At 34.7% G+C, this 57,671-nt stretch carries 50 protein-coding genes and 1 tRNA gene (2 of these 51 cut by a window edge); 27 read left to right on the top strand and 24 right to left on the bottom strand.

Translation table 11 applies throughout. The annotated features are described in order from the left end of the window. Window positions 1–13, bottom strand: the start of a protein-coding gene (locus CYAN10605_RS12325; RefSeq protein WP_015220281.1) for an alpha-ketoglutarate-dependent dioxygenase AlkB family protein. The gene continues 566 nt to the left of window position 1, outside the view; the window shows 13 of its 579 coding nt (coding positions 1–13); its start codon is at window positions 11–13; the stop codon falls past the left edge of the window. 297 nt (window positions 14–310) lie between these two features. Further along, a complete protein-coding gene (locus CYAN10605_RS12320) occupies window positions 311–826 on the bottom strand; it encodes a hypothetical protein (RefSeq protein ID WP_015220280.1) in 516 nt (171 codons plus the stop codon). A gap of 173 nt (window positions 827–999) precedes the next feature. Here CYAN10605_RS12320 and CYAN10605_RS12315 point away from each other — a divergent pair, with 173 nt between their 5' ends. Together CYAN10605_RS12315 and CYAN10605_RS12310 are read left to right on the top strand one after the other, a co-directional pair. Next, window positions 1,000–1,848, top strand: a complete 849-nt coding sequence (locus CYAN10605_RS12315) for a GNAT family N-acetyltransferase (RefSeq protein WP_015220279.1) — start codon at window positions 1,000–1,002, stop codon at window positions 1,846–1,848. A gap of 99 nt (window positions 1,849–1,947) precedes the next feature. Next, a complete protein-coding gene (locus CYAN10605_RS12310; RefSeq protein WP_015220278.1) occupies window positions 1,948–2,448 on the top strand; it encodes a MogA/MoaB family molybdenum cofactor biosynthesis protein in 501 nt (166 codons plus the stop codon). Window positions 2,449–2,479: 31 nt separating this feature from the next. Here CYAN10605_RS12310 and cobA read toward each other — a convergent pair whose 3' ends face one another. Both cobA and CYAN10605_RS12300 read right to left on the bottom strand, forming a co-directional pair. Continuing rightward, window positions 2,480–3,238: a uroporphyrinogen-III C-methyltransferase gene (cobA, locus tag CYAN10605_RS12305; protein ID WP_015220277.1), complete on the bottom strand. Its 759-nt coding sequence runs from the start codon at window positions 3,236–3,238 to the stop codon at window positions 2,480–2,482. A gap of 161 nt (window positions 3,239–3,399) precedes the next feature. Further along, the gene (locus CYAN10605_RS12300) at window positions 3,400–4,170 is read right to left on the bottom strand and encodes an ABC transporter ATP-binding protein (protein WP_015220276.1); all 771 of its coding nucleotides are present in this window, start codon (window positions 4,168–4,170) and stop codon (window positions 3,400–3,402) included. Window positions 4,171–4,377: 207 nt separating this feature from the next. On the opposite strand from CYAN10605_RS12300, the gene CYAN10605_RS12295 reads away from it, so the two are divergent. Continuing rightward, window positions 4,378–5,784 (top strand): CHAT domain-containing protein, encoded by a 1,407-nt coding sequence (locus CYAN10605_RS12295; protein ID WP_015220275.1) that lies wholly within the window; start codon window positions 4,378–4,380, stop codon window positions 5,782–5,784. 160 nt (window positions 5,785–5,944) lie between these two features. Here the strand turns inward: CYAN10605_RS12295 and CYAN10605_RS17900 are convergent, their stop codons facing one another. The 4 genes from CYAN10605_RS17900 to CYAN10605_RS19325 form a co-directional block, all read right to left on the bottom strand. Continuing rightward, the gene (locus CYAN10605_RS17900; protein WP_015220274.1) at window positions 5,945–9,607 is read right to left on the bottom strand and encodes an EAL domain-containing protein; all 3,663 of its coding nucleotides are present in this window, start codon (window positions 9,605–9,607) and stop codon (window positions 5,945–5,947) included. Window positions 9,608–10,143: 536 nt separating this feature from the next. Beyond that, complete coding sequence (locus CYAN10605_RS19395) at window positions 10,144–10,332, bottom strand: hypothetical protein (protein WP_015220273.1); 189 nt, start codon at window positions 10,330–10,332, stop codon at window positions 10,144–10,146. 118 nt (window positions 10,333–10,450) lie between these two features. Continuing rightward, window positions 10,451–11,176 (bottom strand): DNA/RNA nuclease SfsA, encoded by a 726-nt coding sequence (gene sfsA / locus CYAN10605_RS12280; protein ID WP_015220272.1) that lies wholly within the window; start codon window positions 11,174–11,176, stop codon window positions 10,451–10,453. A 176-nt stretch (window positions 11,177–11,352) separates the two neighbouring features. Beyond that, a complete protein-coding gene (locus CYAN10605_RS19325) occupies window positions 11,353–11,481 on the bottom strand; it encodes a hypothetical protein (protein ID WP_277422479.1) in 129 nt (42 codons plus the stop codon). Between the two features lie 144 nt (window positions 11,482–11,625). On the opposite strand from CYAN10605_RS19325, the gene CYAN10605_RS12275 reads away from it, so the two are divergent. Together CYAN10605_RS12275 and CYAN10605_RS12270 are read left to right on the top strand one after the other, a co-directional pair. Beyond that, entirely contained in the window at window positions 11,626–13,404 is a 1,779-nt protein-coding gene (locus CYAN10605_RS12275) for a serine/threonine phosphatase (RefSeq protein WP_015220271.1), read from the top strand. A 355-nt stretch (window positions 13,405–13,759) separates the two neighbouring features. After that, entirely contained in the window at window positions 13,760–15,157 is a 1,398-nt protein-coding gene (locus tag CYAN10605_RS12270; RefSeq protein ID WP_015220270.1) for an amidase, read from the top strand. Between the two features lie 164 nt (window positions 15,158–15,321). On the opposite strand, the gene CYAN10605_RS12265 is transcribed toward CYAN10605_RS12270, so the two are convergent. From CYAN10605_RS12265 to CYAN10605_RS12250, 4 genes are all read right to left on the bottom strand, one after another. Further along, complete coding sequence (locus CYAN10605_RS12265) at window positions 15,322–16,320, bottom strand: RNA polymerase sigma factor, RpoD/SigA family (protein ID WP_015220269.1); 999 nt, start codon at window positions 16,318–16,320, stop codon at window positions 15,322–15,324. A 761-nt stretch (window positions 16,321–17,081) separates the two neighbouring features. Next, complete coding sequence (moeB, locus tag CYAN10605_RS12260) at window positions 17,082–18,260, bottom strand: molybdopterin-synthase adenylyltransferase MoeB (RefSeq protein WP_015220268.1); 1,179 nt, start codon at window positions 18,258–18,260, stop codon at window positions 17,082–17,084. 56 nt (window positions 18,261–18,316) lie between these two features. Further along, a complete protein-coding gene (locus CYAN10605_RS12255) occupies window positions 18,317–19,576 on the bottom strand; it encodes an FGGY-family carbohydrate kinase (RefSeq protein WP_015220267.1) in 1,260 nt (419 codons plus the stop codon). A gap of 238 nt (window positions 19,577–19,814) precedes the next feature. Beyond that, window positions 19,815–20,423, bottom strand: coding sequence for a class I SAM-dependent methyltransferase (locus tag CYAN10605_RS12250; protein WP_015220266.1), 609 nt, complete (start codon window positions 20,421–20,423; stop codon window positions 19,815–19,817). Between the two features lie 351 nt (window positions 20,424–20,774). On the opposite strand from CYAN10605_RS12250, the gene CYAN10605_RS12245 reads away from it, so the two are divergent. From CYAN10605_RS12245 to CYAN10605_RS12230, 4 genes are all read left to right on the top strand, one after another. Continuing rightward, window positions 20,775–21,551: an RNA polymerase sigma factor SigF gene (locus CYAN10605_RS12245; RefSeq protein WP_015220265.1), complete on the top strand. Its 777-nt coding sequence runs from the start codon at window positions 20,775–20,777 to the stop codon at window positions 21,549–21,551. Between the two features lie 50 nt (window positions 21,552–21,601). Next, window positions 21,602–21,675: transfer RNA gene (locus CYAN10605_RS12240), tRNA-Pro, on the top strand. A 322-nt stretch (window positions 21,676–21,997) separates the two neighbouring features. After that, complete coding sequence (locus tag CYAN10605_RS12235) at window positions 21,998–23,239, top strand: DNA cytosine methyltransferase (RefSeq protein WP_041922504.1); 1,242 nt, start codon at window positions 21,998–22,000, stop codon at window positions 23,237–23,239. After that, complete coding sequence (locus CYAN10605_RS12230; RefSeq protein ID WP_015220263.1) at window positions 23,236–24,042, top strand: endonuclease; 807 nt, start codon at window positions 23,236–23,238, stop codon at window positions 24,040–24,042. Before CYAN10605_RS12235 ends, CYAN10605_RS12230 begins: the two co-directional genes overlap by 4 nt. 113 nt (window positions 24,043–24,155) lie before the next feature. On the opposite strand, the gene CYAN10605_RS12225 is transcribed toward CYAN10605_RS12230, so the two are convergent. The 3 genes from CYAN10605_RS12225 to bchM form a co-directional block, all read right to left on the bottom strand. Beyond that, a complete protein-coding gene (locus CYAN10605_RS12225; RefSeq protein WP_015220262.1) occupies window positions 24,156–25,391 on the bottom strand; it encodes a vWA domain-containing protein in 1,236 nt (411 codons plus the stop codon). After that, entirely contained in the window at window positions 25,388–26,098 is a 711-nt protein-coding gene (locus CYAN10605_RS12220) for a MerR family transcriptional regulator (RefSeq protein WP_015220261.1), read from the bottom strand. Before CYAN10605_RS12220 ends, CYAN10605_RS12225 begins: the two co-directional genes overlap by 4 nt. Window positions 26,099–26,298: 200 nt before the next feature. Then, window positions 26,299–26,997 carry a magnesium protoporphyrin IX methyltransferase gene (bchM, locus tag CYAN10605_RS12215; protein WP_015220260.1) on the bottom strand — a complete coding sequence of 233 codons (699 nt, stop codon included), beginning with the start codon at window positions 26,995–26,997 and terminating at the stop codon, window positions 26,299–26,301. A 215-nt stretch (window positions 26,998–27,212) separates the two neighbouring features. On the opposite strand from bchM, the gene CYAN10605_RS12210 reads away from it, so the two are divergent. From CYAN10605_RS12210 to CYAN10605_RS12200, 3 genes are all read left to right on the top strand, one after another. Beyond that, on the top strand, window positions 27,213–27,971 hold the full coding sequence (locus tag CYAN10605_RS12210) for a 16S rRNA (uracil(1498)-N(3))-methyltransferase (protein ID WP_241212765.1): 759 nt from the start codon (window positions 27,213–27,215) through the stop codon (window positions 27,969–27,971). A gap of 25 nt (window positions 27,972–27,996) precedes the next feature. Continuing rightward, entirely contained in the window at window positions 27,997–28,812 is an 816-nt protein-coding gene (locus CYAN10605_RS12205; protein ID WP_015220258.1) for a M48 family metallopeptidase, read from the top strand. Window positions 28,813–29,007: 195 nt separating this feature from the next. Continuing rightward, window positions 29,008–31,533: a glycogen/starch/alpha-glucan phosphorylase gene (locus CYAN10605_RS12200; protein ID WP_041922503.1), complete on the top strand. Its 2,526-nt coding sequence runs from the start codon at window positions 29,008–29,010 to the stop codon at window positions 31,531–31,533. Between the two features lie 253 nt (window positions 31,534–31,786). On the opposite strand, the gene CYAN10605_RS12195 is transcribed toward CYAN10605_RS12200, so the two are convergent. The 6 genes from CYAN10605_RS12195 to CYAN10605_RS12170 form a co-directional block, all read right to left on the bottom strand. Then, on the bottom strand, window positions 31,787–32,194 hold the full coding sequence (locus tag CYAN10605_RS12195) for a hypothetical protein (protein ID WP_015220256.1): 408 nt from the start codon (window positions 32,192–32,194) through the stop codon (window positions 31,787–31,789). Between the two features lie 304 nt (window positions 32,195–32,498). Next, a complete protein-coding gene (hisH, locus tag CYAN10605_RS12190) occupies window positions 32,499–33,122 on the bottom strand; it encodes an imidazole glycerol phosphate synthase subunit HisH (protein WP_015220255.1) in 624 nt (207 codons plus the stop codon). A 59-nt stretch (window positions 33,123–33,181) separates the two neighbouring features. Further along, window positions 33,182–33,931 (bottom strand): SDR family NAD(P)-dependent oxidoreductase, encoded by a 750-nt coding sequence (locus tag CYAN10605_RS12185; protein WP_015220254.1) that lies wholly within the window; start codon window positions 33,929–33,931, stop codon window positions 33,182–33,184. Between the two features lie 307 nt (window positions 33,932–34,238). Then, complete coding sequence (locus CYAN10605_RS12180) at window positions 34,239–35,792, bottom strand: B12-binding domain-containing radical SAM protein (protein ID WP_041922864.1); 1,554 nt, start codon at window positions 35,790–35,792, stop codon at window positions 34,239–34,241. Between the two features lie 734 nt (window positions 35,793–36,526). Further along, window positions 36,527–37,819: a histidinol dehydrogenase gene (gene hisD, locus CYAN10605_RS12175; RefSeq protein ID WP_015220252.1), complete on the bottom strand. Its 1,293-nt coding sequence runs from the start codon at window positions 37,817–37,819 to the stop codon at window positions 36,527–36,529. Between the two features lie 327 nt (window positions 37,820–38,146). Further along, the gene (locus tag CYAN10605_RS12170) at window positions 38,147–38,572 is read right to left on the bottom strand and encodes a DUF2996 domain-containing protein (RefSeq protein ID WP_015220251.1); all 426 of its coding nucleotides are present in this window, start codon (window positions 38,570–38,572) and stop codon (window positions 38,147–38,149) included. Window positions 38,573–38,709: 137 nt separating this feature from the next. On the opposite strand from CYAN10605_RS12170, the gene CYAN10605_RS12165 reads away from it, so the two are divergent. Then, complete coding sequence (locus CYAN10605_RS12165; RefSeq protein WP_015220250.1) at window positions 38,710–39,006, top strand: sll1863 family stress response protein; 297 nt, start codon at window positions 38,710–38,712, stop codon at window positions 39,004–39,006. 285 nt (window positions 39,007–39,291) lie between these two features. After that, window positions 39,292–39,585: a ferredoxin gene (locus CYAN10605_RS12160; RefSeq protein WP_015220249.1), complete on the top strand. Its 294-nt coding sequence runs from the start codon at window positions 39,292–39,294 to the stop codon at window positions 39,583–39,585. A gap of 128 nt (window positions 39,586–39,713) precedes the next feature. Here the strand turns inward: CYAN10605_RS12160 and CYAN10605_RS12155 are convergent, their stop codons facing one another. Further along, complete coding sequence (locus CYAN10605_RS12155) at window positions 39,714–40,337, bottom strand: PAP/fibrillin family protein (protein WP_041922863.1); 624 nt, start codon at window positions 40,335–40,337, stop codon at window positions 39,714–39,716. A 65-nt stretch (window positions 40,338–40,402) separates the two neighbouring features. Between CYAN10605_RS12155 and CYAN10605_RS12150 the strand changes: the two genes are divergently transcribed. Both CYAN10605_RS12150 and CYAN10605_RS12145 read left to right on the top strand, forming a co-directional pair. Next, window positions 40,403–40,654 carry a DUF3134 domain-containing protein gene (locus CYAN10605_RS12150; RefSeq protein WP_015220247.1) on the top strand — a complete coding sequence of 84 codons (252 nt, stop codon included), beginning with the start codon at window positions 40,403–40,405 and terminating at the stop codon, window positions 40,652–40,654. 304 nt (window positions 40,655–40,958) lie between these two features. After that, window positions 40,959–41,303: an ArsR/SmtB family transcription factor gene (locus tag CYAN10605_RS12145; protein WP_015220246.1), complete on the top strand. Its 345-nt coding sequence runs from the start codon at window positions 40,959–40,961 to the stop codon at window positions 41,301–41,303. A 341-nt stretch (window positions 41,304–41,644) separates the two neighbouring features. Here CYAN10605_RS12145 and CYAN10605_RS12140 read toward each other — a convergent pair whose 3' ends face one another. Continuing rightward, window positions 41,645–42,088, bottom strand: a complete 444-nt coding sequence (locus CYAN10605_RS12140; protein WP_015220245.1) for a hypothetical protein — start codon at window positions 42,086–42,088, stop codon at window positions 41,645–41,647. 734 nt (window positions 42,089–42,822) lie between these two features. Between CYAN10605_RS12140 and cobS the strand changes: the two genes are divergently transcribed. The 4 genes from cobS (at window position 42,823) to CYAN10605_RS12120 (ending at window position 48,730) form a co-directional block, all read left to right on the top strand. After that, window positions 42,823–43,581: an adenosylcobinamide-GDP ribazoletransferase gene (cobS, locus tag CYAN10605_RS12135; protein WP_015220244.1), complete on the top strand. Its 759-nt coding sequence runs from the start codon at window positions 42,823–42,825 to the stop codon at window positions 43,579–43,581. Between the two features lie 188 nt (window positions 43,582–43,769). Continuing rightward, window positions 43,770–46,664: a glycerol-3-phosphate acyltransferase gene (locus CYAN10605_RS12130; protein ID WP_015220243.1), complete on the top strand. Its 2,895-nt coding sequence runs from the start codon at window positions 43,770–43,772 to the stop codon at window positions 46,662–46,664. Between the two features lie 96 nt (window positions 46,665–46,760). Next, a complete protein-coding gene (gene clpP / locus CYAN10605_RS12125) occupies window positions 46,761–47,351 on the top strand; it encodes an ATP-dependent Clp endopeptidase proteolytic subunit ClpP (RefSeq protein ID WP_015220242.1) in 591 nt (196 codons plus the stop codon). Window positions 47,352–47,542: 191 nt separating this feature from the next. Continuing rightward, window positions 47,543–48,730, top strand: coding sequence for a M20 metallopeptidase family protein (locus CYAN10605_RS12120; protein ID WP_015220241.1), 1,188 nt, complete (start codon window positions 47,543–47,545; stop codon window positions 48,728–48,730). A 128-nt stretch (window positions 48,731–48,858) separates the two neighbouring features. Here CYAN10605_RS12120 and CYAN10605_RS12115 read toward each other — a convergent pair whose 3' ends face one another. Beyond that, the gene (locus CYAN10605_RS12115; RefSeq protein ID WP_015220240.1) at window positions 48,859–50,019 is read right to left on the bottom strand and encodes an aminotransferase class V-fold PLP-dependent enzyme; all 1,161 of its coding nucleotides are present in this window, start codon (window positions 50,017–50,019) and stop codon (window positions 48,859–48,861) included. 835 nt (window positions 50,020–50,854) lie between these two features. On the opposite strand from CYAN10605_RS12115, the gene pstS reads away from it, so the two are divergent. The 7 genes from pstS to CYAN10605_RS12080 form a co-directional block, all read left to right on the top strand. Further along, window positions 50,855–51,997: a phosphate ABC transporter substrate-binding protein PstS gene (gene pstS / locus CYAN10605_RS12110; RefSeq protein ID WP_015220239.1), complete on the top strand. Its 1,143-nt coding sequence runs from the start codon at window positions 50,855–50,857 to the stop codon at window positions 51,995–51,997. Between the two features lie 142 nt (window positions 51,998–52,139). After that, entirely contained in the window at window positions 52,140–53,099 is a 960-nt protein-coding gene (gene pstC, locus CYAN10605_RS12105) for a phosphate ABC transporter permease subunit PstC (protein WP_015220238.1), read from the top strand. 173 nt (window positions 53,100–53,272) lie between these two features. Further along, window positions 53,273–54,157, top strand: coding sequence for a phosphate ABC transporter permease PstA (pstA, locus tag CYAN10605_RS12100; RefSeq protein WP_015220237.1), 885 nt, complete (start codon window positions 53,273–53,275; stop codon window positions 54,155–54,157). 74 nt (window positions 54,158–54,231) lie between these two features. Then, window positions 54,232–55,050, top strand: coding sequence for a phosphate ABC transporter ATP-binding protein PstB (gene pstB, locus CYAN10605_RS12095; RefSeq protein WP_015220236.1), 819 nt, complete (start codon window positions 54,232–54,234; stop codon window positions 55,048–55,050). A 314-nt stretch (window positions 55,051–55,364) separates the two neighbouring features. Then, window positions 55,365–56,276: a dynamin family protein gene (locus CYAN10605_RS12090; protein ID WP_015220235.1), complete on the top strand. Its 912-nt coding sequence runs from the start codon at window positions 55,365–55,367 to the stop codon at window positions 56,274–56,276. Between the two features lie 23 nt (window positions 56,277–56,299). Next, on the top strand, window positions 56,300–56,923 hold the full coding sequence (locus tag CYAN10605_RS12085; protein ID WP_015220234.1) for a HEAT repeat domain-containing protein: 624 nt from the start codon (window positions 56,300–56,302) through the stop codon (window positions 56,921–56,923). A 25-nt stretch (window positions 56,924–56,948) separates the two neighbouring features. Beyond that, a protein-coding gene (locus CYAN10605_RS12080) for a type II restriction enzyme NmeDI-related protein (protein ID WP_015220233.1) crosses the window boundary here: on the top strand, window positions 56,949–57,671 show its 5' portion. The gene runs 240 nt beyond the window's last position; 723 of the gene's 963 nt are visible here — the first part of the coding sequence; it begins with the start codon at window positions 56,949–56,951; its stop codon lies off the right edge, out of view.

The raw sequence follows: 57,671 nt of genomic DNA, 5'->3' as shown, positions 1-57,671 counted from the left end.
AATCGATGATCATTATAGTCTTTCCCTTAAGATTAGTTTATATGCTTTTCAATACTTTTCTGCACCACTAATCCTTATCCTCTTTGAAAGAACCATAAATAATTGAAGTTACGCACTCATTCATCTGTTTAGTTTTATAAGGTTTCAGGGTGGGTGTGACTTGAACTCAGACTTCCATATTAAGAAAAAAGAATTAATTTAAAGCCATCACCTGAAAATACTTAACTTATATATACTATTAACCTACCACCTGTTACCTCTCACCGACAATTAATTATATTTTTGCGTAACCTCAGATAAATAATGGTCTTTAATTATGACCTAATAAACCCTGATAACTCCAACGTAACAAAGTACCAGCTAAGATGTATTTGACTAACTCTAAAAACCAGTAACCTTCATGCCATGAAATCATATTTGTGGGCATTGTTTGATTAACACCAAACTGATTTAAACATAATCCCCATGCTGTTAAATGAGGGGTAAAAACATAAGTATAAGCTAAAGCAATAGCTAATAATAAACTCGAAAAGATAATTGATAAAACCTGTTTTCTTTGAGTGAAATAATGTTGTGAACCAAAAACCAACGCAGTGGTTAAAACCAGAGAAGCACAAATTAATTCTACTCGATTAAAAATACCAAAAATCACAAAACCAGCACTAGCAAATCCACTTTCCGTCATCATTCCTGTAACGGATAATGATGGTATTAAGACAAAATCCAAAACAAAACTAGCACTAAGCCAAAATCCTAAAGTAAATAAAATGATTGCAGACCAATTTATTTGTCTATTATGATCGTGAGAAAACGCTATGTTAAACATCTTTCTGACCTCTTTTCTCTATTATCTTTAAATTAACTCATTTATAGGCTTTTCTCTATTAAGTATTTTTACAATTAATTATTAAGTTTAATTAAGCAAATTAATCATTAAAATACTGTAGGAATTTATACTTACAAAAAATGTTCTTTAATTAGGTTAAAAATATTAATAATATGGATGAAAATTATTGGATTAGAAAACTAACTTACGAAGAAATAAATTTTCCTATAGAGTGGGCAAAACAAGAGGGCTGGAATCCGGGATTATATGACAAAGATTGTTTTTATCAAGCTGATTCAGGAGGATTTCTAGGCGGGTTTATCAATAATCAACTCATCGCAACAATTTCTGCAGTAAAGTATGGAGAAAAATTTGGTTTTATAGGTTTTTACATTGTCAAACCAGACTATCGAAAACAGGGTTATGGTTTAAAAATTTGGCAGGAGGCAATAAAAAGTTTATCAGATAGAAATATTGGTTTGGATGGAGTTGTTAGCCAACAAGATAATTACCGAAAATCTGGTTTTAAGTTGGCTTATCGAAATATTCGCTATCAAGGAATTAGTAATCATAATATAGAAATAAACAAAACAGTTATTGATTTATCTTCTATATCTTTTGAAATAATTAATAATTATGATAAACAATTTTTTCCCGATGACAGAACCAATTTTCTTAAGCAATGGATTCGCCAACCTGAAAGTAAAGTTTTAGGAATTATTGAGTGTGATAAACTAAGAGGTTATGGAATGGTTAAAGTTTGTGATTTTGGATATAAAATTGCTCCTTTATTTGCAGAAAATTTTTCTTTTGCAGAATCAATTTTTGTTGCTTTACAATCTAATATTCCCGAAGGAAAAACTTTTTATTTAGATATTCCTGAAGTTAATCATCAAGCTAATATTTTAGTTGATAAATATAATTTGAATTTAGTTTTTGAAACAGCAAGAATGTATAATAGAGAAATTCCTTCTTTACCTGTTGATAAAATTTTTGGTGTTACTAGCTTTGAGTTAGGGTAATTTAATTAAATATAAAATATCACTAAACTTTGTTAATTTTGATGGTATAATAATTTTGTTTATGATCAAGTTTTTAGCTCAAAATAGTTAATTCAAATTGTGTCTATTCCCCATCCAGATAAGAAGTTTATCTCCGTCAACTGTGCCATTATAACAGTTAGTGACAGTCGCACTGTTGTTAATGATGAAAGTGGACAAATAATGCAAGAATTGTTGATAAAATCGGGACATAAGATTGTTAATTATATAATTATTAAAGATAATAAAGAGTTAATAGAAATAACATTAAAAAACATAGCTAAAAATGATAATGTACACTGTTTAATTTTTAATGGTGGTACAGGCATTTCTAATCGGGATCATACTTATGATGTATTGGCAAATTTACTGGATAAAACTTTATCTGGTTTTGGGGAAATATTCCGTTTTTTAAGCTACCAAGAAATTGGCTCAAGAGCGATCGCATCTAGGGCATTAGCAGGAGTTTATCAGGGGAAATTGGTCTTTTCTTTACCCGGTTCTACGGGGGCGGTAAAGTTAGGTTTAGAGAAGCTGATTTTGCCAGAATTAAACCATTTATGGACACAAATTAACAATTAACTAAATTAAAAATAAAACCAATTATTATTTATTATTTTTCATTTCCCAATTGATTTTTAAATTGAACTACCTGACCAATAATTGCGATCGCAGGTGCTTCAAAATTGTGAGCTTCTACCTTGTATAAAATATCATCAAGAGTACCATATAATTCTTCCTGCTGAGGAGTTGTACCCCAACGAATTAAAGCAATATCTGTATCACCTTTTAACCCTCCCTCCTTCAACTGAGGGATAATTTGCCCTAAATTATGTATTCCCATATAAATCACAATAGTTTCAGAGCTTTGTGCGATCGCACCCCAATTAACTTGAGGACGATATTTTCCTGCGGCTTCATGACCAGTAATGAAAGTAACAGAAGAGCTATAATTACGATGGGTAACGGGAATACCAGCATAAGCAGGGGCGGCAATACCAGACGTAATACCGGGGACAACCTCTACGGCAACTCCTGCGGCTACCAAATCCTCCATTTCTTCTCCCCCCCTACCAAACACAAAAGGGTCTCCCCCCTTTAAACGCACAATGATGGGATGTTGACGAGCCTTTTTAATTAGTAACTTAGTGGTATCAGATTGTAAAAGAGAATGTCTGCCTCTGCGCTTCCCCGCATCAATTTTTTCTGCTTGGGGATTAATCATTGCCAAAATTTCAGGGCTAACAAGAGCATCATAAACTACTACATCCGCCATTTCCAACAAGACTTTGCCCTTAACAGTTATTAACCCCGGATCTCCTGGACCCGCACCGACTAAATATACTTTCCCTATACACTGAGATTGATTCATGCTTAACTTACTGAGGAGGATTCTTATAATATTTTTAGTTATTTGTCAATTAAAATTCGTATTTATTAATACATTTCATTAAGATTATAACGAATTAAACCTGTTACCTGAAACCTCCCTGAATTTACATATTATTGCGTAGAACAGAAATTATTGCTTAATTACTCTCCCAAATAAGCCGACAAAACTTGCTCATTATTTTGTATTTCCTCTGGAGTACCATCTGCTAAATTAGTACCTTCTGCTAACACCCAAACATGACTACACAAAGACATAATCACGTCCATATTATGTTCAATAATTAGAAAAGAAATACCCTGTTGATTCCAACTAAGAATATGCTCACAAATTTGATTAATCAGAGTGGGATTAACTCCCGCCGCCGGTTCATCCAGTAAAATTAACTTAGGATTAGTCATTAAAGTTCGAGCCATTTCTAATAACTTTCTTTGTCCACCTGATAACGCACCAGCATAATCATAGGCTTTTTCTGCTAACCCCACCGACTCCAAAATATTCATCGCTTTCTCTTTACTCTCTCTCTCTTGTTTCCTGATTTTTTTTGGTTGTAACAATACGGAAAATAAATGCTCTCCTATCTGATTTTGCGTACCCAACAACATATTCTCTAAAACTGTCAAACGGGACAACACCCTTGCAACCTGAAATGTTCGCAAAAAGCCCAATCTTGCAATCTGATGAGGAGGTAAATTTTGCACAGGATTTCCCTCAAATAAAACTTGCCCTTCATCGGCGGTTAAAAAATTGGAGAGGAGATTAAATAAAGTACTTTTTCCTGCACCATTAGGACCGATTAAACCAGTAATGCTATGATTTTTGACATCTATACTAGCTTGATGAACTGCTTTTAAACCACCAAAACTTTTAGAAAGGTTAATCGCTTGAAGAATCGAATCATTAGATTGAGGCATAACCTGAAATTATATCCTAGGGTAAACAAGAAAGAAAATAGTTGAGATAAAATTTTTCTCAGTAATCATAACAGATTATCTGCAAAAGAATGAAGAAGCAATTTATTCAATTTTTATGGTTCTTCTACAGTGTGGTTATAATTATTAGATAGATAAAATTTCTGATAAAGTATTATTGAGAAGAATAATGGCGGATTAATTATCTACATGGCTAAAAAAGTAATTATCTTCAAAATAGGTGAGGGAAGTTTTGACATCGGATTTCCCTTTAGTCTCAGACTTAGCCATGACGAAACCAGAGAGTTATTAGTAGAAACGGAGGGAAAATTACCCCCTGCTCCTAATTTATACAAAAGTTATATTGACTGGCAATGTAGTTATCGTAATTTAGCTAATTGTTTGCGTTTAGGGGCAAATCAAACTCAAGTGACAAATGTGGCGATAGATGAGTGTTTGGGTTATATTAATGCCTTAGAAATTAATTTGAATCAATGGTTACAAGATTCTTTAGTGCAGTCGGTATTATTTGATTTATTTCCTCATCTTGATCAACAGGATTTAATTCGTTTTGTAATTCAAACCGCCGATGTACGTTTATGGCAATTACCTTGGTATCTATGGGATGTGTGGCAACGTTATCCTCATACTGAGTTTGCATTGAGTAAACCTAATTGTCAAAAACCCAGTCGTAGTAGTGATATTAATACTAAGGGTAAGGTAAGAATTTTAGCAATTTTGGGCGATCGCCGTGGTATAGATGTAGATAGAGATAGACGAGTTTTAAATAGTTTACCAAATGCGGAAGTAGTTTTTTTAGATCAACCCAATTTAGCGGAATTAACTCCTTTATGGGAGCAATCTTGGCAAATTCTCTTTTTTGCAGGTCATAGTAGTAGTAATAATAATACCCAATCGGGCTTGTTACAAATTAATCCCTATGAAACTATCGATATTCAGAAGTTAAAAAATACCCTTGCTAAAGCTGTTTATAATGGCTTAGAGTTAGCAATTTTTAACTCTTGTGATGGTTTAGGATTGGGGTTTAATCTTGCGGATTTACAACTACCTCAAGCTATTATTATGCGTGAACCTGTACCCGATGAGGTAGCCCAAGAATTTCTTAAATTTTTCCTTCAAGCCTATGCTAATGGTGAAACTTTATATCAAGCAGTGAAAGAGGCAAAGGCGAAAATTCAGGAATTATATCATCTTGAACAAAAAGCCCCCGGCTCTTCTTGGTTGCCCGTTATTTGTCAAAATTTGGCAGTTAATCCTCCTCTTTGGTCTGATTTGACTAATTATACGTCTAAAGTTCCTAATTTCTCACTTCAAAGCCTATGGAAGACGATTTTTAGTCCGATATTACTGTGGGCAGGAGGTGCGTTCGGCATAGCCGCACTTTCAGTGACCGCATTTTTACTGCTAGGATTATTTATTTTTAACACTTTTGGGGGAAGACAGTCTCCCATTCTTGAACCAGTAAGAAAGCCTTTAATTGGTGTGTGCGAATGTCCTTATGATATTGACACCATGGGGAGAGAATGTGGTAATAAATCCGCTTATAGTCGCCCCGGCGGTACAACTCCTGTTTGTTATAGAGGGGATGGGAGATGAGGAGATGAGGGGAGAGGGAGATAAGGTGTCAGGTTTCAGGTTTCAGGTTGCAGGTGTTGGAGAAAGTAATAAGTAACGAGTAATGAGTAATAAGTGTTCGGAGTTTTTAATTTTTAATTCTTAATTTTTCCTTTGCCCTTTTTACTTTGCCCATTGCCTTCTAAGACCATTGTTTGATTAAATTATCAGCATCCCTCCCATTCACTGGACGAGAATATAGGTATCCTTGTCCGTAATTACAGTTAATTTTTTTTAAAATTTGTTCTTGAATTTCCGTCTCAATACCTTCGGCAACAACATCTAAGGAAAGGTTATGAGCTAGGTTGACAATTGCTTCTACAATAGGGCTAGATACACTGGCAGAAGTTAAGGGTTGAATAAAGATGCGATCGATTTTTAGGGTATTAAACGGTAAACGATGTAGATAACTTAAAGAAGAATATCCTGTTCCAAAATCATCTAAAGATATTTTTAAATTACGCTCCTGTATTTGTTCTAAAACTTCTTTGGCATAGTCAAAATTATCCATTAAAATACTTTCTGTGATTTCAATTTTTAAGAGTTTACGATTAATATTATTTTCTTCCAAAATATTATCAATTTCATCAAGAAAATTAGGATGTAATAATTGTTTACTAGAAACGTTAACCGCTATAAATAATTCTAAATTAGGATATTCTTTTTCCCATTTTTCTATCTGTTGCACCGCTTGAGATAAAATCCAATTTCCCAATGGTATAATTAAACTGGTTTCTTCTGCAATGGGAATAAATTCCACAGGAGAAATAAATCCTAAACTAGGACTATGCCAACGAATTAAAGCCTCAAACCCAGCAATAAACCCTGTTTTTAAATTAATTATTGGTTGATAATATAATTCTAATTCTTCATTTTCTAACGCTTTAACTAATGCTGATTCTAAATTTAATCTTTTAAGTAAATCTGTGTGCATAGAAGCACTAAATATTTGATAGCAATTTCCGCCTTTTTCTTTTGCATGATACATGGCAATATCCGCATCTCGTATCATTTCCTCTGCTTTTTTATAACCAAAAGAACTTAATGTAACCCCAATGCTAACAGATGAATATACTTCTTGATTCTGTAGGGTCGTATTAAATAAACAAGCAATTCTTATCTGCTCAACTATATTATAGACTTCTTTTTCCAAAGTTATATCAGGTAACAAAACAATAAACTCGTCACTACTTATTCTCGCAACAGTATCTTTCTCGGTTACGCAATCGACAATTTTATCTGCAATTATTCTGAGTAATTCATCTCCAATTTTATGTCCTAAACTATCATTAATTTTTTTAAATTTATCCACATCAATGAGGAGAATTGCACACAACTTTTGAGAGTCATATTGACGGATATTAAAAAATTGTTTTAGTCTATCTGTTAGTAAAAATCTATTGGGTAAACCTGTTAACTTATCATAAAAAGCATCATAAAATATTTGTTGTTCCATTACTTTTAATTCAGATATATCTACTATTTGTTGAATAAACTGAATAATTTTGTTTTCGTTATTTCTTAAAGCCGTAATATTTACAATGGTATGAACAATTGAACCATTACTTGCTAAAAATCTTCTTTCTTCACTATATTGGTCTAAATTTTCAGTAATTATTTTATGCTTAAAAAACGATGATTTTTCCTGATCATCAGGATGATAAAATGTTGCTTCGTTTTTATTCAATAAATCAATGGCAGAATATTTTAATAAATCACATAAAGAATTATTAACTTGAATAATATTACCATCAAAATCTGTGATAATCATACCAATGGGAGCAAGTTCAAATATTAAACGAAATTCTTGTTCACTTTTTTCTAATGCTTGTTTGGTAATCGTTCTATTGGTAATATCTGTTAAAATTCCGGCTATTCTTAGCTTTTTACCTTTTTCATCATAAACAATGTTGGCGCGATCGCGAATATATTTTTCCGTACCATTTTCAAGGATAATTCCATACTCAATATCATGGGATTTAACTTCATCACCTAACAAAGATATACTAAATAAATTAGCATAATATTCCTGTACCTTTTGCTTATCTTGAGGATTAACTAAATCTAGCCAATAAGTTCTTTTTTTTAGAATTTTGCTTAGGGAAGTTTGAAATAACTTTTCTCCAGCTTGATTAATATAAGTTAATTGTAATGTTTGAGGATGAATTGACCAAATAACGTCATCTAAAGATGATAATATATCGTATAACCTTTCCTGACTTTCTTTGAGTGCAACACTAATTTGTTCTTTTTCTAGTTCTATTTCTTGAGAAATAATTATTCTACTAATTGTCTGAGAGATTGAATCAATTAGGCTATTAGAATAATTAGAGTTAGCTTTATTTTTATTAACATTAAAAAAGTGCAAAATTCCATAAATTTTTTTATTTATGAAAATAGGAATTCCCAGATAAAAATAAATATTAAATTCTTCTAGTTTATTGACTATAAATTCATCTTTTTTGAGAAAATCAGTATTAATAATTTGCTGTTGTTGAATAACCTTAGTTGATAAATAATCAACTAATTCATTTGTTTGAAGATAGATATTGTTTTCTAAATTTCCTGAAAATCGATTATAAGAAGCTGTAATACTGACTCTATATCCGAAAACTTCAGAGATTATGGCGACATCCAAATCTAAAATTTTAGTAATTTCTTCTAAATAATAATTAAAAACTTGTTGTAAATTTTGACTTGGTAGATTATTTAGCTTATTGACTAAATTTAGTTGCTTATTTAAGGTTTCTATTTCCGCAGTTTTTTTCCGCAGTTTTTGCTCTGTTATATATTTATCAGTAATATCATTTTGAATCCCAATGAAATTAATTACCTTACCTTCTTGGTTATATACTGGAGAGATATAAACTTCATTCCAAAAAACTTCTCCATTTTTGCGGTAATTTCTTAATACAATTTTTTGACTTTCTTTATTTTGAATTGCCTCTCTAAATATTTTTTTTTCAGTTTCTTGACAATCATTTTTTTGCAAAAAACGACAATTTTTTCCTTTTATTTCTTCAAAAGAATAACCAGTGATATTTTCAAAACCTTTATTGACAAAAACAATTGGATTGCCTTCTTGAGCAGAAGCAATTATAACACCGTTTCGACAAGAGTCGATCGCTCTTCTTAATAAATAAAATTGTTGATTTAAATAATTATTATCAACCCCATTTTCAATAATACTAATTATTTTATCAATGAAGTCAAAAGTTTTATCATCGAAAATATTGATATTGTTACTATAAAAACCTAATAAGTAATTACTATTAAATTGAGAATGTATAATAGAAAAATTTAGTCCTTTTTTTATATTTTGAATACTAAAGTTAAGGCGTTTTATTATTTCTAAATTACTATCAAAAAAGTATTTTCTTTTTTGAGAATACTTATCTTTAAATAAGAGAAAAATATTATCTACAATAGTTTTTTTTATACTGATTTTTTGCCACTTATCATCTAATAAATAATAAATAGAAAATTGATCATTTTTTTCAGCCCAAACAAAATAACTTAACTCTAAATTTAAGTCTTGATGAATAATTCTAATTAATTGCTGAAAAATATCTAAATTTCCTTGGGGTATAACTTTAAATAAAATTTCATAGGCATAAACAATATTTTTTTCATGTTGTAAGTCATTTTCTAATTGATTTTTAAGAGTTTCTATGTGAGTATTTTTTTGCTTATATTCTAAATACTGCCTTCTTAATTGACTATTTTTTTTATTTAAATGGTATATTTTATAGAAACAGAAACAAATTAAAGATATCAATAAAGTTAAGATAAAAGCATTCTGCATACTGAGGTTATGATTGGTTATGAAAATATATAATTAATTAAGAATGCAAATGAAAATTGATTTTTTATTAAGAATGCAAACATCACCTAGAATAAAATCTACTCCTTGTTGAAAAACAAGAAAATAAACGTAATTTAAAGTTAATTTCAACTATTTTACTGTTTTATCTTTGTCTTATTTTATCAACATCTGCAATATTTTATTCTTTCTTCCAATGACATTTGATAATCTATTTTTGTTCTTAATAACATTAATGATATTGTATCAAAACTAAGAAGCTAAAGTTGCTAGGAATTAAATAAGAGTAATAATACTTTGACACAGAGTCAATAGACTTGTTGCTTTCTCAGGCAAAAGTTGAGAAAATCGACTATTTTGCCATAGAAATTCATTTTAGTTTTGCAAGAGGTTTAATATTTAGAAAATTAAAAGTAAAGATTTTTAGTGTCAAAAAATTCTTCCCCATCGCTTTCCATAAAAAAGGGCTTTATTACATGAATAATATTCCCTAGCCGTTTTTTGTCAGCCATAAGATGCTAATATCTCTTGATAAATTCTGTCAAACATAAAAAAAGGAAGAGATGACTTTCCCCTCCTTTATTTTTTAATTGATTACGCAACATTTGTAATCGTTTCTTTAGCTGTCGCTTTCTTGCAGAGCCCCCCTTTCCCTTGTCATTTCTTCCTTGACGACGGGGAGATTCCCAACTTTTTAGTCTTGACATTGTCTTTGTCTCCACATCAAAATTTGTTATCAATAATTATTCTAGCTTATCTAACAAGATAAAAAGTAATTCAAGAACCAACTTTAACGTTGAGAAAAATCTTTGATTAAAAAAGTCCTTAAAGAATTTGTGCTATACCTAAGTAGTTTATCCCTTGAGGAGAAATATCAAAACGACAAGGTAATATTTTTACCCCTTTATCTAAGGCTTCATCAAATAGTCTTCCATAAATCTGATCAAACTCCCTACCAACAGTAAAGTGTTTACAATCACTTCTATTAATAAAATAAAGCATTACAGGTTTAGCATCTGCAGATAATTCAATTAATTCTTTTAGATGTTTTTGCCCCCTTATCGTCTCCGTATCTGGAAACATAGCAATATTATTTTCTGCTAGGGTTGTGTTTTTGACTTCGAGATATATCGGTGGTTGAGATTCTTCTGCTTTTAAAACAAAATCAATACGACTTTTGCCATCATGACCAAATTTTACTTCATTTTTAATCTGAGTATATTGGTGTGCTAACTCATTAATTATATGTTTTTCCAAAGCAAGTTTAACAATACGATTTGGTAAACCAGTATTAATTCCTACCCATATCGGATGATTTTCTTCTCCTACATCGATCATTTCCCAAGTATATGCAAGTTTACGTTTGGGATTGTCACTTTTCGATACCATGACTCGGCTTCCTACTTTACATAAACCTATCATTGGTCCTGTGTTAGCACAATGGGCTGTAATTAATTCACCATTATCTAATTCTATATCCGATAAAAAACGTTTGTAACGACGAACCAAAGTGCCTGAAATTAAAGGGGGATATTTATATAAAAAGCTCAATTTTGAATATCAACAAAAACTATATTACAGCAAAATAATAACATAACTTCAGTTCGGTTTAAGAATATCGTATAAGGGTAGATGTCAGGGTTCGGAATTAGTTAAGAGATGGGGGGATGAGGGGATGAGGTGTCAGGTTTCAGGTTTTAGAAGAAAGTAATGAGTGTTCTTAATTCTTAATTTTTCCTCTGCCCCTTGCCCCTTGCCCCTTGCCCCTTGCCCCTTGCCCCTTGCCCCTTGCCCCTTGCCCTTTGCCCTTTGCCCCTTGCCCCTTGCTCATTGCCCATTGCCCTTTTCTCCATCATTCATAGATGAAAATTTATCCCGAACTCAGGTTTTGTTAACAATACTTTAGCAAAATGATTTCGAGTTCTGGCATTTGATAGTATTTGAAGATAGAACCTAATTATAATGTTTAATTATAAGTAACTAAAAAGCCCCATATGTCCATGAGCGATTTTGACACGACTATTTATAAATGTATCATTAGCACTCCTGCCGATAAAACTCCCCATATCCCTTTTAAAACCGTACAAGAAACAAAAGGGCAATCTTCTAGCAAATACGCTTTAGTAAATTCATTAGAACTCAGTTCTCTCACCCCTTATATAAAAATTAATAATCGTCAATATTTTGCTTTAGAAGTCGTAGATATAAATCCCGAACAAAAAAGCATATTAGATGAAAATTTGGAAAAAATAGAAGATTTTGAAAAGGATAATTTAAAAAAAGTAGGTATTCCAGACTTAGCCTTTATTTATCTTACTCTAACTGAATATAATCCCACCGTACCAGAACTTTTAGACGCTTGGCAAGATTCCCAACTTGATCAGGAAGTTGTAATTGTTACCAACAATCAAATATTTAAAACTCTAACGGAATATTGGCAAAACAATACCCCGGACAAGGGGACTATACTAGGTTATTTACAAACCATGACTAAGTTATGGAGAACTCTTAGTAAACTTAATTGTCGCTCTACTTTACTACATATTAATAACCTAAAAATTGATTTTAACCAAACACTTTTAATAGAGCATATATATCAAGATTCTGACAATGATCCTCCTCTGTTGAGAGAGCTAGTGGAAACGTGGGCTAATTTAATTGCTGATTTTGGAGAGGATTATGAGTCGTTGATCACAGATTTGATGATCAAAATTGAGTCAGGAGAAGTAGAAGATGCGAAACAATTGCGTTCAGAAATAGAATTGCTTATTCAACAAGCGGAAATTGAATCATTATTAGAAGAAGAAGATTTGAGTTTTCTCGGTGAGAGTGACGAATTAAATACTATTGCTGAGTCATTTGGAGATGATGAGTTATCTTCTGAATCCCAAGCTACGCAAATTAACAGTGATGGAGATGATCAACCCACTTTAGTTTTACCGATGCGTTTATTAAGCGTTAAAGAAGTAGGATTAACAGATATTGGTCGTCGTCGAGGACATAATGAGGACTATTTTGCGATGGATACAACCATCAAAAAGTCGGAAAGTTCTCGTGGTACTTATGTTTCTGCAAAAGGACTCTTTTTAGTTTGTGATGGTATGGGGGGTCATGCTGGAGGTGAGGTTGCGAGTGCTACGGCTGTGAAGTGTTTGTCGGAGTATTTTCAACAAAATTGGGGTGATGAATTGCCTTCTGCTCAAACTATTCGGGAAGGAATTTTAAATGCAAATGAAACAATTTATTCTCTGAATAAGGATAAAGGACAAGTTGGTGCTGGTAGAATGGGAACAACTCTCACTTTAACTCTAGTACAAGACACAAAAGCTGCGATCGCGCATGTGGGAGATAGTCGAATTTATCGAGTTACCCGTAAATGGGGTTTAGAGCTACTAACCGTAGATCATTGTGTTGCGCAAGCAGAAATCAGACAAGGAGTTGATCCAGAAATTGCTTATGCGCGCCCTGATGCTTACCAATTAACCCAAGCCCTAGGTCCGAGAGATAATAGCTTTGTTAATCCAGACATCAGATTTTTAGACATTAAAGAAGATACCTTATTTTTAATGTGTTCCGATGGTTTATATGATAATGATTTATTTGAAAGTAACTGGGAAAAAATCCTTTTACCCTTAATTAGTTCCAAGGCTAATTTAGAAGAAGGAGTTGCTCACATAATTGACCTTGGCAACCAAGTAAATGGTCATGACAATCTAACTTGTGTTTTAGTACGTATTAAAGTACAACCTAATTTAGATGGACAAAGTGGACTTTTTTAACCTCAGTTTAGTTTAAAAATATCTGATAAGGTTAGGTGTCAGGTTGCAGGTTGCAGGTGTTAGGGTGATGAGGAGATGAGGGGAGAGGGGAGAGGGAGATAAGGTTTCAGGTTTCAGGTTGCAGGTGTTGGAGAAAGTAATAAGTAACGAGTAATGAGTAATAAGTGTTCGAAGTTTTTAATTCTTAATTCTTAATTTTTCCTTTGCCCTCCCCCCTCTCGAGGGGGGATAAAGGGGGGTTTGCCCTTTTAACATCACACTTCTGAAATATCTATTCACCCTAACACTATTCATCAAGGATATATTAATCAGGAATTAGGCATTAGGAATTAAGTTTTTGATCAAATTCTTTTTTATGACCAATCAAAAAAATATTAGCTTAATATCAACGGTAGAGTTGAGTAAATTAATTCACAGCAAAGAAATTTCTCCCCTAGAAGTTCTTGAATTTTATGCTCCACAAATAGAAGAAAAAAACCCAAAACTAGGTGCTTTTACTTATTTAGACTTAGATTTAGCTCACAAGGAAGCCAAGGAGAAAACTGAAATCTTAGCCCAAGTAGATGATACCTCTTGCTTACCCTTCTTTTTTGGTATTCCCACCGCCATTAAAGATTTATACCCCGTTAAAGGTATGCCGACAAGTTATGGTAATGGTTTTGTTAAAGACCAAATTGCAGATTATGATTGTGGTATAACAGGTAAAATAAAGGAAGCAGGATTTATTATTGTGGGCAAAACCGCAACCTCTGAGTTAGGTTCACTACCTTATACCGAATCTATTGGTTTACTTCCTTGTCGTAACCCTCATAACCTTGATTATACAGCCGGAGGCTCAAGTGGAGGGGCGGCTTCCGCTGTGGCGGGAGGATTATTGCCCATCGCTCCGGGTTCTGATGGAGGAGGGTCTGTGAGAGGTCCTGCTTTTTGTTGTGGTTTAGTGGGTTTAAAGCCCAGTCGAGGACGAGTTTCTAATGCCCCTGTGGGGGATTATCAAGGGGGAATTGCAACCCATGGTTGTTTAAGTCGTACGGTGGCAGACAGTGCCGCTTTATTAGATGCGATCGCAGGTTATATTACAGGGGATCCTTATTGGCTACCAAATCCTGAGACTTCGTTTCTTTCCGCTTTAACACAGGAAACCGGTAAGTTAAAAATTGCTTTTGCTACTTCTGTATTACCTGCTGGAGAAGTTGACCCCATTTTAAAAACCCAAGTAGATGCGATCGCACTTCATTTACAAGAAATGGGTCATGAGTTAGTAGAGGCTTGTCCAGATTTTACAACCTTAGTTGAACCCTTTAAAATCATTTGGCAATCGGGCATTACGGCGGCAGGATTCCCTGAACAAATCCTTAATCCGATGAATCAGTGGTTAAAACAAAACTCTCCCGATTTAGGTACTTACTTAAGGGCAGTTCATCAAATGCAAGTTATTTCTCGACAGATAGTCGGCTTTTTTGACCATTTTGATTTATTGCTTTTACCGACTTATATGTCACCACCAATCAAAATCGGTGCATGGGCAGATTTACCCCCTGAAAAAACCCTAGAAAAGATTATTCACTGGATTAATCCCTGTCCTCCTTTTAATGCGACAGGACAACCTGCGATCGCACTTCCCACGGGATTTACAGAAGATAATTTACCCATCGGGGTGCAACTAATAGGGAAACCAGCAGATGAAAAAACCCTCTTACAAATAGCCCATCAACTGGAGACAGGAAACAAACTGAGTTCAAAGTTAGGGTAAAGATAAAGGCAATTAACAATTAGTGATTGAGACAAAGGAACTGGTAAACCCCTCTGTGTCTTCTTTTAAAAAGGCAAAGGTGAATAGTTTATAGTTTATAGTTTGTAGTTAATTAAAAAAACCTGACACCTGACACCTGACACCTGACACCTCATAACCCCTAATTAACTGGCAACAATATACTCTTTAACACTGCTTCTTTTTTTGCGTAAATGAGCTAATGCCTGTTGCTCTAACTGACGTACTCTTTCACGACTAATATTCATTCTTTGCCCAATTTTTGCCAGAGATAATTCCTTGCCATCTTCCAAACCAAATCTGAGTCTGACTACTTGCTGTTGTTGAGGAGTTAATTCTCCCAACAGTTTTTGTAAGTCCTGACGCATCAACTCTTGAGTAATATAGTTATCTGGAGATACGCCCTCGTCTTCTAAAAGTTCCGATAATTCCGTATCTTGATTATCCCCAACTTTGACATCTAAAGAGATGGGTTGACGAGCAATACTGAAATATTCCCTAATCTGAGCAGGTTCTAACTGTAAAGCCTCGGCTATTTCATTAGGACTAGGACTTCTACCCAATTTTTGAGATAATTCTCTCTGAGTTTTTTTGATTTTATTAAGTTTTTCTGTGATATGAATAGGAAGACGAATCGTTCTAGCCTGTTGTGCGATCGCACGGGTAATGGCTTGACGAATCCACCAGTAAGCGTAAGTAGAGAATTTAAAACCCTTGGTGGGGTCAAATTTTTCCACCCCTCTTTCTAACCCAAGACTACCCTCTTGAATTAAATCTAAAAACTCCATATTACGCTTTTGATATTTTTTGGCGATCGCCACCACAAGCCGTAAATTCGCCTCAATCATTTTTTGTTTTGCCCGTTTGCCCTGATGAATAATTTTTTTCACCTCATTGGGGGTTTTATCTGCTTTTTGAGCCCATTCCTCTAGGGTTACTTCTCTTTCCAAATTTTTCTCTAAGTTTTCTTTCACCTCGTAGAGAGACATCATTTGTTGCACCTGTTTCCCAAAAACAATTTCTTGCTCATGACTTAAAAGAGGAACTTTCCCGATCTCTTGTAGATAGGTACGAACCATATCTACAGTATTTACTCTTCTTTTATCAACATCATTAATATTTGCAGTAACTTTAGCATTGGACATAGGGCTTTTTCTCTCCTAACTTTCAGCTCAATGTAGTTTTTCTGGGCGGGACTTTTCCAACCTGTTAATAATAATGCTAGTTTTAATGGCTTAAACTATTTTTTTAACATTATTGTACTTTTTATATAGACGTTTATTTATTTACAAAAGTTCACTTTTACAAAAATATTTTTGAATTAAAGCACCAGATCAATTTAAGCTATCGACTATTATGAATAGTGTTAATTTTCTTAACAAAAATAACTAGATTGCGCGCCTTGCTTCTATGATGACAGATTTATCTAAAGAAGGCTAGGGTAATTTTTTGTGTGATCACCGAACTCTACTGTAGTGATATTCGCCTGTTCGGTAATGGAAAATGGGAGAAACAAGTAATGAGTTAGGAGTTAGTTAGGGGCGAATGGCCATGCGCCCGTACAAGGGTTCGGGGTTTTTAATTCTTAATTTTTAATTATCAACTATTTACCTTTGCCCTCCCCCCTCTCGAGGGGGGACAAAGGGGGGTTTGCCCCTTGCCCTTTTCGCCATCACTTATAGATGAAAATTTATCCCGAACTCAAGGTTATCAAGTCTTTTGCTAAAACCTTCTTGATTACCTTATAAGATATGGGGCAAATTATAACCAAAATGAATTTTTTATAAATTAACAATTTTTATTTCACCTGACACCTGACACCTGCAACCTGACACCTTTTCCTAAGCAATAATTTACACAATGAGAAATAAGAGAGCCATTGTTAATTGCCTTTTTATTGCCTGAATTAATAAGAAGGTACGGAAGGATCAACTTCCTGACTCCAAGCCAAGATGCCCCCTTTGACGTTAATACCCTCAATACCTGCTTCTTTGAGAATTTGCAATGCCTTAGTTGAACGTCCGCCCATTTTACAATGAGCAATTAAACGATGACCTTTTACATCAACTAATTCTCTAATTTTTTGTACTCCTTCTCCACTTTCAATATCAGATAAAGGAACTAAAACAGAGCCGGGGATACGAGCAATTTCATGCTCATTAGGATTACGCACATCAATTAATACATAATCATGGGGATGAGATTCTAACAAGAATTTCAGTTCTTGTACCGTAATTTCTGGGAGTTCTTCTTGAGCTTTTTCTGACTCTGCTTGAGCTTGGGGAATACCACAAAACTCTTCGTAATCCACTAATTTTTCAATTACGGGGCGCACGGGATTGGGACGTAACTTCAGTTCTCTGAATTTCATATCCCAAGCATTAAATAACAATAAACGACCACTTAAAGTTGTCTCTGCCCCCAAAATAATTTTAATAGCCTCGGTGGCTTGAATTGTGCCGATAATACCGGGTAAAACCCCTAAAACTCCGCCTTCTGCACAAGAGGGTACCATTCCTGGTGGTGGTGGTTCAGGATATAAGTCACGATAGTTGGGGCCTCCCTCATAGTTAAAGACTGTTGCTTGTCCTTCAAAGCGGAAAATAGAGCCATATACATTAGGTTTGTTCAACAAAACACAAGCATCGTTGACTAAATAACGGGTGGGGAAATTATCTGTACCGTCAATAATAATGTCGTAGGGTTCAAAAATAGAAAGGGCATTTTCTGAACTCAAACGAGTCTCATATAAGTCAACTTGACAGGCGGGATTAATTTCCAAAATACGATGTTTTGCCGATTCAATTTTGGGTTTTCCAACCCATGAAGTACTGTGGATAATTTGTCTTTGCAGGTTGGAAGTGTCAACCACATCAAAATCAACTATACCGATTCTACCAATACCAGAGGCGGCTAAGTAAAGAATTAAAGGAGAACCTAGTCCTCCTGTTCCAACACAGAGTACACTAGCGGCTTTCAGACGTTTTTGCCCTTCTAAACCCACTTCAGGCAAAATAATATGTCTGGCATACCTTTCGTACTCTTCCTTATTAAGTTCTATTGCTTCTAAGTTCGGATTAAGCATTATTTTGTTTAATTATCAGAAAATCGATTCTGCCATTTATTCTCTAATTTTCTATTCTAACTTAAATTGGAAATACTCAGTCCACTAGCTATTAAGGCACTGCCATAAGCCGCTTCGGTGTTAGCGGAAATAGATATGGGTACTTGTAGATATTTTTCTCTGATTAAGCGCCATGTCTCGTTTTTTGCCCCTCCTCCAGCAGTATAAACTTGAGAAAGGGGTGTTGCTCCTAATTTTTGTAATAATTTGTAACCTTGAGATTCGATCGCAGCTATGCCCTCGAGTAAACCTTGTAAGAATAAGATTGGGTTATCAGGGCGGGGGGATAATTTTGGTTCTAAATCAGGATTATTGAGAGGAAAGCGATCGCCTTTTTCTAATAAGGGATAGTATTGTAAATTAGTACAGGTATTATAGTCAATTTTTTGGCTAAGGTCATTTAATTCATCATCGGAGAAAAAATGTTTTAAAACTGCCCCTCCTGTATTTGATGCTCCACCTACTAACCATAAATCCCCCAATCGATGGCTATAAATCCCATAACGACTATCATCAATCTTTGTCTTACTCAGTAACTTCAAAACTAAGGTCGAGCCTAAAGAAGTAACTGCCTCCCCTGAAGTTTTTACACCACTGGCAAGAAAAGCGGCGATACTGTCTGTTGTTCCTGCTTTAATTAAGCAATGGGGGTTAATTTGATATTTTTCCGCCACGGAAGGTATTATTTCCCCTATAGTCTCACCCGGTGCTTTTACGTTCGGCAAAAGAGAGAAAAAGGGTAAGTTTTCCAGCCAAGAAGGGTAACTCAAAGATTCCACATCATAACCTAATTTAAGAGCGTTGTGGTAGTCGCTAACGCCTCTTTTTCCATGCAATAGGAATCCTAACCAATCTGCTTGATGTAGCAAATGAGTGGCTTTTTCTGTTAATCCTTGACGATACCACCAAAAAATTTTCGCTAAGGTAGAAGTGGCACTCAAAACCAGATGATTTTCTGGGGCAAAAGATTTGATTTCCTCTAAGTATTGTTTTCCCCTTGCGTCATTGTACCAAAGTGGCTCACTCAAAATTTGCCCATTTTTATCTAATAAAAGAGTAGTGCTAGAAGTTGCATCAAGTGCGATCGCATCTAATTTTTGAGTAACATAACGAGGTATTTGTGAGAGTAACTCATCTAATCCTCTCTGCCAATAATAGGGAATTTGAGCAGGAAAATCAGCTGTTTTTAGACAAAGAATTTGATTTTGATTTTCATCGATAACTATACCCCTTGCTCCCGAAGTACCAAAATCAAGTCCTAAATAATAACAAACCATAAAAAACTTTAACCATAATAAAGTAACAAAAAATAATAGAGAGAGAAGGGAAGAGGAAAGAAAGAAAAGTGATAATAATTGACAAAAAACTTATGTTTATTGATTTTTTTCTTCTTAATTTTTAACTGACTTAACTCAATGTTAATGTTGCTAATAAAAAACCTGAAACCTGCCACCCGAAACCCATTCATGTCCAATAAATATTAGGTAAGTCGAACTCAGGTTAAGTATTTCTTAATTATGGACGTTGGAAAATCGTTAAAACCACCCCACCTAAAATATACTGATGGTCAACTGTAATTAATCCAGCCTGTGAAGCTAATTTTTGTCTTTGAACTTGATCATAAAAACGAATACCTCCCGGAGTGAAAAATATTTTTTTCATTTGATTATTTCCTAAATAATCCGCTAAATAAAAATAACCGCCTTTTTTTAAAACCCTAGCCACTTCCTGAAAAACCTTTTCTGGCTGTAGATAATGCAAAAAGCTAATTGTATTAAAAACTGCATCAAATTGATTATTTGCAAAAGGTAAATCATGAGCATCAGCACGGACAAAGATTAAACGGGGATGATGGGTATTTGCTAAACGGGCTTTAGTCAGCATTTCTGGCGATAAATCCGCCCCTATCCCTTTTAAATCGGAAAATTTCTCTGCTAATCGATTCAGCAATTTTCCTGTACCACACCCTAAATCCAAAATCAAAGGAGAAGAAGGTAAATTAATATAATCTAATAAACGGGTATGAATTGCTTGATAAAAGACGGTAGTAAGAGTAAAGTCGTAAAATTTAGCCCAAATATCGAAAAAAAACTGTTTTTGCCGAATAAAAATATCTTCTTGCATATTTATCTATCTTGTATAAATTTACTCAGAAAAAAAATTAATAAATCTTTAGGTTATTTTATATTAATTAATGTAAACAAAAACAATAAAATAATTTAATTATGATAAATTTTTCCCCCGATAAATTGCCGATAGTTTATCAGTATAAATAGTGATAAATAATTTATGCTTTAGACAAAATTAATAAAAAAATACAGTGAATACCCTGTTGTTTTTAGATAACTTGATCAAATACAATAAAATATAGATTAAAAATGAAAGTTTAAATATAATTTTGATAGTATCTTGCTTTGATATTAATTATGATGCGACCAATCTGTGTTGACTTTAGTATAAATTGAGATAAGAATTATGACTACTTTAAAAACACACTCTGAGTATAAACAAGAAAACGAAAAACTTTTTGTAAATTATAGACAAAATCGAGATTTGAGGGTCAGAAACCAAATTTTAGAGTTGAATATGGGATTGGTGCGTAAAGAGGTGTGTCATTGGTTGAATCAGTGTCAGGAGAATTATGATGATTTATTACAAGTAGGTTGTATTGGTTTAATCAGGGCAATTGATCGCTACGATATAGAAAAAGGTTTTGCTTTTAGTTCCTTCGCTGTTCCTTATGTCAGAGGAGAAATACAACATTATTTAAGAGATAAAGGTTATTCTATTAGGATTCCTCGTCGTTGCTTAGAGTTAAAGAATCAGTCTAACCGCATTGTAAGAAAACTCAGAAATGAATTAAATCGACAGCCCACAGATCAAGAAATTGCAAGGGAATTAGGAGTTTCTTTACAGGAATGGCATGATGTTAAACTAGCTCATCAAAATCGAGAACCTATTAGCCTAGATATTAATGCCAATGATGAAGATGAGCGTAGCACTTTAGGGGACTGTTTACCTGATCATCAATATCGTAGTTTTCAGTTGGCACAGGAAGATAAAATTCGTTTACAAAATGCTTTATCTCAACTAGAGGATGGTACTCGCAAGGTTTTAGAATTCGTATTTTTACAAGATTTAACCCAAAAAGAAACTGCCGATATTTTAGGAGTGAGCGTGATAACCGTATCCAGAAGAATAAAAAAGGGTATTGTGAAAATGAGAAATTTAATTAAACCCGATGAATTCTAAGATGAAAAATGATTTGATATTCAAGATATGTTATGATTATTAAACGATAGCGGGATGTAGCGCAGCTTGGTAGCGCACTTCGTTCGGGACGAAGGGGTCGCAGGTTCAAATCCTGTCATCCCGATTATTCTACTGTACAGTGCCAAATCAATTGTCATCGGTGACAAATTACTGTCATTGTGTCAAATGGGGTAAGGATTTAAAGATTTGATTGACTGATTATAATATAATAGGATTTAAAATTTCAAGTTAAAAAGGAAAATATTATGATCGCACCTCATCCCTTACACAAAATGCGATCGAACCTCTCCACCCACAGAAATCGGTGTTTACGATTTTAAAGTAATTCAATGACAGATAATTACATAATAACTACTCTTTTAAATAAATTGCTCTTGAAATAAAATCTTTTTCCTGATAAAGTTAACAGGTAGTGTTATGTTAAAATGATGAAGAGACCAACCGTAATTGACCTTTTTTCAGGATGTGGAGGAATGTCATTAGGTTTAGAAGCCTCTGGATTTGATGTTGCCGTAGCCGTAGAATTTGACGCAATCCATGCCTTAATTCATCATCTCAATTTTCCCTACACCCACACTATTTGTCAAGACATAAACCATCTCAACACCGACTATTTAAAAGGGATTCTCCAAGCTAAAGGTATTGATGAGGTTGATTTAATCGCAGGAGGTCCACCCTGTCAAGGTTTTTCTCTCATGGGAAAAAGACAATTAGATGATCCTCGTAACTCATTGGTATTCCAGTATGTGCGAGTGATTCGAGATTTACAACCGAAATATTTTGTCTTTGAGAATGTACCCGGTATCGCTGTTGGTAGTCATAAACAATTTTTAGAAGAGTTAATTAACGAATTTGAATCATTGGGTTATCATATCGCCAAACCTATTAAAATTCTCGATGCAAGTCTTTTTGGCGCACCTCAGAAGCGAAAACGCCTTATCCTTATGGGTAGTCGTCATGATATGCAACCTGTTAACTATCCCCTCGAAACAAAGGAATATAATGATGTGGAAAATACTATCAATGATTTAAGCAATATTCCTGCTTTTATCGGGAAAAATGAGAGTATAGACGCAAATAAACTGGATTATTCAGGGTTTAGACGTAATTTTGCTTTAAAACCTCAAGGTATTTATGGATTATGCCATGATCGACAACGAGATAATTTAGTTTATAATCATGTAGGCTCAAACCATACAGAAAAATCAAAACAACGTTTTCAAAATACCCCTCAAGGGGAAGTGGAAAAAACCAGCCGTTTCTTGAAACTTTCACCTACAGGATTATGTAATACGTTAAGGGCGGGAACTGCCAGAGATAAAGGGGCTTACACCGCAGCTCGTCCAATCCACTACAATCAACCGAGATGTATTACAGTTCGGGAAGCTGGAAGACTGCACACATTTCCCGATTGGTTTTTATTTCATGAGACAATTTGGCATGGTTTTCGAGAAATTGGCAACGCAGTTATTCCCATGTTAGCTAAGGGAATTGGTGACGAAATAATTAAAGTTTTAGAAGTGGATATTAACCAATTAGAAGTGAGAAAATTAGAAAAAATTGATTTAGAATTTATGGCTTATAACATGGACAAAGCATCAAATTACTGGAATGTTTCTAATGATATAATTCCGAAAAGAAAAAGATTAGAAATGAATGTTTTATGAGTAAATATAAATATGACGCCATTATAGAAACAGTTTTCTTTAATAATTATAAGGAAGGTGATGAAAAAGTATCATTTGTTAGAGAAGAATTAGCTAAAGCCTGTGATACTTTAAATATCAGTAGAATAAAAAATTTAGGAGATATTCCCTATAAATATCGATTTAGAAAAGATTTACCTGATTCCATCAAGAATAAAGCTCCTGAAAATACTGATTGGATTATAGTTGGTACTGGTAGAGCTTCATACGAATTTAGACAAGCAACTCCAGGAAAAATTGAAGTAACAAAAAATAGACAGTTAATAAAAATACCAGATGCGACTCCTGAAATTGTTAAACGTTATGCACCGGGTATGGATGAACAAGCCTTATTAACTAAAGTTCGATATAATCGACTAATTGACTTATTTACTGGATTAACTTGCTATTCAATTCAAAATCATTTAAGAACCAGTATAGATACTATTGGACAAATTGAAATAGATGAAATTTATTTAGGAATTAATAAAAGAGGTGCTCATTTTGTTTTACCTTGTCAAGCGAAATCACCGGGTGATAGCTTTGGTATTGTACAAGTCATGCAAGATATAGAATTTTGTAAAATTCGCTATCCGAATTTAATTTGTAAGCCTATTGCTTTGCAGTTTTTAAGTGATAATGATGTAGCTATTTTAGAGTTATCTGTAGAAGAAAGTCAGGAAAAACTTCGTCTTTCTGTTGTGGAAGAAAAACATTATCAATTAGTGTTAAAAAATGATATTTCAGAACAAGAAATTAAGAATATTTGTGAACAAGAAGAATAAATTGAATGACTTATAAATTTATAGATTTGTTTGGTTGACTTTAGCAATTTATGCAGTTTTCCTCTAATATTTTTTGATGAAGCCCCGAAGGGCTTACAACGATCGCACCTTTATTAACGATTACGACGTTTGCTATAATTTTGAAACAGAGCTTTTTTCCGCATGGATTTACTCTCTCCCCTTTCTAAATTCTCCAATAAATTGTCTATTTCTGCCACTTCAGGGGCTATCATATCAAAACACACCCCAGAAGACATCATTTCTTCTTTTGCCTCCTGTAAACGCTCTTTTGTACCCCAAACATCCCCTCGATCTAAAGATGCGATCGCCTCTTCTTTTGCCCGTGAAGCCATTAACTGAGCGACTTTTGCCTTTACCTCCTCATTAAAAAGATAATCATGCAACTGGGCGGAATTAACCACAGGTAACTGTAACTGATGATGAGTTACCTTTCTTGACTGAGTTTCATTATCATCATAAGCCAAACGAAAATCCACCAACGGTACAGAATTAGTCATAGGGGGGATTTTCAACCGTAAAACTACATCAATATCATTTCCTGCCACTAGATTCGGTAACTTGTAATTACCAAACTCCGTTTTATCCAAATCATTAAACACATCCACCAATTCCACAGGTGCAAAAGTTTTAATGCCCAAACTCACCTTCTGCCCGATAGTTGCCATAATCCCCTGTAACTCAGCATTGAAAATACTTGGTAACTGATCAGGATTTTGGATAAAGTAATAATTACCATCCCCAGATAACGCCATTCCCTGCATCAAATCTTCATTAAAATCATCCCCGATGCCCATAGTCGTAGTGTTAACACCCCGTTTACTCAAGCCATTAACATCATTTCCAATGACATCAGGATTCGTTTCCCCCACATTAGCTAAACCATCGGATAACAGAATAACACGGCTTAAACGTTCCGGTTGCAGATACTTACTCACTTGAGTCGCCCCTTCTAACCAACCATCATACAATGCCGTCATATTGCGAGGAGTGATGCCATTGATGCGATTAATGATATTCTGTTTATCGGTAGCGTGTTGAGAGGGAATAATCACTTCTACTTGATCATCATAAATGGTAACACTAATTCTGTCTGACTCCGATAACTGTTGCACCGCATAAATAGCCGCCTGACGGGCATACCTGATTTTATCACCTCCCATCGAACCAGAGCGATCAATTACCAACCCTAAATTAAGGGGAGGGCGTTGTCGATTAGTCTGGATTTCTGGTATGGTGATTCTGACAATCACATCGAGATTAGTAACGCTATCAGAAGCAATAGCATCCCTTAAACAGATAAATTGTACTTGAGGTTTGATAATGCTCATAACTGTCTCCTTTTGAAGAATTTACTTAAAATATTGCGGAAAAGTTCTATTAAAGATTCTCGCTCTTTAAGACTATTGGGATAAACAAAATCATCACGAATATGTAACTCCAAACCATCTAAAATCCTTAAACGAGTCCAACTCTCTTCCTTATCTAATAAATTTTGATGATTATAAGTCTCATCTAACGCAGACATGGTATCTTGATTCGGTGCGGGTGATGACTGGCTTTTTTGTTTAACGTTACCTCTGATAGTTGATGGTGATTGACTTCTTTTTCCTTTTAAATCAGCGAGAAAATCCAAAGCGGAATTAGTTGAATTGTGGATTGATTGTAACGGGGGATGAGCCGTAGTAAGATTAAGAGAAATACCTCCGATTAATAAACTTTTTAACTCCTCGTTAGTTTTCGAGGTAAGTAAATCATTAATTGCTGTTGTGCCGATACCATCACTGAGTAAACGTTTAATCAACAATAACTGCAAGAGATGACGATAACGATAAAAAGCATAACGATTTTGGCGAATAGGCTCATCCATCAACCTTTGACTGGTGTAACTGCGCACTAGGCGAGTGTTAATTTCTTCTTTAACTTTGCTATTACCTTTAATATCAGGAAGATAAAGAGGTAATAATCGATTAGCTACCTCCACAAATTCATCAATTAACCATTCTTGATGGTTATTTTCTAATGTTTCTAAATCCATAACTTTAATGTAACACTTGCCTTAAAAGTTGTCAATATCATTTTTCAATGTCATCGCTTTGATGATAGAATTTTCCGTAGGGGTTGAATACTATTCAACCCACAATCATTTGTTAAATCGTCTCTTATTTAGTTTGTTTTACCGAATACCTACCGTTTAGCAGATATTCTTATATCGAACTGAAGTGAGTTCCAGTAAAATTATCTGACTGCCTCTAAAATGCGAGAATAATAAAAACTTGTACTCGTCATACCAGTGCGTTTAATTTGAAAGCCGTTATCTTGAAGGATTTTAACAATATCTTCCTCTTTATGTTGATAGGCACGGGTTGTCTTGCTGGGGCCAGGGAAAAATTCACCAATGCGTTTTAATAGAGTCAGAAAGAAAGTTTTAGGAGCAAAGCTAAGAATCAATCGAGATTTTGTTAGGGATGATAGGTGATTAATCATTTTTGCGGCATCTTCTGTGGGATAGTGAATGAGAACATCTAAACAGATAACCGTGTCATAACTTCCCCTAATAGATTCTAAATCTTGCACCCCCAATCTAATATTGCGGGGATTTTTCATCACTTGTTTAATTCTTTCTGCGGCTTCTCCTACCATTTTGGCGGAAATATCGCTAGCGTAAACTGTTGCACCTTCTTGGGCAAGGGGAAGGGTTAAACTTCCGACTCCACATCCTGCGTCACAAATTGAGAGTTGAGATAAGTTACCGTCATCTTTAAGCCAACTAACAACGGTGTCAATGGTTTGTTGATGCCCTTGGCGGATGTCTAATTGCACTTTATTAACTTTTCCTTCGCCGTAAATATTACGCCAGCGCTCGAAACCGGTGGCGTTAAAATATTCTTTGACAACGGTTTTATCGTCTATGGTTTTTTTTGTCGTATTGACCATTTTATATATGCCTGAAAATAAGTAATTGATTAAATACAATCTCTTAATGTATCATCGTTTTGTCTTCTGTTTTGTAAGGCTTTTGTTAATTAAGCTATAATTTTTGACCCTTTAGTCTAGTTGTTCAATAATTACTCAAATTATTTCTACTTTTTTCTTACCGCAACCAAAAAAATTTATCCCGAACTCAGGTTAAGATAGAGTAGTTTTTTGGCTTGTTATGGAAGGATTTTCATTTGTATCGTTTAGTTATTGACCCTCAACAGAAACAAGGTAATTGTATCATCTTAAAATCAGATCAAGAGCATTATTTACGTAGGGTAGTGCGGTTAAATAGTGGTGATGATTTTATTGCTATGGATGGTAGGGGTAATTGTTGGCAGGTAAAATTAACGGTGACTGGTAACGAAATTGTTACATCTTTTCGGGAAAATAGGGAGTTAACTACGGCGGTGAGTTTGATTGTGGCTTTGCCAAAGGGTAGCGGTTTTGAAGATATTATTCGTTGCACTACAGAGTTAGGGGTTACTAAATTATACCCTGCTATAAGCGATCGCACTTTATTAAAACCAAAGGAAAATAAATTAGAAAGATGGCGAAAAATTGCCTTAGAAGCGGTTGAACAGTCAGAAAGACAAATTTTGCCCTATATTGCTGAACCAATGCCTATAAAAGTGCTATTTGAGCAATTTAAACTAAATAATAACCCAAAATATATTGCTTCCGCCCGGAGTAACGCCCCTCATTTAATGGAGTTTTGTCAACAAGATTTTCAAGATAATCCTCCCTCAGAAATAATTATTGCCACTGGTTGTGAAGGAGGTTGGACTCCTAAGGAAATAGAAAATGCGATCGCATCTGGTTTTCAAGAGGTGTCTTTAGGAAAAAGAATTTTAAGGGCGATTACTGCCCCAATTATGGTAATGGCTTTAGTTGCTTCTTACAGTGAAATATTTGAGCTAAAATCAGAATAGCTACTCTTAAGATTATTAAGATAAAATGTCTTTTAAATCCCCCATTATTGAGAATAAAAATCCTGAACCAAATAAGCGTCAATTATTAACAATATTTTTTCTATTTGGGGGAACATTAACTTTTTTAATTTTCTTAATTTTTTATTTATTTAACCAACTGATTTATTTAGTTCCCCTTGAAGTTGAGGAAAAAATAGGTAATTTAATTATTGAACAAATTGCCCCTGAAAAAGAAAACTCAAATATCTCTCAACAACTAAATGTGCTTGTTGATGAAATCGAAACATTATTACCTAATAAAAATAATGTAAAAAGAAATTATGAAGTTATTTATGTTCCTGAAAATACAGTCAATGCCTTAGCTATACCCGGGAATAAGATTGTAGTTTATGAAGGATTATTAAAAGAATTAAAATCAGAAAATGAATTGGTAATGATTTTAGGTCATGAAATAGGACATTTTGCCCATCGAGACCATTTAAGAAGTTTGGGAAATATGCTCTTATTTAAATTAATAATTAGTTCAATTATTGGTGATTTAGATATTTTTAGTTCTGGAGTTGATCTTGCTAATGTTATTATTAATACTCAATATTCTCAAAGACAAGAAATGAAAGCAGATGAATTTGGATTAGATATTTTAAATAAATATTATGGTCATGTAGGAGGTGCGATCGCATTTTTTGAAACTTTAGAAAAGAAAGAAAATAATTCAAATAAACTGTCCTTTTTCTCAAGTCACCCATCTCCCCAAAATAGAATTAAAAACCTACGAAAAATTATTGAAAAAAAAGATTATATCGAAAGCCAACCGCAAGAGCTTAACATCTTACAAGATTAAAAATAGTGACGCTATGTTAATAAATATAAAGTTATTTTAAGGTTTTTACCAACAAAAATATACGATTGAAAGTACATAACAACAAATGTAGGGTAATCTTGACTTACAGAAGTTAAATAGAAGAAAAAAAATATTCTAATTGTGAGAAAATCATATAACCTAAAGAGTATAGAGAGTATTGAAAATCAATTAAGTATGATTAAGAAAACCACATCCGGTCTATTTCGTAACAATTCTGCAAAAGAAGAACCTACGATAAGAGTAGAGGACGATCGCACCGGGATGAGTTCAGAAACCTTGAAAAGAGCGTTTTTGGACAACTTATTTTATATTCAGGGCATAAATCGTTCTGATGCTAGTAATTACGACTATTACGTCGCTTTAGCTTATACCATAAGAGATAGATTACTACACCGCTTCTTAAAAACAACAGATACCTACAAAAAAAATCGCACCAAAATAGTGTGTTATCTATCCGCAGAATTTTTGATGGGTCGTCACCTAGGCAATAATTTAGTTAATCTCGACATTTATCAAGAAATCGAAGAAGTATTAAAAGAATTAGGACTAGACTTAGAGGAATTATTAGAACAAGAACCAGACCCCGGATTAGGAAACGGTGGTTTAGGAAGATTAGCGGCTTGTTTCTTAGATTCTCTGGCTTCTTTGGAAATTCCCGCTATTGGTTACGGGATTCGTTATGAATTCGGCATTTTTTACCAATTAATTAGAGATGGTTGGCAAGCAGAAATTCCTGATAACTGGTTAAGATTTGGCAACCCTTGGGAATTACCACGTCCCGATGAAACCGTAGAAATCAAACTCGGTGGCCATACTCAAGGTTATCACGACAGTAAAGGACAGTATAGGGTATCTTGGATTCCTGATCGTACCGTTGTCGCTATTCCCCATGATACTCCCGTGCCGGGTTACAAAACCAATACCGTTAACCCCTTAAGATTGTGGAAAGCAGAAGCGAGTGAAGCCTTTAACTTTGAAGCCTTTAACGCAGGAAACTACGATCGCGCCGTTGAAGAAAAAATCAACTCAGAAACTATTTCCAAAGTTCTTTACCCCAACGATAACACCCCCGCAGGGAAAGAATTAAGACTAGCACAACAATACTTTTTTGTCTCTGCATCTTTGCAAGACCTAATTCGCTTACATCTACGTAACAACACCAGTTTAGACAACTTCCACGAACGCTTTGCCATTCAACTTAATGATACTCATCCAGCCATCGCCGTTGCTGAATTAATGCGTCTTTTAATAGATGAACACGGTATGGAATGGACACAAGCATGGGATATTACTCAAAAAACCCTTTCTTATACTAACCATACCCTGATGCCAGAAGCATTGGAAAAATGGTCTGTTAATCTCATGGAAAAACTTCTACCTCGTCACATGGAGATTATTTACCATATCAATCATCTTTTCCTCGAAAATGTACGTTCTTGGTATCATGAAAACCATGAAATTATCGATCAAGTATCCTTAATTGAAGAAGGAGAAGATAAAAAAGTCCGCATGGCACACCTAGCTTGTGTAGGAAGTCACGCCATTAATGGTGTTGCCGCCTTACATACAGAGTTGTTAAAACAAGACACTCTACGCGCTTTTGCTTTCTTGTGGCCCGAAAAATTCTTTAACAAAACCAATGGAGTTACCCCCCGTCGTTGGATTTTACTCAGTAACCCCCTCTTATCTAAACTAATTACCTCAAAAATTGGTGATGGTTGGTTAAAAGACTTAAACCAAATGCGTCAACTAGAAAAATTTGTTGATGATGCACAATTTTGCAGTGAATGGCGGGAAATCAAAAAAGCTAATAAACAACGTTTAGCAGAACACATTTTCAAAAAATTAGGTATCGAAGTCGATGTTAATTCCATCTTTGATGTACAAGTGAAACGCATTCATGAATATAAACGTCAACACTTGATGGTATTGCATATAATTGACCTCTATAACCGCATTAAACGCAACCCAGACGCTGATATTTACCCTCGCACCTTCATTTTTGGCGGAAAAGCGGCTCCGGGCTACTTTATGGCGAAATTAATTATTAAATTAGTTAACAGTGTCGCAGAAGTTGTTAACTCTGATCCTGATGTGCGAGGACGCTTAAAAGTAATTTTCTTACCTAACTTTAACGTTTCTCTGGGACAAAAAATCTACCCTGCCGCCGACTTATCAGAACAGGTTTCCACCGCAGGAAAAGAGGCTTCAGGAACTGGTAATATGAAATTTGCCATGAATGGGGCGTTAACTATTGGTACTTTAGATGGTGCTAATATTGAAATTCGAGAAGAAGCGGGTGCAGAAAATTTCTTCCTCTTTGGTTTAACCGCCGAAGAAGTCTATCGTCGTAAAGCAGAAGGTTATAATCCCCACTCTTACTATGAACAAAATCAAGAATTACGGGATGTAATTGATCGCATTAAAGATGGTACATTTAGTCACGGTAACACCGAACTATTTAAGCCTATTGTCGATCAACTCTTATATGATGATCCTTATATGCTAATGGCAGACTATCACTCCTATATTGAATGTCAAAAACAAGTTGCGATAACTTACAGAGATCAAGAAAAATGGACGAGAATGGCTATACTCAATAGTGCCAGAATGGGTAAATTTTCGAGCGATCGCACCATTAAAGAATATTGCGATGAAATCTGGAAAGTCAGTCCCGTTAAAATTAAACTAGAATCCTAGGAGTTTAGGTATTTAACCTCAGTTCGTTTAAGGGTAGGTGTCAGGTGTTGGGGATAGGGGGATAAGGTTTCAGGTTTCAGGTTTCAGGTTTCAGGTTTTAGAAGAAAGTAACGAGTAACGAGTAACCAGTAATTATCAACTATTCACTATTTACCTTTGCCCTCCCCCCTCTCGAGGGGGGATAAAGGGGGGTTTGCCCCTTGCCCTTTTTGCCATCACTCATAAATGAAAATTTATCCCAAACTCAGGTTAATTAAATGTATGGTCTTCCTTTTTTGCTTAAACATTTAAAAATATTAGAATAATTCATGGAGTTTCCACAGTCTTTTAATTCTGATTCTACATAGAATTTATCTTGAATATATTTAAAGCAAGTGATAGTTCGAGAAGATATATTAAATTTTTGTTCGCAGAAAAAAACCGCATCAGGATCAAAAAAAGTAGTTTCACTCAATATTTTATTACAATCATTTTTAAGACTGGAACTGGTGAAAGACTGGCAAATATTATCTACTTGTTGTAATCCTAGTTTGAAATAGTAGCGATTTCTGAGGAGATTTTCAGAAGGAGTTGATTGAATTTGTGCCGACGCTTTTTTATCAGAAAAATTACTACTCAATAAAATAAAAAATACACAACAAATCTTGCTAAAATTCTTCATTTTCTTTTGAAGTTAGTTTTTCTTCTATTTTAGATGAATTATAATTGAGTTCTCTTCTTTATTTTTATGATCATAATTCCAAAATTTTATTCCTAATTCCTCCTCAATTTATTTGGTTCTTCAGAGTGTGGTTATGATAAATTAATAAAAAATAACTTCCATAACCTTTATTGAATAGTGTTTATAGTAAAATAAAAACTAAAAGTTTATAAATTATTATTTAATAATCCCCTATTGCCTATTGCCTCTTGCCTTTCAGCCTACCCTAACTAATAATTTACACGACGAGAAGTGATAGAACCATTTATTTTTTGACAAAATCAACAAAATTAGTGAGAATTTGTAATCCGTAATCAGATGATTTTTCTGGGTGGAATTGTACGGCCATAATATTTTCAAATGCGATCGCAGCCGTTACAGTTTGTGAGCCATGAGTAACCTGTGCGGCAATAACCTGAGAATCACGAGGAGAAACAAAATAAGAATGAACAAAGTAAACGTAAGGAGATACAGGAAGATTTTTCCAAAGGGGGTGATTTGCCTGAATTAAGTCTAAATTGTTCCATCCCATGTGAGGAATTGTTAAATCTGGTTCAGATTGAAAACGCTTAACTTGACCTTTAATAATACCTAAACCAGACTCTTTACCTTCTTCTGATGACTCAAATAAAATCTGTAATCCCAAGCAAATACCCAAAAAAGGCTTACCACTTTTTACAAAATTCTGAATCGGTGTTACTAAGTCTCTTTGTTGCAGATGTTGCATTGCTGGATCAAATGATCCTACTCCGGGTAAAACCACTCCATCAGCTTGGGCAATTACTTGAGGTGAATCAGTAATAATAGGATTTGCCCCTGCTTTTTCTAGCCCCTTACAGGCGGAGTGTAAATTTCCCATATCATAGTCTATTACGGCAATTTTAGTCATGAAAGTATCTAATTTAAAAGGAATTAAGTCTAAATTTTACAATTTGAAGGCATACAGTGTCACCACGGCAAAATATTACCATCCCAATTTACAAATTGACCGTTATTTTCTGGGGTGAGATGATTGATTATGGATAATAACTGTTGAGTGCATTTTTCAACGGAAAATAATTTTTCTGGGGATACATTTGCTTGAAAAGGTTTCGATAAATTGGTGTCGGTTGTACCCGGGTGTAAGGCTACCACGGTGGTGTTTTTGACTACCCGATTATATTCAATGGCAATATTTTTGATGAGCATATTTAAAGCCGCTTTAGAGGCACGATAGCCATACCAACCGCCAAGGCGATTATCTTCAATACTACCTACCTTTGCGGAAATAATAGCGAAAATAGTCTTGTCTGAATGTTTAAACAGGGGCATGAGATGTTTTGCCCATAAAGCAGTAGGAATAGTATTTACTTGAAAGTAGCGGAGTAAATTATCGGAGTTGATATGTTTTAAACTCTTTTCAGGAAATAAGTTTTCCTCGTGTAAAATACCAACACAGTTAATGACTAAATGAAGTTTATCCACATGAGATTGGATTGTTTTTGAAGAAGATGCGATCGCACCTTCTTGGGTCACATCAACTTCAAGGGGAATAATTTTTTGGGGGTATAGGTCAACAAGATTAAACAAATTTTGGGCAGTTTCACGACAACGGTAAGTAACAAAAAGAATTTCTACATCAGAGTAAGACATCAATTTATGAACAAATCCTTCGCCAATGCCCTTATTTCCACCAATAACTAAAATATTTTTACCCATTCAAAATTTACAAAGTCAGGAATTAAATTAACTATTTATAACATTATGAAAACTTTAGTGCGATGCAGGAATGTATGATTTAGGTAGGTTTCAGATTGCAGTTTTTATATTTATTCAAACATTGATAATTCGTCAAAAAAAGAAAAGAAGAAAATCAATAAACATAAGTTTTTTGTAAATTATTATAACTTTTATTGTAACTTTCCCCTTTCTCCCCTTTTAAAAAGAGATACACAGAGGTTTACCTTTTCCCTTTTCCCTACCACTACCAGACAATTTTAGATCGAACTTAGGTTATGACAGTTAATTATAACCTTGTCGTCAAAGGATCATAACCAAGTTGGTGAATAATTCTCTCTTTTGCTAATTGTCGATATTCCCAAAAATGCTCTCCTAAAGCACATAATCCCAAGTAGAGACTCAAAAATTGAGGACGAGTCTTAAGCATAATCCAAAATTGTTGCCAAAACTGTTGTCGTATATCAGGCATCAATAGCCCCTGTTTCCAAATTAACTGGGCAACGATTCGAAGCATTTTATCAATAGGGAAATAAATTTGCTGTTGTGAATTAGGGTTGGGTGTTATGTTAAGACATTGTTGAAAACAACGTTTGAGATATGAAGTAGGTTCATACATTTGCCATAAAGCGTCAAGATACTCATAGGCAATTTCACTAATGGGGCGAGTGGGGACAAAATTCATCAGTGTGTTTTGATCTCCATATTCTACAACGCCCTTGTCTTCAATCAATCTTTGCTCTTGTTTTAAACGATTCCATAAAGCAGTATTCGGAAGTGCTTGTAAAATTCCTAACATTGGTTGCGGAATAGATGTTTGTTCCACAAAAGATTGAATTCTTTTACCTGCACCAGCCCTTTCTCCGTCAAAACCCATGATAAAACCGGCATAAATCATTAAACCAGCTTGATTAATCTTGCGACAGGATTCTGCTAGGGGATTACGAGTGTTTTGATATTTACTCGTTACCTCCAAACTATCTTGATCAGGGGTTTCTATACCCAAAAAGACACCAAAAAATCCCGCTTGAGTCATTAATTCCAGTAATTCGGAGTCTTCAGCTAAATTAACGGATGCTTCTGTTAAAAAAGTGAAGGGATAGTTTCGTTTTTGCATCCAAGGAATAAGACTACGCAATAACTGTTTTACATTCCGTTGATTACCGATAAAATTATCATCCACGATAAAAACGGATCTACGCCATCCTAAATCATAAAGATACTGCAATTCAGAAAGAACTTGCACCACACTTTTTGTGCGGGGTTTACGTCCATAAAGTGAAATAATATCGCAAAACTCACAGTTGAAAGGACAGCCACGAGAAAATTGGATTGACATCATCAGATAATCATCACGTTTCAATAGATCAAAACGAGGCATTGGACTAAGGGTGACATCGGGTTTTTCTGTGGCTCGGAAAATTCCTTTTTCCTGTCCTGTGGCGATCGCTTCTAAAAATTGTAGGATGGTAATTTCCCCTTCATCTAAAATTAGATAGTCAGCCCCAGAATCTAATGCTTCATGAGGTAAGGATGTAGGATAAGGACCACCAACGGCTACTTTTTTACCCATATCAACGGCTTTACGAATTAAATAATGAAAATCCTTTTTTTGAACCATCATCGCTGAAAGGATAACAAGATCGCACCATGCCCAGTCATTCTCCCTTTCCATTCCAACATTACGATCAAAAAAACGAATTTCCCAGTCTTGAGGTAATAAGGATGCGATCGTAATAATACCTAGAGGTGGAATTAATGCTTTGAGACCCGCTACTTCCATAAATCGGTCATAAGACCAAAACGTTTTGGGGAAGAGAGGGTATAATAACAAAACTTTCACTGTATTCACCCACTTTATAATTACAATATTTTGCTTTATTATTTTTATTGGGCTAAATTCCATCAATTAACTATTAATTGAAAAGCCAATTAAATCAAATATAATTGTCATTAATAATTTTGTCTGTTCCATAACGTACAGATCAATTAACTTACTTAATGAAACGTAAAATAAATTAATTTTTTGTTAATGATTTGAAGAAAGAAAATTAACAATAAATAAACGAAAAATTAGTGATTATTAGTGAAGTTTTTTTGATAGCAAAACCCCTGATTCACAAAGATTTCAAACAAGTGCATTCATACCTAAGAATGAATACATGAATGGTTAATAAGAATTGCGTAAGACAAGAATTTTAAGCTATTTTCGAGATAAAAAAGAAGATTTAATTTAGTTTTCCCTGAATAATTTGAAATTGATTGTTTTTTCTTAACCTAATACCCAATAGTTTCCTAAGTTCGATATGAAATTGTCTGGTAGGAAATAGAGAACAATATTCAACCTCAGTTCGGTTTAAGAATATCGGATAAGGTTAAGTGTCAGGGTTCAGAGTTCGGGGGAGAGGGAGATGGGGTGATGAGGTGAGGGAGTGAGAGGGGGATGTAGGGGCGAATGGCCATTCGCCCGTAAAGGTGTTCGGAGTTTTTAATTCTTAATTCTTAATTATCAATTATTTACCATTGCCCATTGCCTACCCTAACCAATAATTCACATATTCAATAGTTATAAAGCCGTTATTTTGTGCGATATTTCACCGAATTACCATGGGATGGTAAACCCTCTGCAATAGTTAAATCAATAATTGCCTTAGACACTTTTTGTAAAGCAGATGGACTATATTCGATGATGCTTGAGTATTTCATGAAAGTTTCTACTCCTAAAGCAGAAGCGTAACGAGCCGCTCCAGAAGTTGGTAAAGTATGATTAGGCCCCGCTAAATAGTCTCCTACCGCTTCAGGGGAAGAATTACCTAAGAAAATAGCCCCGGCATGGCGAATATGCTCTAATAAATCCCAAGGAGATTCTACTTCTAGCTCTAAATGTTCAGGAGCGAATAAGTTTGATAGTTCGGCGGCTTCGGTTAAATTTTTCGTAAGAATAATTACCCCATAATGGGCAATTGCTTTTTCAGTAAGAGTACGACGGGGATGATTTTCTAACTGTTGGTCAACTTCAGCTTGGACTTGTTGAGCTAATAACTCACTATCTGTAACTAATATAGCCGCCGCCATGGGATCATGCTCTGCTTGGGCTAATAAATCAACAGCCACATGTACTGGATTCGCTTGACTATCAGCAATAATTAAAACTTCGCTAGGACCTGCTAAAGAATCAATGCCGACTCTGCCATATACTTCTTTTTTTGCTAGGGTTACATATATATTTCCAGGACCAGTGATGACATCCACTCTAGGAATAGTTTCTGTACCATAAGCTAATGCCGCCACAGCCTGCGCCCCACCTACTCGATAAATTTCTGTTACTCCTGCTTCACTAGCGGCCACTAAAACTGCGGGGTTGATTTTACCACCTTCTGAAGGGGGTGTCACCATTACAATACGAGGCACTTGAGCAACTTTGGCGGGTATGGCATTCATTAACACGGTGCTAGGATAAGAAGCTCTTCCCCCTGGTACATATAAACCTGCTCTATCAACGGGGGTATAACGTCTGCCCAATACCACATTATCCTCTGCAAATTGTACCCATGATTTGGGGGTGCGTTGTTGGTGAAAAGCCTCGATTTTTGTTGCTGCCAATTTTATTGCCTGAAGTAAATCAGGGGAAATCTGTTGATAAGCCGCATCAATTTCTGAGCCACTTACTTTCAGTTTTTCGGGCGGAATTACTTGTCCATCGAATTTTTCTGTATATTCCAAAAGGGCGCGATCGCCATTTTTCTTGACTGTAGCGATAATTTCTCGCACCGTTGCCGATTGTGTTTCTATGTTTTCATGATAAGTCCGCTCACTAATCCGTTGCAATTCTTGTCGTGCTTCGCCTTGGTCTGTTATTATTCGCAACATTTAGATTCTATCAAACTAATATAAACCTTAAACTATTTGTTTTATGATAGCAGTGTTGAGGGGTTGTTTGGGGAAAACAAGTAATGAGTAACAGATAATGATGAATGATTAGAGAGGGAGAGATGGGTTAATAGTTCGAAGTTATGCAAGAGGTTTCAAGTTGCAGGTGTTTGGGGGATGAGGGGTGAGTAGGGGCTTAGGGTATTGGGGTGTTAGGGAGAAACAAGTAATGAGTAATGAATAATGAGGATGAGAATTAGGAGTTTTTAATTATTCACTATTCACTATTCACTATTCACTAATTGCTCTTTGCTTAAATCAGGTTAATTAATTTCTAGTTAACCATTTTTGACCGTTAAGGCGTTGTAAAGTATATAGAACCATCAAATCAAGATTTACTCTGCGCTCATCAATCATAAATGATTCTAGGGTGCTAGGTTTTTCCCCTTTTGCAGTACAAGAAAATCCTTTTTGTCCGCTAATATCTTCCTCTAAAAAGTATAAATAAAAGGTGCGGTCTCCTAAATCCCCAATGATTTGCCAACATTCAGGGCTAGACTCATAGCCAGTGATGGGAATTTTTGCTTTTTTAAATTCTAATGCCACTTCTGACAATCCTTTTTCTGTTAAAGCCTTTTCCAAGCTAGGAGTAAAATGTTCTGACATAAACTCCTCAAAGGGCTTGTCTTCTAAGGCAGGGGGTTTAGCTTTTTTTGCTGGTTTGGTTGGTGTTGTTTTTGTTTCTTCTGTCATTATCTTTTTCTCTGATAACTGTGATTATTTTACTGCAAATTTATATTATCTATTTAGATTAAGATTCTTGAAAACAGTTGCTATAATTCTAGTGGTTATCCGTTCCTATAAACCTATTAAAACAGGAGAAAAAACCAATGAATAACAGAGAAGCCTACCAAGGTGAGATGGAAAAAAAACTTCAAGAATGGGGGGCAAAATTAGATGAATTGAAGGCAAAAGCCGATAATATTGGAGATAATGTCAGAGCTGAATATGACAAGCAAATGCAAGATCTACAAGCTAAAAAAGACAATTTAGAAGAGAAATTAGCTGAATTAAAATCTACTAGTGATGACGCTTGGACAAGTGTTCAGTCTGGTTTTCAAAGTGCGTGGGAAGAATTAAGTGCTGGTTTTGAAGAGGCTTTTTCTAAGTTCTCTAAGGAAAGTTAGTGATAAGTATTTTTAATAGTCTATATTTTACTTATTTCCAAGTCTATACATAAATAAACTTTTCTCAAAGTCTTACTATAAAAGGGACATAAATAATATAAATCTTTTAAATAGCTAATATGTCCCTCATCTTATATGATAAGTTAAGATTATGATAAATAGAGAAAACAATTTCATTTTTAATGTGTATAGAATATTGAGCATTTATCCTTTACTATTCTTATTAGACCTACTTTAAAAAGTAAGGAAAATTTTTTGTTAATTGTTCATCAAAGGAAATAGAATATGGCAACTTATAACGTAACTTTAATTACTCCCGACGGCGAACAAACTATCGAAGTACCCGATGATGAGTATATCCTTGATGTTGCTGAAGAACAGGGTATTGATTTACCTTATTCCTGCCGTGCTGGTGCTTGTTCTACCTGTGCTGGTAAGCTCGTTGAGGGTACTGTTGATCAATCTGATCAGTCTTTCTTAGATGATGATCAAATCGAAGCTGGATATGTTTTAACCTGTGTTGCTTATCCTACTTCTGATTGTAAAATCGAAACCCACAAAGAAGAAGACTTGTACTAATTCTCTCGTCTTTTTCCTATAGGTTGTTAGGTGTTTGGTTGTGGGCGTTGGGAATTATGTAACTCCTGACTCCTTACTTCTTACTCCTGACTCCTACTCTCAGCAGGATGTTTTTGATCATAACTTAGTTAACATTTTTCTAAGATAAATACGTTGCCTTGATTTCCTCTACCAATTCTTAAATCTTCGTCTAGGTAGGTAATTTCTAGCCATCCCCCTTCATTCTTATCGCTACTAAATAATAAATTGCGATCGCTCCAAGGAAAATTTCCCCAATTTAAATCCACGGCAGGAAAGAGTTTTCCCATTTCTATTTTGTTAATTAAATCTTTAGGGGAAATATAGCCCAAAACTTTTTGCAAGCCAATAATAGAACGTTGAAAACGGACATTAACTCTTTTACTTGAAACCGTGTCAATTTTCGCCGCTACGCTGATGAGTCCTTCCAGAAACGGTAATCCCATTATTTCAGCTATATTGTAAATCCTGCTTCCTTCCGTGCGAATACACTGATAAATTTCTCCTAATTTGACAAAAGGTAGGTTATCTAAGCCTAAAATATTTTTACTGGTAGTATATAGAAGTCTCCAATCACCATTAAGTAAGTCTGGTTTGTCTAAAGGATCAGCCGTTGGGTTATGATCTTCTAAACGTTCTACTGCTGTAAGAATTTGTACTTTATCTTTTTCTGTAGCTAATAAACCTCTATTTTTACCTGCGATCGCCTGTAACAATTCTTTTTTATAATTAATCATGATTTATATTTTAACAGATGGTATAATCATATATTGCTCAACATTTAACTATTAAATAGTTTATGAAAAATCCGGCTTTGCGTAAAGAGAAACGCTATGAACCTGCACCAGTTATACCTTTAAAACAAGATGGGTCTCTTTTAGATTGGTTAGAAGCAAATGACCGCATTATCTATAGGGAAGAAAGAGAGGATAGATTAGTTGAAACTGCCGTCACTGAAGATGAGGAAATCAGTGATTTAATCGAAGGTGAAGAAGATGAATTTGATCCTGATGAATTAGATGATTTTGATGATGAAGCTGATATTGTCTAAATTCCCATAGATATAAAAAGAGAGGAAAAACAAAAAAATAAGCTAAATGAGTAGTAGGTAATAATTAATAGGTGATAGGTTAGGGTATAAAAAGATTGGAGTGTTAAAAAAAATCGTGAATAATTGACGATAAATAGTAAAAAATGAAATAATTATTGACTGATTGCCAATTTTTTAAGGAATTTTGCTCAAAACTAATTTCTTTTTAATTATGAGCAACTCTCGATAAAAATACTTATCACAGATTAAAATTAACTTTCCAACTCTCCCCCCTAATTATTTATTATCTATTTTTGATTAACCCATGAAACCCGTACCTCCAGAAGTATTAGAACAAGTTGCAGAATATTTTAATATTCTCAGTAATCCCATGCGTTTACAAATTCTCAATTTGTTAGGGGAGGGAGAAAAATGTGTGCAAGAGTTGGTTGAAGCAACAAAAACAAGTCAAGCAAATGTTTCTAAACATTTAAAAATAATGTTTCAAGCAGGTATTATCAATCGTCGTCCTGATGGTACTTCTGCTTACTATTATATTGAAGATTCTTTAATTTTTGATTTATCTCATCTAGTTTGTAATCACTTAGCCGACAAAATCGAAAAACAGGCTTTGAAGTTCCGTAACTTACCGATAGCGAAGAAAAACTAAGTTAATTTGAGTTGGGGGTATTGTGTTAGGAGTTAGGAGAGTTCGCTTCGCTCGTACACTCCTTTCAGTCGTGAACGGAATTTTTAATTTTTAATCATTCGCCACTGCTCTTTTTCCTTTACTCACCAAAATCAGGAAGACTTATCCTGAATTCAGATTACTCATTACCCATGACTCATTAACTAACCTCAGTTCGGTTTAAGGGCATTTTATCGTTATTTCTAAGAAGAAGCTATAAGGTTTCTGACTACGAGAAAATAATGCTTTCAGCTTATCAAAAACTCAGGTTAACTATTATTTTTCAACACCCTAAACTCCTAATAGTCTGAGAAGGAAACCTTCTAAAAATCTTCATCTAGCTGAACATCCCATTTAGCGGAGAAAACTTCTCCTAACATTTCTTCTAAACTATCAAAACCCAAATTTTTAGAAACTTGTTGCTCTTGACTGGTATTCACAAAAGGAATTAACTTGAGAATGCGATTATCTTGGACTAAATCAAAATGAGTTTCTTGAGGGGAGACTTGATTTAATTGCAAATAATCAAAACTTTGAACGTTGATGTAAAGACTATTATTAACTACCACTGTTGCTTGATTCGGGTCATTAAACACTTCTAAAATCCAACCTTGCCCTTGATTTTGAATTACTCCATCAATGCTATGTAGATAACGCACCTGAGTTAAATCGTTAATGAGGCGTTTCATATCTTCTTTATTTACTAACATCCCCGTTTCTATGATGCAGGGGGCAGGTAATTGACGATAATTTGGTTGATGATTCATAGTTATTAACCCTTTTTTGCTCCTAATTTATTTTGTCTAAATTGAATAGATTTTGATACTATCACTTAATTTATTGTCTAAGAAAAAAGTTAGCACTTTTTTTTTTTTCGCTTAAAAATACATGGGCTAGCCTTCCTAAAAACAGACGCAAGGATAAAGATTAAACTTATTCAAGATAAGAAATAATCCTTCTTAACTCTGTGATTTTGTATCAAGATTCTAAGGTTTTACTCTTAAAGAGTATTTAACCATCCCAAATGGCGAATTATTTAACTCATACTCTATTTTAGGACTGCTAGAAGCTAGTCTTAATATCATTTCAAGCTGAGATTTTTTTTGACAAAACAGTCAATTTCTATTTTTATGTTAATAGCAAATTTGGGATTTTACGAATTTTGTTTTTTTGCTACCACACAATCTTAACCTAAAATTAAATATTTGTTCAGGTTGACTTTTATTTTCTTTATGATTGATCTGTTGCAAAATAAAAATTGGTGTTGCTAATTGTAGATATGATTTTTCATTTAACCTCAGTTTGGTTTAAGAATATCGGGTAAGGGTAGGTGTTAGGTTTCAGGTTTCAGGTTGCAGGTGTCAGGGTGTTTAGGAGATAGGGAGATGATGGGATGAGGGGAGAGGGGGAAACAAGTAATGAGTAATGAGTGTTCGGAGTTTTTAATTCTTAATTCTTAATTCTTAATTATTTATCTTTGCCTAACTTCTGTAAAAATTTAATGAAAAACTTTGTATCCTCTTTTTTTGGGGCTGTTATTTTCTATAGTCGTATTCCCCTTCCCTCTTTTATTTCAATAAGTTTTTTTAAGATTGCTTTATGGCTACCTTGGATTGGAGTTTTGTTAGCTAGTTTACTCAGTGTTTTTGCTCTAATTCTCGATGTTATTGGCTTCCCTCCTCTAACTAAAATTGTTTTACTTGTCTTTGCTTGGATTTGTGTAACTGGTGGATTACATTTCGATGGTGCGATCGATGCTGGGGATGCTTGGGGGGTGCAGGGGGATCAAAAAAAACGCTTAGAAGTGATGCAGGATAGTCGTGTTGGTGCTTATGGGTTGATTTCTGGTATTTTTTTGGTTTTGCTCAAAATTGTCAGTTTATATGAGCTTTCTATACCTTTATGGTGGGGCTTAATGATTTCTATGAGTTGGGGAAGGTGGGGACAATTAGGTGCGATCGCACTTTATCCTTACGTGAGAGAAGAAGGAAAGGGAGCTTTTTTGAAAAAAGACTTAAATTTCCCTTTAGACGGCATTATTGGTTCTTTATTTATCATTTTTTTGATAATTATTCAAATTTACTTTTTAGGAAATTCACTCACTCAAGTTATCACTACAAATATAATTGGTGCTAGTATTTCTTTAATGATGGGATGGTTAATTCAAAAACCATTAGGAGGACATACAGGAGATACTTATGGTGCTACTGTTGAATGGAGTGAGGCTTTAATTCTTTGTTTTTTGAGTATTAAAAGTTGACAATAAATATAAAAACAAGGGTTTTGGCAACCAAAAGTTAACACAAGAGAATTGTTCAAAGAGCAAAATACCCCATCCACTTGAGTGATTAGCAATTAGTAACTCCGAACCTCTGAAACCTGACACCTGACACCTGCTATCTACTCCCCTGACATCACTTTTTCATCAACCCCTAATCGATTATGACTATGACACAAATTGGAGGAATTTTAAGCATTTTAATTATTCCCCCCATAATTGGAGCGATACCTTTAATAGATTGGTTTACCTATGCGGTTTCGGGAAAGGAATTAACCAAATTAGGCACAGGAAACATCTCTGTATCCGCCGCTTTTTATCATGGTGGCAAACTAGCAGGAATATTAGCGGTTTTATCAGAAGCAGGAAAAGGGGTAGGAGTAGTTTTATTATCGAGGATATTTTTCCCTTCTGGTTCATTTTGGGAGATTATTGCCCTAATAATGCTTATTTTAGGACGTTATTACCTTGGTAAAGGGGCAGGCGCAACCAATTTAACTTGGGGTATTGTTACTCATAATCCCGTTGCGGCATTATTAATTTTTATTTTGGGGGGAGTTAGCTTCACTATTTGGCGTGAGAAACGGGCAGGAAGAATTAGTGTGTTAGTTTTAATGGTGGTGGTTTTATCGGCACAAAATATTAATCATCCTGAATACATTTTACTCACCATTATTTTAGCTAGTTTGATGATTTGGATTTATCGGCAAATGGCAGATGATTTAGAATTAAATCCTAGTGAAGTCAATGGGGAGTCAGCAAAAATGTTTCGTTTTTTTCGGGGTGACAGTGGTATTATCAGTTTAAATGAAGCCCTTAATCCTCAAAAAGTGGGAGCAAAAGCCAGTAATCTTTCTCGGTTAAAAAAGTGGGGTTATAATGTTCCTGATGGTTGGGTTTTAAAAATTGGAGATGATATTCATAAGCTACAAGAATTTATCAATCCTTCTTCTAGTAACCCTTATGTAGTTCGTTCTTCTGCTTTAGATGAAGATACTAATTGGGCATCGGCGGCTGGTATTTATGACAGTTTTGTCGATTTGACTGATTTTGATCATCTTTCTCAAGCGGTTATTGATTGTTTTTCATCTTATAATAGTGCGATCGCACTTGATTATCGACAAAGACAAAAACAGTCAGAAAAAGGAATTGCGGTTATTATTCAAAAACAAATCAATGGCATATATTCGGGAGTAATTTTTAGTAGAGATCCCGTTAATCAACTAGAAGATACCGTTTGCATTGAAGCAGTGTCGGGCATGGGTTTAAAATTAGTTTCAGGGGAAGTTACACCGCAACAATATAGAGTATTTTTTCCCGAAGAAAAAGTGGAAGGAGAAGGGGATATATCCCAAGAAGTTTTACTCAATTTAGGCAAAATAGCAAGGGAGATTGAACATTTATGCCAAGGCATTCCCCAAGATATAGAATGGACTTATGATGGCGAAAAAATTTGGTTACTGCAAACTCGTCCTATTACTACCCTTAAACCAGTATGGACAAGAAAAATTGCCGCCGAAGTTATCCCCGGAGTCATACGCCCTTTAACATGGTCAATTAATCAACCTCTTACCTGTGGTGTTTGGGGTGAAATTTTCACCATTGTTTTAGGCAAAAAGTCTCGCAAATTAGATTTTAGTCAAACAGCAACTCTTCATTATGACCATGCTTATTTTAATGCTACCCTCTTAGGAGAAATTTTTCTATTAATGGGTTTACCTCCAGAAAGTTTGGAATTTCTCACCCGTGGTAGTAAATTTAGTAAGCCTCCACTGACAGCAACTATTGTTAATTTAGGCGGTTTATGGCGTTTGTTAAGAAAAGAGTGGCGATTGATCACAGATTTCGCCCATGATAATGATCGTTATTTTAGGCCAATTTTAGATGAATTAAAAGATATTCCCTGCGAAACTTTATCTACCATAGAATTGCTCGATCGCATCGATCATATTTTAGAAGTATTGAAAAAGGCAACTTATTATAGTATTCTTGCACCTTTAAGTTATAGTTTAAGACAAACAATTTTTCAGGTTAATCCCAATGATTTAGACTATGATAAAATTCCTGAAATCACTTCCATAAAATCTTTACAAAAAATTGCGATCGAAACTCAAAATTTATTATCAGAAGCTGAATTAAATCAACTAGATTGTAATAATTATCCTGCCTTTTTTTCTTACTTATCCGAATCAACAGAAGGAGAATCAATTTTAAATCGCCTAGAAAAATGGTTAGAAGAATATGGATATTTAAGCGAAACTGCTACAGATATAGCCGTCTCTCGATGGTCAGAAGATCAAAGTCATATGCGTTTAATGTTTTCTAAATTTGTCGGAGAAAAAGAGATTATTTTAAAAGTAAATAAAGATAAAAATAAATCATGGAAAACCTCTATGGTGCAACCTCGACTAGATTTAAAAGGACAAGTTGCCGAAATTTATTCTAAACTTTTAGCTTATCTTCGTTATAGTTTTGTAGAGATAGAAAACAAATTAATTAAAGAAAAAAAAGTATTAGAGCAAGGGGATATATTCTTTTTAAAATTAACAGAAATAAAAGATCTTATTAAAGATGAAACTATCAATATAGACAAAATTTATAACTTAATAAAAGCCAGAAAATGCACGTGGGAAGAAAATAAAAAAATCAAGAAAATTCCCTACCTGATTTATGGAGAAACCCCCCAAATAGATTTAACAACTCAGAATGATATATCGACAACCAAAAAAAGTCTGCAAGGAATTCCAGCTAGTATGGGTATAAAAGAAGGAAAAATCAAAATAATTAAAAGTTTAACAGAAGCAAAAAACATCGATCGAGAAACAATAATTGTTGTACCCTATACAGATGCAGGATGGACAACAATTCTAACTCAAGCAGGAGCAATTATTTCCGAGGTAGGGGGTAAACTATCTCACGGTGCGATTATTGCTAGAGAATACCATATTCCTGCTGTGATGGATATTCCCCATGCCACAGAAATTTTCCATGATGGTCAATTAGTCAAAGTTAATGGTAATAATGGGATAGTAACAATCCTATCGCAAATAACAATCGAGCATTAAAAGTTGTATTTTATTTTTCCCTGTCCTTTGTTGATAGCTTAATAAGTTAAAATCAACATAAAAAACCGTAGCAAAATTATATAGAGATTAACTGTAATGATACCAACCGTTATTGAAACATCAGGACGTGGCGATCGCGCTTTTGATATATATTCAAGACTACTTAGAGAGAGAATTATTTTTTTAGGACAACAAGTCACCGATGAATTAGCGAATTCATTGGTAGCACAATTGTTATTGCTTGAAGCAGAAGACCCAGAAAAAGATATTTATCTATACATCAACTCCCCCGGTGGATCAGTTTCGGCTGGATTAGGTATTTTTGATACGATGAATCAAATTAAGCCTGATGTTTGTACTATTTGCGTAGGATTAGCGGCAAGTATGGGAGCATTCTTGCTCAGTGCTGGTGCAAAAGGAAAAAGAATGAGCCTTCCGAATTCTCGCATCATGATTCATCAACCCCTCGGAGGTGCGCAAGGACAAGCTACAGACATAGAGATTCAAGCCAAAGAAATTCTCTACCTGAAAAAACAGTTAAATCACTACATGGCTTCTCACACAGGGCAACCCCTAGACAAAATCGAAGAAGACACAGAAAGAGACTTTTTCATGTCCGCCGAAGAAGCTAGAGATTATGGTTTAATTGACCGAGTCGTCATCAGAAGTCAAATTAAGTCAAATTAAATAGTACTTGAGTTCGGTAAGAGATGTCAGGTGTCAGGTTTAAGGGAGTAACGAGTAACGAGTAATGAGTAATTATCAACTATTCACTATTCACTATTTACCATTGCCTATTGCCTTTTGCCTCTTGCCTCTTGCCTCTTGCCTCTTGCTTTGTCTTAATTACTAATTACTAATTATTTATTATTAATTGTATGGTTAATGAATCTCAGATTAGAGATGCGATCGCACTTTTGCAACCAGAATTAGTACAATGGCGCCGTCAAATTCATCAATATCCAGAGTTAGGATTTAAAGAAGTTTTGACTGCTAATTTCGTCAGTGAGAAATTAAGCCAGTGGGGTATTGCCCATGAAAAAGGTGTTGCCAAAACAGGTATTGTCGCAGTTATCAACAGTAATTATGAAGGTAAAGTATTAGCTATTCGTGCGGATATGGATGCTTTACCCATTCAAGAAGAAAACTCCGTTTCTTACTGCTCTAAACACGATGGTATTATGCACGCCTGTGGTCATGATGGTCATACTGCGATCGCCCTTGGAATTGCCCATTATTTAGCCCATAATCGAGATAAATGGCGGGGAACAGTAAAAATCATTTTTCAACCCGCCGAGGAAGGACCAGGGGGTGCTAAACCGATGATTGAACAGGGGGTGCTATCGAATCCTGATGTTGATGCTATCATTGGCTTACATTTATGGAACAATTTACCCGTTGGCACTATAGGAGTTAGAGAAGGAGCATTAATGGCGGCGGTGGAGTGCTTTAAATGCACTATTTTTGGCAAGGGAGGCCATGGTGCTATGCCAGATCAAACTATTGATTCTGTGGTGGTTGGTTCTCAAATAGTTAATGCTTTACAAACTATTGTTGCCAGAAATATCGCCCCTGTAGATAGTGCTGTGGTGACAGTGGGAGAGTTTCATGCAGGTACAGCCCTTAATGTTATTGCTGACACGGCAAAGATGAGTGGCACTGTACGTTATTTTAATCCAAAACTAGAATCATTCATTGGTCAAAGAATCAAAGACATTATCGGTGGCATTTGTCAAAGTCATGGGGCTGAATATGAATTAGATTACTGGCAGTTATATCCTCCCGTCATCAATAATCCTCAAATTACTCAATTAGTTAAATCTGTGGCTATGGAAGTGGTGGAAACTCCTATGGGTGTTGTACCTGAATGCCAAACTATGGGGGGGGAAGATATGTCCTTTTTCTTGCAAGAAGTGCCGGGGTGTTATTTCTTTCTTGGTTCAGCCAATGCCGATAAAAAGCTCAATTATCCTCACCATCATCCCCGTTTCGATTTTGATGAAACTGTCTTAAGTATGGGAGTGGAAATTTTTGCCCGTTTTGTGGAAAAGTTTAATAGTGAATAGTGAATAGTTGATAATTAAGAATTAAAAACCCCGGACTCCTGTATGGGCGAATAGCCATTCGCCCCTAACTAACTCCGAACTCGTTTCTCCCTAGCACCTGCAACCTGCAACCTTACACCTAACCTTATTTAAAGTTGTGCAATCAGTTCATCAATTTCAGATTCCAAAGTTAAATAATGGACACAAGCTCTAATACAGTAAGGATTAGCTAAAGTTCTCAAGAAAAAACCCTTTTCTTCTAACATTTTGACGATTTTTTGTGGATCTTGCCCCGGTTTTGGATAGAATGACACTAACCCTGACTCTGGAGGAGTATCTTTTTTTAAGCACTCAATACCTTCTATCTGTTGTAATTTTGACCAGAGATAAGCACTTAGTTTCTTAATGCGATCGTAGCGTTCCTCTATTGTACCCCATGATTGATGAGTTGCGATCGCTTCTTGTAAGCCAGTATATAAAGGATAAGCCGAGGTTGCCACTTCAAAACGACTGCCATCATCTGTAAATGTCAAATCTGAGTTAGTGAAATCTAAACCACGCCAACCGATAAAAGTAGGGTGGAGAGAAGTAAGTAAATCTTCCCTAATATAAAGAAAACCTACACCAGAAGCACCACATAACCATTTATGCCCTGTGCAACCATAGTAATCAACTTCAGATTCTACTAGGTTTAAAGGTATTCCTCCTGCTGACTGCGCCCCATCTACTAATACTTGTATGGGTTTATTTTGATGAGGATAATTATGACAAACTTGGACTATCTCTTTTAATGGTAGCACTTGCCCAGTATTCCAGAGAACGTGACTGATAACTAATAAGCGGGTTTTTGCTGTGAGATGATTTTTGATTATTTCTACGGGATTACCGTTATTTAAAGTCTGTATAATGGGACAAACTGTCATTTTAACTTCAAAACGACGAGCTATCTCTTTGATACTAGCAATGACCCCCGGATGCTCCGCATCAGTTAATAAAATTTCATCTCCTTCTTGCCATTCAATACCCCAAAGAGCAATATTACAACTACTGGTAACATTTTCTGTTAAAACTATTGTTTTTGGTTTCGCTCCTACTTCAGATGCGATCGCAGTTTTGGCATTGTCTATATTTTCTTGAATCCAACTGTTAATTTTGATACCAAAAGCACCAATTTTGTCGATAAATTTGTAAGTATCAATAATCTTATTTAAAGCGGATTGAGGTAAGATACCTTGACCTCCATAATTAAAATAATATTTATCTTGTAAACCGATAAAATTTTGTCTATGAGTGTTTATTTCTGAAGTCATAATTCTAGTAAAAATAGTGTGATAATTAATTAATTAATTAATATTAATTGATAGGTAAATTTATCTAATTATTTAGACTTTTATTTTTGAGGCATAAAAATGAAAATAATAGCTATAGATATTCAATTACATAACCTACAACCTTTATTAACATTAGGTATAGACAATTGTTATTAAATAATAGTAAATATTTTTTCTATAATCAATATTTATTTAAAAAGTCTTTTTACCTCCCAATAATCTATATTTATGAATAACATTTTTGTTTAAATGCTGTCAAGGTTAGCAAATAATATCTAATATTTATCAATTGAATATATTAAATTGTTAATATTGAGTGAAAATATTTTAAAATTCTAAGAAAAATAAATTAAATTAAGCTACATTTATCAAATAATTATTAGTATTTATTAATTGATATTTATTAAAAATAATATACATAAAATACAAAAAAATAAGCCAAATATTAAAAATTATTAAATATAAAAAAAAACTTTGCTTATTACTAAGATGTTTTATTACAGGTGCTACACAAAAAAAAAGTATTTTACTATTCTAATGACAGTATAAAAAAAGTGCTAAGTCTTTGTCAGAAAAGATTTTATCGATTTCAACTAATAACTTTCATACTTAATTTATCCATTTAATAAAAAATAAGATTTCTAAATGATTTATCGCTATTTATAATATTTTTAAATCATGGTCAAGAATATATTTTTTGATGATTTCCCAACTATTTCTTAACCTTTTCTTTACCACAGGATAGGAATAGTCATATTATGATGAGAGACTAAATAAAGACTAAGTAAAAATACACTCATAAACAACAACAAAAATGAAAACAAAACAATTATTTAGATCTGTATCCGCTCTGTTTGTAGCTCTCAGCTTGACAGCTTGTGGCGGTGGTGGCCAGCCCACGGAAAATACTACTGGTGGTGGAGAAACCACTGGTGGCGGAGAAACTGCTTCTAGCACAACCATTGAAGTACCTTTCGAGGGAACAGTAAGTTTAAACGGTGCTGGTGCATCTTTCCCCGCTCCTTTATATCAAAACTGGTTTGTTTCTCTTGCTCAAGTTCAACCTAAATTACAGGTAAATTATCAGTCTGTGGGTAGTGGTGCTGGAGTCGAACAATTTACTCAGCAAACCGTTGATTTCGGTGCTAGTGATGTGGCGATGAAAGATGAAGAAATTGATGCCATTGACAGAGGGGTTTTATTATTACCCATGACCGCAGGAAGCATTGTTTATGCCTATAATTTACCCGGAGTAGAAGGTTTAAAACTCAGTAGGGAAACCTATGTGGGCATTGCATTAGGAAAAATAACCAACTGGAATGATCCCAAAATTGCCGCCGATAACCCTGATTTAACTTTACCTGACTTACCTATCACTTTTGTTCATAGATCCGATGGTAGTGGTACTACTGGGGTATTTACAATGCACTTAAGTGCCATTAGTCCTGAATGGAAAGACACTATTGGTGAGGGTAAAACCGTACAATGGCCTAGCACTGGAAACTTTATCGGTGGTAAAGGAAATGAGGGTGTAACTGCTGCGATTAGTCAAACTGAAGGTGCGATCGGATATGTAGAGTATGGTTATGCGAAAAACAACGGCTTAACAATGGCCTCCTTACAAAATCAGGCAGGAAACTTTATTGTACCTAGCGATGAAAGTGCTTCTAAGACTCTTGCTAACGTAGAATTACCAGAAAACTTAAGAGCATTTATTACTGATCCTGAAGGGGATGAGTCCTATCCCATTGTAACCTATACTTGGATGATGGCTTATAAAACATATGATGATCCCAATAAGGCGATCGCAATGGAAGCAATGATTCAGTATGGCTTAACAGAAGGACAAAAAGCCGCTCCTGAATTAGGTTATATTCCTTTACCAGCTAACGTAGTGGAAAAAGTAGCCGCCGCCGCCGATCAAATTACTCCAGATTACACCATTACCGTTAACTAGAATTTAACCTTCATCTTTTAGTTTTAAGAAAAGTTAGAGAAGATAGATTGAAGTAAGTAACTATTTTGATCATCTTCTCTTCAGTGTTGTTAGATTAAACTTATTAGTTTCATAAATTTATTCACCAAATAATCACTCAACTATGTCCAGATCAGATGGTAACGATTCCTATAGCATCGGGAATTCTCCTAGGGGAGTAGAAAAAAAACTTGACATTAGCTTTCGTTGGCTTACTCTTGCCCTAGCTATTACTATTGGTGTAATTCTCATTAGTATAGCTATAATTATTACGATTGGAGCATGGCCTGCCATTAAAGAGTTCAACTTCACTTTTTTCAACAATAGCAACTGGAACCCTGTTGAAAATAAATATGGTGTCATTGCAGTAGTTTATGGTACTCTTGTAAGTTCTTTGATTGCCTTAATCATTGCTATTCCTTTGGGAGTTGGTGCCGCCGTTTTCCTCAGTGAAGATTTTTTGCCAGAACAAATACGCACCATTCTCGTTTTTTTAGTGGAACTTTTAGCCGCAATTCCCAGTGTTGTTTATGGACTCTGGGGGATATTTGTTTTGATTCCTCTTACCAAAAGTTTCGGGACTTGGTTAAACGCTAACTTTGGTTGGTTTCCTCTATTTAGCACTCCTCCCACAGGTCCTGGAATGCTTCCTGCTGGTATCATTCTAGCAATCATGATTTTACCGATTATCATAGCTATCTCCCGTGACTCTCTCGCTTCCTTACCACCAGATTTAAGACAAGCCTCTTTAGGATTAGGCGCCACTCGTTGGGAAACCATTTTTCGAGTCTTAATTCCTGCGGCAATCTCTGGTATTGTCGGCGGTATTATGTTGGCTTTAGGACGAGCTATGGGAGAAACTATGGCCGCAACCATGATTATTGGCAACTCTAATAACCTCAATATTTCCATTCTTGCCCCTGCAAATACGATCGCATCTCTAATTGCTAACCAATTTGCCGAAGCCAGTGGTTTACAAGTATCAGCTTTGATGTATGCGGGTTTAGTATTAATGATATTAACTTTAATCGTCAACATCGGTGCTGAATATATCGTTAATCAAGTTAAAGCAAGATATGAGTGATCATAGTTCCATAGTTCAGGGTTCGGGGTTCGGAGTTTTTAAAAGTAGGGGAGTGGGAAGTAGGAAGTGGGGAGAGTGAAAAAATATCTAAAACCTGACACCTGCAACCTGATACCTGACACCTTAATTTTTAAATTTTTATTGTAACTTTCTATTTTTATAAAATATATTTTATGACAGTATCAACTATTGGTAGTCTAAAAAGAAATCCATCGAGTAAAAGAGCGATTGTCGGCTCAATTATGACTGGAATTTCCGCTCTATGTCTAATTTGTACCGTTATACCCTTATTTGCAGTTCTTTACTTTGTAATTATTCAGGGTTTTAGTCGTTTAAATACCAATTTATTTACCCAACTCCCTCCACCACCCGGATTAAGTGAAGGAGGAATTGCCAACGCTTTGATTGGAACTTTGGTGGTAGTAGGACTAGCTACCATTATTGCTGTACCCATCGGCGTATTAGCGGCGGTTTATTTATCAGAATTTAGCGGTAACAATAAACTAGCTTTAGGTATTCGTTTTGCCACTAACGTTTTAAGTGGTGTACCCTCAATTATTGCGGGGGTTTTTGCTTTTGGTTTATTAGTTTCCACCCGCATTGTTGGTTTTTCCTCCGTGGCTGGGGGTGTCGCTTTAGCAGTTTTAATGTTACCTACCATTATCCGTACTACTGATGAAGCCTTAAAAATTGTTCCTCAAGAAGTGCGTTGGGCGGCTTTAGGAGTTGGGGCATATAACTATCAAGCCGTAATTAAAATAGTATTACCTGCGGCTTTACCCGGTATAGTTACTGGAGTAACTCTTGGTATTGCCAGAGCGGCTGGAGAAACAGCCCCCTTAATTTTCACGGCGTTATTTTCTAATTTCTGGCCTAATGTTTCTTTTCAAGGCTTACTTGAACCCATAGCCACTCTATCGGTATTAGTTTATAACTTTGCTATTTTACCTTTTAAACCTCAACAAGAGTTAGCATGGGCTGGATCATTAATTTTAGTATTTTTAGTATTGGCAACAAGTGTTATTGCCCGTTTCGCAACCCGTAAACAAGTCTATTAATTCAATTAGAAATTGGGAATTATTCACTAAAATTTAATTCCCATGACCCAAAACCTAACTAGAGAGAAAAAACAATGGAAGAATCTTACAAGAATCAAGAAGACTATCAACAACAAGAACCCGTATTGCAACTAAGGGATGTAGATATATACTATGGTAATTATAAAGCCGTTAGAGGGGTAAACTTAGACATTGCCAAAAATCAAATTACTGCTTTTATTGGTCCTTCTGGATGTGGTAAAAGTACTATTTTGAGATGTTTAAACCGTCTCAACGACTTAATTAGTTCCTTTAAGTTAAAAGGTAGAGTTACCTATCACGGACAGGATTTGTACCATAAAGATATTGATCCTGTGGAAGTGAGAAAAAGAATTGGTATGGTGTTTCAACGTCCTAATCCCTTCCCAAAAACTATTTATGATAATATCGCCTATGGTGCTAGAGTCAACGGTTATAAAGGAGATATGGACGAGTTAGTAGAAACTTCTCTACGTCGTGCTGTATTGTGGGATGAAGTTAAAGATAAGTTAGGAGAAAGCGGCTTTTCTCTATCAGGGGGGCAACAGCAAAGGCTTTGTATTGCTCGTACTATTGCCGCTCAACCAGAGGTAGTCTTAATGGATGAGCCTTGTTCTGCTTTAGACCCCATTTCCACTTTAAAAATTGAGGAACTAATGCACGAACTTAAAGAAAACTATACCATTGTTATTGTTACTCATAATATGCAACAGGCTACCAGAGTTGCAGATATGACGGCATTTTTTAATGCCGAAGCCATTGGGGACAAGGGTAATAAAATTGGTTATTTGGTAGAGTTCGATCGCACTGAAAAAATCTTTAGTGATCCCCGTGAAGAAGCTACAAGAGATTATGTTAGCGGTAGATTTGGTTAAGCTCTTATTTATAACATTTAATGAGTCAGTTAAAAGATTGAAAAGAAAAAATCAATAAGCATAAGTTTTTTTGTCAATTTTTATGACTTTTCCCCTCCCCCCTCTCGAGGGAGGAGAAAGGGGGGTTTGCCCTTTTTAGGGGAGATACAGGGGTTTCTCCCTTTCCCATCACAACAAGAAAGTTTTACCTCAAACTCTGGTAAGAATACTCGCTACTTTATAAAAATATTCTTGAAATTTGCATAAACTCAGAAAAAGGCACTGATAATTTAGATACAAGGAAAAATTATCATTGTGTTTTCACACTCCACTTTATGGAAAAACCACAATCTCCAGATATTCAGGCACAACTCAACCAAGCTAGAGAGAATCTACAAAGGTTAGGTAATGCCGTCTCCGAATTGGTTAATCTCTCCCCTGATGTTTTCAACGATGAAGCCATTAAAGCTCGTTTACAGGATTTCCAACAAGCCTACAAGGAAGCCACCCAACGCCTTGCAAATCCTTCCTTTCGCATTGCTACGATCGGCACTACTTCTTCAGGAAAATCTACCATCGTCAATGCCTTAATGGGGCGTAGAATTGCCCCCATGGAAGCAGGAGAAATGAGTGGCGGTGTCTTAACCTTAAAGCATTCGGTCGATCGCACCTTAGTCATAGAAGCCACAGAAAACGCCGTGTGGGAAACGGGAGAATGGACTGATATAAACGATCGAGAGCTTTACGATCGCATCCAAATCGCTATGCACAGCTATCATGAAGCAAGGAAAAAGAAAGAATATATCGCCCCTCAAATCACCGCCCATATTCCCTTACTCCCTGCCTGTGATGCTAATTTATCGGGATTACCAGAGGGGATTAATGTTGAGTTTTTGGACTTACCCGGACTTAAATCCGTACAAGATAAAACAAATTTAGCTATTCTTCAGCCATTGGTGGGTAAGGCTTTTAGTTTAGTTGCTTTAGATTATATGCAGGTAGATGAGCAACATCGCCAAAAATTATTAACGGAATTAAAAAAAGTCGTTGAATATCTACAAGGGCGCACGGATTCTATGATCTTTATTTTAAACCGAGTTGATCAACGGGGTTCGGATGATAAGCCTCTTGATGTGCGTTTACAACACTTAAAAAAGGAAATACAAGAGCAGTTAAATCTTCCATCATTAAAAGTAATTAATGTTGATTTTTGTCGTTATCAGAAAATAAGCTACAATCAAATTTGATACTAAACAATATAAATCAACTTATGATCATTAGTAAAGAGTTAATTTCTAGTTTAAAAATTGAAAATAGTAATGAAATAGGTAATTTAATTTCTAAACAAAATGATGTATCAACAATTAATTTTATTCTAGAAAATTTAGGAAAACTACCTTCAGATTTTGATGGAAAATTTTTATTTAATTTATTAAATCATCCTAATAAACAAGTAAGAGTTAATGTAATAAAAACTATTGGTAAATTAGCTTATAAATATAATTTAGATTATTTTAAAAAACTTTTCCAAGAGGAAAAAGAAACTATTGTTAAGAGAGAAATAATTTCAACAATAGGAAGACAAAGAGATTTAAAAAACGTTGATTTTCTTTTATCTGTTTTAGAAGATGAAGATCCAAAAATTGTATGTCAAGCAATCCGTAGCTTGATTATTTTTGATGACATTAAAAAAGTATCTCAAGAACTAAAAAAATTAATTAATCATCCAAATGAAATGGTAAGAACTGCCATATATAAAAAATATTTTTCTAACGAAGAAAATAATAAAAGTAAATTACCTCATACTAAAACTTATGAATTTCTTAAAAATGTAGTTGTTAATGGAATTGATGGATTCGTGCAACATAAATCATCATTACCTATAAGAATTTAACAAATATTATTTTTTATATCAAACTATGACATCAAAATTTACAGAAAAAGATCGAAAATTAGTTATAGAAACCTTAGAAAAAATACAACAAACAAAAATTACTCCTGTTAATAGATTTAGAAAACTGTTTAAAGATGAAAATGGATTATTATATTTAGTCTCTGGAGGAACGGATGATTGGCATGGTATTAATTCAAATATAATGGAAACACTAAAAGACTTAGAACAAGAAAGTGTTTTCATTATTGCAAAAAAATATGAAACTAGAATAGATATTTTTGCTGGTTCATTAATAGAATTTATTAAATATAAAGATAAATTAATTAAAACAAAAAAGAATTCCTACCAGTTCCATTTTATATTAACAGGAAATGGATTATATTTAAAAGAAGTTCCAGATTTTTATTGTAATGAAATAACAAAAATTGATTTGGAACAAAATAAAAAATACTTGAGTCGTTTAAAAGAAATTGCTAAAATCATTAATATAGAAATTCAATCTAATCATCAATTTACTCATTCGGATATTCAAGCAAAATTATTATTAATAGGAAGTTATTTAAACTATCGTACTTATACTCCTGATCAATCAAAAAAAAGTGAAATTTTTAATAAAACGTTAGGAGAATTATGTTCTGAAAAACAAATTCCTGAAGGTGCAATTCCCAGTTTGAGTATTAATACTGTAAAATATATTGATGTTATCTGGTTTGATGAAGAAGGTTATCCTACTCATGCTTTTGAGGTA

It is taken from the genome of Cyanobacterium aponinum PCC 10605, from assembly GCF_000317675.1.
In the GTDB taxonomy this organism is placed as follows: Bacteria; Cyanobacteriota; Cyanobacteriia; order Cyanobacteriales; family Cyanobacteriaceae; genus PCC-10605.
The sequence above is the reverse complement of the archived record's forward strand: the minus strand, read 5'-3'. Positions and strand labels throughout refer to the sequence as shown.

Coding starts and splice junctions, on each gene's coding strand:
- clpP (WP_015220242.1), top strand. CDS start 46,761: ATGATACCAACCGTTATTGAAACATCAGGACGTGGCGATCGCGCTTTT.
- CYAN10605_RS12150 (WP_015220247.1), top strand. CDS start 40,403: ATGAAAAATCCGGCTTTGCGTAAAGAGAAACGCTATGAACCTGCACCA.
- CYAN10605_RS12245 (WP_015220265.1), top strand. CDS start 20,775: ATGACTACTTTAAAAACACACTCTGAGTATAAACAAGAAAACGAAAAA.
- cobS (WP_015220244.1), top strand. CDS start 42,823: ATGAAAAACTTTGTATCCTCTTTTTTTGGGGCTGTTATTTTCTATAGT.
- CYAN10605_RS12145 (WP_015220246.1), top strand. CDS start 40,959: ATGAAACCCGTACCTCCAGAAGTATTAGAACAAGTTGCAGAATATTTT.
- CYAN10605_RS12115 (WP_015220240.1), bottom strand. CDS start 50,019: ATGACTTCAGAAATAAACACTCATAGACAAAATTTTATCGGTTTACAA.
- pstS (WP_015220239.1), top strand. CDS start 50,855: ATGAAAACAAAACAATTATTTAGATCTGTATCCGCTCTGTTTGTAGCT.
- CYAN10605_RS19325 (WP_277422479.1), bottom strand. CDS start 11,481: ATGATGGAGAAAAGGGCAATGGGCAATGAGCAAGGGGCAAGGGGCAAA.
- pstA (WP_015220237.1), top strand. CDS start 53,273: ATGACAGTATCAACTATTGGTAGTCTAAAAAGAAATCCATCGAGTAAA.
- CYAN10605_RS12120 (WP_015220241.1), top strand. CDS start 47,543: ATGGTTAATGAATCTCAGATTAGAGATGCGATCGCACTTTTGCAACCA.
- CYAN10605_RS12320 (WP_015220280.1), bottom strand. CDS start 826: ATGTTTAACATAGCGTTTTCTCACGATCATAATAGACAAATAAATTGG.
- hisH (WP_015220255.1), bottom strand. CDS start 33,122: ATGACTAAAATTGCCGTAATAGACTATGATATGGGAAATTTACACTCC.
- moeB (WP_015220268.1), bottom strand. CDS start 18,260: ATGCTTAATCCGAACTTAGAAGCAATAGAACTTAATAAGGAAGAGTAC.
- CYAN10605_RS12165 (WP_015220250.1), top strand. CDS start 38,710: ATGAATAACAGAGAAGCCTACCAAGGTGAGATGGAAAAAAAACTTCAA.
- CYAN10605_RS12225 (WP_015220262.1), bottom strand. CDS start 25,391: ATGAGCATTATCAAACCTCAAGTACAATTTATCTGTTTAAGGGATGCT.
- CYAN10605_RS17900 (WP_015220274.1), bottom strand. CDS start 9,607: ATGCAGAATGCTTTTATCTTAACTTTATTGATATCTTTAATTTGTTTC.
- CYAN10605_RS12255 (WP_015220267.1), bottom strand. CDS start 19,576: ATGGTTTGTTATTATTTAGGACTTGATTTTGGTACTTCGGGAGCAAGG.
- CYAN10605_RS12300 (WP_015220276.1), bottom strand. CDS start 4,170: ATGCCTCAATCTAATGATTCGATTCTTCAAGCGATTAACCTTTCTAAA.
- CYAN10605_RS12250 (WP_015220266.1), bottom strand. CDS start 20,423: ATGCAAGAAGATATTTTTATTCGGCAAAAACAGTTTTTTTTCGATATT.
- CYAN10605_RS12130 (WP_015220243.1), top strand. CDS start 43,770: ATGACACAAATTGGAGGAATTTTAAGCATTTTAATTATTCCCCCCATA.
- CYAN10605_RS19395 (WP_015220273.1), bottom strand. CDS start 10,332: ATGTCAAGACTAAAAAGTTGGGAATCTCCCCGTCGTCAAGGAAGAAAT.
- CYAN10605_RS12235 (WP_041922504.1), top strand. CDS start 21,998: ATGATGAAGAGACCAACCGTAATTGACCTTTTTTCAGGATGTGGAGGA.
- CYAN10605_RS12195 (WP_015220256.1), bottom strand. CDS start 32,194: ATGAAGAATTTTAGCAAGATTTGTTGTGTATTTTTTATTTTATTGAGT.
- CYAN10605_RS12205 (WP_015220258.1), top strand. CDS start 27,997: ATGTCTTTTAAATCCCCCATTATTGAGAATAAAAATCCTGAACCAAAT.
- cobA (WP_015220277.1), bottom strand. CDS start 3,238: ATGAATCAATCTCAGTGTATAGGGAAAGTATATTTAGTCGGTGCGGGT.
- CYAN10605_RS12085 (WP_015220234.1), top strand. CDS start 56,300: ATGATCATTAGTAAAGAGTTAATTTCTAGTTTAAAAATTGAAAATAGT.
- bchM (WP_015220260.1), bottom strand. CDS start 26,997: ATGGTCAATACGACAAAAAAAACCATAGACGATAAAACCGTTGTCAAA.
- CYAN10605_RS12270 (WP_015220270.1), top strand. CDS start 13,760: ATGACCAATCAAAAAAATATTAGCTTAATATCAACGGTAGAGTTGAGT.
- CYAN10605_RS12230 (WP_015220263.1), top strand. CDS start 23,236: ATGAGTAAATATAAATATGACGCCATTATAGAAACAGTTTTCTTTAAT.
- pstC (WP_015220238.1), top strand. CDS start 52,140: ATGTCCAGATCAGATGGTAACGATTCCTATAGCATCGGGAATTCTCCT.
- CYAN10605_RS12140 (WP_015220245.1), bottom strand. CDS start 42,088: ATGAATCATCAACCAAATTATCGTCAATTACCTGCCCCCTGCATCATA.
- CYAN10605_RS12160 (WP_015220249.1), top strand. CDS start 39,292: ATGGCAACTTATAACGTAACTTTAATTACTCCCGACGGCGAACAAACT.
- CYAN10605_RS12295 (WP_015220275.1), top strand. CDS start 4,378: ATGGCTAAAAAAGTAATTATCTTCAAAATAGGTGAGGGAAGTTTTGAC.
- CYAN10605_RS12275 (WP_015220271.1), top strand. CDS start 11,626: ATGAGCGATTTTGACACGACTATTTATAAATGTATCATTAGCACTCCT.
- CYAN10605_RS12220 (WP_015220261.1), bottom strand. CDS start 26,098: ATGGATTTAGAAACATTAGAAAATAACCATCAAGAATGGTTAATTGAT.
- CYAN10605_RS12185 (WP_015220254.1), bottom strand. CDS start 33,931: ATGGGTAAAAATATTTTAGTTATTGGTGGAAATAAGGGCATTGGCGAA.
- CYAN10605_RS12265 (WP_015220269.1), bottom strand. CDS start 16,320: ATGTCCAATGCTAAAGTTACTGCAAATATTAATGATGTTGATAAAAGA.
- CYAN10605_RS12200 (WP_041922503.1), top strand. CDS start 29,008: ATGATTAAGAAAACCACATCCGGTCTATTTCGTAACAATTCTGCAAAA.
- CYAN10605_RS12090 (WP_015220235.1), top strand. CDS start 55,365: ATGGAAAAACCACAATCTCCAGATATTCAGGCACAACTCAACCAAGCT.
- pstB (WP_015220236.1), top strand. CDS start 54,232: ATGGAAGAATCTTACAAGAATCAAGAAGACTATCAACAACAAGAACCC.
- hisD (WP_015220252.1), bottom strand. CDS start 37,819: ATGTTGCGAATAATAACAGACCAAGGCGAAGCACGACAAGAATTGCAA.
- CYAN10605_RS12170 (WP_015220251.1), bottom strand. CDS start 38,572: ATGACAGAAGAAACAAAAACAACACCAACCAAACCAGCAAAAAAAGCT.
- CYAN10605_RS12315 (WP_015220279.1), top strand. CDS start 1,000: ATGGATGAAAATTATTGGATTAGAAAACTAACTTACGAAGAAATAAAT.